General features: G+C 50.4%; 25 protein-coding genes, 9 tRNA genes and 18 rRNA genes (2 of these 52 running past the window's edge). 40 read left to right on the plus strand and 12 right to left on the minus strand.

Annotated features, from left to right (window positions below; all coding sequences use genetic code 11):
- The 3 genes from ACSF8X_RS03765 to zur all read right to left on the minus strand — a co-directional run.
- Positions 1 to 159, minus strand: the 5' portion of a protein-coding gene (locus ACSF8X_RS03765) for a cold-shock protein (RefSeq protein ID WP_047881166.1). 51 nt of this gene lie to the left of the window's left edge; 159 of the gene's 210 nt are visible here — the first part of the coding sequence; the start codon lies at positions 157 to 159; its stop codon lies beyond the left edge, outside the window.
- A 260-nt stretch (positions 160 to 419) separates the two neighbouring features.
- Positions 420 to 884: a chemotaxis protein CheX gene (locus ACSF8X_RS03770; RefSeq protein ID WP_047881165.1), complete on the minus strand. Its 465-nt coding sequence runs from the start codon at positions 882 to 884 to the stop codon at positions 420 to 422.
- 28 nt (positions 885 to 912) lie between these two features.
- Positions 913 to 1,356 (minus strand): zinc uptake transcriptional repressor Zur, encoded by a 444-nt coding sequence (zur, locus tag ACSF8X_RS03775; protein WP_047881164.1) that lies wholly within the window; start codon positions 1,354 to 1,356, stop codon positions 913 to 915.
- A gap of 788 nt (positions 1,357 to 2,144) precedes the next feature.
- Here zur and dusA point away from each other — a divergent pair.
- From dusA to ACSF8X_RS03810, 7 genes are all read left to right on the plus strand, one after another.
- Positions 2,145 to 3,182 (plus strand): tRNA dihydrouridine(20/20a) synthase DusA, encoded by a 1,038-nt coding sequence (gene dusA, locus ACSF8X_RS03780; protein WP_047881163.1) that lies wholly within the window; start codon positions 2,145 to 2,147, stop codon positions 3,180 to 3,182.
- Positions 3,183 to 3,463: 281 nt separating this feature from the next.
- Positions 3,464 to 3,724: an envelope stress response protein PspG gene (gene pspG, locus ACSF8X_RS03785; protein ID WP_338048482.1), complete on the plus strand. Its 261-nt coding sequence runs from the start codon at positions 3,464 to 3,466 to the stop codon at positions 3,722 to 3,724.
- Between the two features lie 128 nt (positions 3,725 to 3,852).
- Positions 3,853 to 4,491 carry a TIGR04219 family outer membrane beta-barrel protein gene (locus ACSF8X_RS03790; protein WP_047881162.1) on the plus strand — a complete coding sequence of 213 codons (639 nt, stop codon included), beginning with the start codon at positions 3,853 to 3,855 and terminating at the stop codon, positions 4,489 to 4,491.
- Positions 4,492 to 4,606: 115 nt separating this feature from the next.
- Positions 4,607 to 4,840, plus strand: coding sequence for a hypothetical protein (locus ACSF8X_RS03795; protein WP_047881161.1), 234 nt, complete (start codon positions 4,607 to 4,609; stop codon positions 4,838 to 4,840).
- Between the two features lie 161 nt (positions 4,841 to 5,001).
- On the plus strand, positions 5,002 to 6,816 hold the full coding sequence (locus ACSF8X_RS03800; RefSeq protein ID WP_500850730.1) for an assimilatory sulfite reductase (NADPH) flavoprotein subunit: 1,815 nt from the start codon (positions 5,002 to 5,004) through the stop codon (positions 6,814 to 6,816).
- Entirely contained in the window at positions 6,816 to 8,507 is a 1,692-nt protein-coding gene (gene cysI / locus ACSF8X_RS03805) for an assimilatory sulfite reductase (NADPH) hemoprotein subunit (RefSeq protein ID WP_047881159.1), read from the plus strand. Before ACSF8X_RS03800 ends, cysI begins: the two co-directional genes overlap by 1 nt.
- On the plus strand, positions 8,500 to 9,261 hold the full coding sequence (locus ACSF8X_RS03810) for a phosphoadenylyl-sulfate reductase (RefSeq protein WP_047881158.1): 762 nt from the start codon (positions 8,500 to 8,502) through the stop codon (positions 9,259 to 9,261). Before cysI ends, ACSF8X_RS03810 begins: the two co-directional genes overlap by 8 nt.
- Positions 9,262 to 9,378: 117 nt before the next feature.
- Here ACSF8X_RS03810 and ACSF8X_RS03815 read toward each other — a convergent pair whose 3' ends face one another.
- Positions 9,379 to 9,870, minus strand: a complete 492-nt coding sequence (locus ACSF8X_RS03815) for a DUF2780 domain-containing protein (RefSeq protein WP_500850731.1) — start codon at positions 9,868 to 9,870, stop codon at positions 9,379 to 9,381.
- Between the two features lie 179 nt (positions 9,871 to 10,049).
- Positions 10,050 to 10,670, minus strand: a complete 621-nt coding sequence (gene bamJ / locus ACSF8X_RS03820) for a BamJ family beta-barrel-assembly machinery protein (RefSeq protein ID WP_047881157.1) — start codon at positions 10,668 to 10,670, stop codon at positions 10,050 to 10,052.
- 121 nt (positions 10,671 to 10,791) lie between these two features.
- Here bamJ and ACSF8X_RS03825 point away from each other — a divergent pair, with 121 nt between their 5' ends.
- Complete coding sequence (locus ACSF8X_RS03825; RefSeq protein ID WP_500850732.1) at positions 10,792 to 11,469, plus strand: LysM-like peptidoglycan-binding domain-containing protein; 678 nt, start codon at positions 10,792 to 10,794, stop codon at positions 11,467 to 11,469.
- A 70-nt stretch (positions 11,470 to 11,539) separates the two neighbouring features.
- Here the strand turns inward: ACSF8X_RS03825 and ACSF8X_RS03830 are convergent, their stop codons facing one another.
- The 3 genes from ACSF8X_RS03830 to ACSF8X_RS03840 all read right to left on the minus strand — a co-directional run bounded on the left by ACSF8X_RS03830 (position 11,540) and on the right by ACSF8X_RS03840 (position 14,759).
- A complete protein-coding gene (locus ACSF8X_RS03830; protein WP_500850733.1) occupies positions 11,540 to 12,022 on the minus strand; it encodes a GNAT family N-acetyltransferase in 483 nt (160 codons plus the stop codon).
- A gap of 106 nt (positions 12,023 to 12,128) precedes the next feature.
- A complete protein-coding gene (locus tag ACSF8X_RS03835) occupies positions 12,129 to 12,698 on the minus strand; it encodes a Crp/Fnr family transcriptional regulator (RefSeq protein ID WP_500850734.1) in 570 nt (189 codons plus the stop codon).
- Between the two features lie 93 nt (positions 12,699 to 12,791).
- Positions 12,792 to 14,759, minus strand: a complete 1,968-nt coding sequence (locus ACSF8X_RS03840; protein WP_500850735.1) for a bifunctional 2',3'-cyclic-nucleotide 2'-phosphodiesterase/3'-nucleotidase — start codon at positions 14,757 to 14,759, stop codon at positions 12,792 to 12,794.
- Positions 14,760 to 15,141: 382 nt separating this feature from the next.
- Between ACSF8X_RS03840 and cysG the strand changes: the two genes are divergently transcribed.
- The 32 genes from cysG to ACSF8X_RS04000 all read left to right on the plus strand — a co-directional run bounded on the left by cysG (position 15,142) and on the right by ACSF8X_RS04000 (position 54,374).
- Positions 15,142 to 16,566 carry a siroheme synthase CysG gene (gene cysG / locus ACSF8X_RS03845; RefSeq protein WP_500851137.1) on the plus strand — a complete coding sequence of 475 codons (1,425 nt, stop codon included), beginning with the start codon at positions 15,142 to 15,144 and terminating at the stop codon, positions 16,564 to 16,566.
- Between the two features lie 14 nt (positions 16,567 to 16,580).
- Positions 16,581 to 17,489 carry a sulfate adenylyltransferase subunit CysD gene (gene cysD / locus ACSF8X_RS03850; protein WP_500850736.1) on the plus strand — a complete coding sequence of 303 codons (909 nt, stop codon included), beginning with the start codon at positions 16,581 to 16,583 and terminating at the stop codon, positions 17,487 to 17,489.
- A gap of 10 nt (positions 17,490 to 17,499) precedes the next feature.
- A complete protein-coding gene (gene cysN, locus ACSF8X_RS03855) occupies positions 17,500 to 18,921 on the plus strand; it encodes a sulfate adenylyltransferase subunit CysN (protein WP_500850737.1) in 1,422 nt (473 codons plus the stop codon).
- 14 nt (positions 18,922 to 18,935) lie between these two features.
- Positions 18,936 to 20,666, plus strand: coding sequence for an SLC13 family permease (locus tag ACSF8X_RS03860; RefSeq protein ID WP_500850738.1), 1,731 nt, complete (start codon positions 18,936 to 18,938; stop codon positions 20,664 to 20,666).
- Positions 20,667 to 20,696: 30 nt separating this feature from the next.
- Positions 20,697 to 21,308 carry an adenylyl-sulfate kinase gene (cysC, locus tag ACSF8X_RS03865; protein ID WP_500850739.1) on the plus strand — a complete coding sequence of 204 codons (612 nt, stop codon included), beginning with the start codon at positions 20,697 to 20,699 and terminating at the stop codon, positions 21,306 to 21,308.
- 514 nt (positions 21,309 to 21,822) lie between these two features.
- A 16S ribosomal RNA gene (locus tag ACSF8X_RS03870) occupies positions 21,823 to 23,367 on the plus strand.
- A 316-nt stretch (positions 23,368 to 23,683) separates the two neighbouring features.
- Positions 23,684 to 26,574: ribosomal RNA gene (locus ACSF8X_RS03875) — 23S ribosomal RNA — on the plus strand.
- Between the two features lie 119 nt (positions 26,575 to 26,693).
- A 5S ribosomal RNA gene (gene rrf / locus ACSF8X_RS03880) occupies positions 26,694 to 26,809 on the plus strand.
- A gap of 403 nt (positions 26,810 to 27,212) precedes the next feature.
- Positions 27,213 to 28,757 (plus strand): 16S ribosomal RNA (locus ACSF8X_RS03885).
- Between the two features lie 74 nt (positions 28,758 to 28,831).
- Positions 28,832 to 28,908: transfer RNA gene (locus tag ACSF8X_RS03890), tRNA-Ile, on the plus strand.
- Positions 28,909 to 28,951: 43 nt separating this feature from the next.
- A tRNA-Ala gene (locus ACSF8X_RS03895) sits at positions 28,952 to 29,027 on the plus strand.
- Positions 29,028 to 29,285: 258 nt separating this feature from the next.
- Positions 29,286 to 32,175, plus strand: a 23S ribosomal RNA gene (locus tag ACSF8X_RS03900).
- Positions 32,176 to 32,289: 114 nt separating this feature from the next.
- Positions 32,290 to 32,405, plus strand: a 5S ribosomal RNA gene (gene rrf, locus ACSF8X_RS03905).
- 363 nt (positions 32,406 to 32,768) lie between these two features.
- Positions 32,769 to 34,313, plus strand: a 16S ribosomal RNA gene (locus tag ACSF8X_RS03910).
- Between the two features lie 316 nt (positions 34,314 to 34,629).
- Positions 34,630 to 37,520 (plus strand): 23S ribosomal RNA (locus tag ACSF8X_RS03915).
- Between the two features lie 115 nt (positions 37,521 to 37,635).
- Positions 37,636 to 37,751, plus strand: a 5S ribosomal RNA gene (rrf, locus tag ACSF8X_RS03920).
- 294 nt (positions 37,752 to 38,045) lie between these two features.
- Positions 38,046 to 39,590: ribosomal RNA gene (locus tag ACSF8X_RS03925) — 16S ribosomal RNA — on the plus strand.
- A 95-nt stretch (positions 39,591 to 39,685) separates the two neighbouring features.
- Positions 39,686 to 39,761, plus strand: a tRNA-Glu gene (locus tag ACSF8X_RS03930).
- A gap of 1 nt (position 39,762) precedes the next feature.
- A tRNA-Lys gene (locus tag ACSF8X_RS03935) sits at positions 39,763 to 39,838 on the plus strand.
- A 31-nt stretch (positions 39,839 to 39,869) separates the two neighbouring features.
- A tRNA-Val gene (locus ACSF8X_RS03940) sits at positions 39,870 to 39,945 on the plus strand.
- A 309-nt stretch (positions 39,946 to 40,254) separates the two neighbouring features.
- Positions 40,255 to 43,145: ribosomal RNA gene (locus ACSF8X_RS03945) — 23S ribosomal RNA — on the plus strand.
- A 115-nt stretch (positions 43,146 to 43,260) separates the two neighbouring features.
- Positions 43,261 to 43,376 (plus strand): 5S ribosomal RNA (gene rrf / locus ACSF8X_RS03950).
- 294 nt (positions 43,377 to 43,670) lie between these two features.
- Positions 43,671 to 45,215: ribosomal RNA gene (locus ACSF8X_RS03955) — 16S ribosomal RNA — on the plus strand.
- Positions 45,216 to 45,289: 74 nt separating this feature from the next.
- Positions 45,290 to 45,366 (plus strand) — tRNA-Ile (locus ACSF8X_RS03960).
- Between the two features lie 43 nt (positions 45,367 to 45,409).
- Positions 45,410 to 45,485: transfer RNA gene (locus ACSF8X_RS03965), tRNA-Ala, on the plus strand.
- A gap of 258 nt (positions 45,486 to 45,743) precedes the next feature.
- A 23S ribosomal RNA gene (locus ACSF8X_RS03970) occupies positions 45,744 to 48,632 on the plus strand.
- A 117-nt stretch (positions 48,633 to 48,749) separates the two neighbouring features.
- Positions 48,750 to 48,865, plus strand: a 5S ribosomal RNA gene (rrf, locus tag ACSF8X_RS03975).
- Between the two features lie 294 nt (positions 48,866 to 49,159).
- Positions 49,160 to 50,704, plus strand: a 16S ribosomal RNA gene (locus ACSF8X_RS03980).
- Between the two features lie 65 nt (positions 50,705 to 50,769).
- Positions 50,770 to 50,845 (plus strand) — tRNA-Glu (locus ACSF8X_RS03985).
- 261 nt (positions 50,846 to 51,106) lie between these two features.
- Positions 51,107 to 53,997, plus strand: a 23S ribosomal RNA gene (locus ACSF8X_RS03990).
- Between the two features lie 119 nt (positions 53,998 to 54,116).
- Positions 54,117 to 54,232 (plus strand): 5S ribosomal RNA (gene rrf, locus ACSF8X_RS03995).
- The 16S, 23S and 5S rRNA genes sit together here with 9 tRNA genes alongside, the layout of an rRNA operon.
- A 65-nt stretch (positions 54,233 to 54,297) precedes the next feature.
- Positions 54,298 to 54,374: transfer RNA gene (locus ACSF8X_RS04000), tRNA-Asp, on the plus strand.
- Positions 54,375 to 54,909: 535 nt separating this feature from the next.
- Here the strand turns inward: ACSF8X_RS04000 and ACSF8X_RS04005 are convergent.
- The 4 genes in view from ACSF8X_RS04005 to zrgA are tightly spaced (at most 46 nt apart) and all read right to left on the minus strand, a layout consistent with a single transcriptional unit that may run on beyond the window.
- Positions 54,910 to 55,392, minus strand: coding sequence for a DUF3299 domain-containing protein (locus ACSF8X_RS04005; RefSeq protein WP_500850740.1), 483 nt, complete (start codon positions 55,390 to 55,392; stop codon positions 54,910 to 54,912).
- Between the two features lie 4 nt (positions 55,393 to 55,396).
- Entirely contained in the window at positions 55,397 to 56,656 is a 1,260-nt protein-coding gene (locus tag ACSF8X_RS04010) for an ABC transporter permease (RefSeq protein ID WP_500850741.1), read from the minus strand.
- Positions 56,656 to 57,345, minus strand: a complete 690-nt coding sequence (locus ACSF8X_RS04015; protein WP_500850742.1) for an ABC transporter ATP-binding protein — start codon at positions 57,343 to 57,345, stop codon at positions 56,656 to 56,658. The genes ACSF8X_RS04010 and ACSF8X_RS04015 overlap by 1 nt, the downstream gene beginning before the upstream one ends.
- Positions 57,346 to 57,391: 46 nt before the next feature.
- A protein-coding gene (zrgA, locus tag ACSF8X_RS04020) for a zinc uptake protein ZrgA (protein WP_500850743.1) crosses the window boundary here: on the minus strand, positions 57,392 to 57,671 show its end. 341 nt of this gene lie beyond the right edge of the window; only the last 280 of its 621 coding nucleotides appear in the window; the start codon falls outside the window, past its right edge — the gene reads right to left on this strand; the stop codon is at positions 57,392 to 57,394.

Consider the following 57,671-nt stretch of genomic DNA (forward strand, 5'->3'; position numbering starts at 1 on the left):
CACGACAAATTCTACACTCTGGCCTTCACGTAGGGTACGTCTTCCCTGAGCTTGAATTGCACTGAAATGTACGAATACGTCTTTGCCATCAGCACTTGAGATAAAGCCAAAGCCTTTTTCATCGTTGAACCACTTTACGGTTCCAGTCAGTTTGTTCATGTTACGATCTTTCCTTTGAATTGTGATGCCCTTGCTTAGCCGTTGGTTAAGCGAATTCATGCGGCACGACACTTGAACTATAGGTGTTTTGATGCCTATGCAGCATACTGAGTCTAGATCGGAAAGATTATAGTTGGTAGTTTTTTGTTCGATATTGATGGTCGGTTCACATAAAAATCAAAGTGATAAGTTTGATAGTGTGAACGAGGCGCAGGATCAAGCCGGATCTATGCCGGCTGTCTGATCATTATTAGGCGGTATTATCCTTCGAAGCAAATCTCGATGTATGCTTTTCCATACTCAGAATCGAAAGGCATGATAATAATGGCGCCTTCGCATTTGTGAGCAATCGTATGGCCTCGACCAGCCACAACGGCCGGGGTTGCCATATCGAAGTCATAGCCTTTGTCGGCTAGGCTACGTTTTGCCCCGCCTGTTACCATGTTGGTGATTTCACCAACCATATCAGTGACTTCTTCGTTGATGGCGTTCGGGCGCTCTCCCAACATACGCTGCATAATCTCCAGCGCCAGCCCTTCTTCGAATGTGATCGACATTGAGCCTTTTGTCTGAGGGCCGACCATACCGATCAAGCCGGAAACGTCGCCTCGTGCGACTTCGTCGCGTTTGAGTCTGGGCTTTTGCGGTGCCAGTTCCATGGAGGCCATGGTCTTGAGCACATTCAGCAAAGAGGCTAGGAAAGGATTTACGAATTCTGCACGCATAACTAACTATAATTTTGTTGAGTGGAAGTTACTGATTATTGCATTGCTGACAAACACCATGGCTTTCAAGGACATGATGGGTGACAGCAAAGCCGCGTAGCTCGGCTCGGTGGCGAAGCAGTTTGGCGAGCTCTTCATCATGGCACTCTTCTACAGCGCCACATCTATCGCAAATAAGTAGCTGGGAGCAATGATCGGCATGTTCCAGCAAGCAGCAGGCTATATAACTGTTGGTCGACTCGACCTTGTGGACGAAACCTTGGGCTAGGAGGAAATCCAATGCCCGATAAACCGTAGGTGGTTTCGCTTGTGGCTCGGTCTCACGGAGCTGATCAAGCAGATCGTAAGCACTGATGGAACTATGATGTTCGATGATCAGTTCCAGTACCTTGAGACGTTGAGGTGTGAGCCTCACGCCTCGGTGCTCACAGAGTTGTTGTGCTTTAGTCAGCAACTGCCTCTTATTTGCCATATAACCTCAAAATACAAGCGACAAGTATCGCATTCTATCATATCTCCCAACAAAGGTACTGTTGTTAGGAAAAATTGCGCCATATAGGTAGGAAAAAGCGTGTGCTAGGTCACCTACACCATGTACACCTTATAGTTAAAAAATCAGCTATATGCTGCACACCTTGACGGTCGCTTATTGTGTTTATTATAACTAACTGTTTTTAAAAGTTTTTTGATCGCGTGCAGCTTTTTGGGCTTTTTTCATGATGAACCTTTCTCTGTTCGAGGAGAGTGTTTTTCCTTTATTATTAATTGTTTAAGCCTATGGTGTTCTTTTTGCGTTTAGTATTTAGGTTGCTATGTTCTTTTTGATTGCTTTGTGTTAGTGCAGCTTTTTTGTGGAAAAGCACCAAAAATATGAATGTTGTGTTTTTGGAGTACGTATCTTGCGCGTAAAGCATTGAAAAAGAAACTTAAAATAATGATGTGCAGCTTTTTGGCCTATTGTTGTACTAAAGCTAAAAAAGCTGTACGCATTACAGTGATTTTAGTTTATAGCTTTGATTTATAAGCGTTTTAATTTGTTTTTGATTGGCCTGCTTGTATCTTTTTGGTTTTTGTGATGGCTTTTTTTGAGGTGTTGTCGGCATGCTAGAACACCCGCTATTCTGAAAATTTGGGGATAAAGGCGGTAATAGGGTAGAATCCGGCGTCTAATTTTTAACTGGCGTGCCGTTGGGCAAGCCTATCTGTCTGGCTCAGGCTAGATAGGATGATCAATGCAGCATGTCGATGATGAGGTTTTCGATGACAGAACGTACAGTGGTTGTGAGTGCACCATCCAATAGCGAAACAGAGGCAAAGGCCTACCCTGATTGTCGCTTTTCTATTGCACCAATGCTGGATTGGACTGACCGTCATTGTCGTTACTTCCACCGGTTAATTAGCGAACGTACCCAGTTGTATACCGAGATGGTGACTACGGGCGCGATTATTCACGGTAAAGCCGATTACCTAGCATATAACGAAGAAGAGCATCCGTTAGTCCTTCAGCTGGGGGGCTCGAACCCTGCGGATTTGGCTACCTGTGCAAAATTGGCCCAGGAGCGTGGCTATGACGAGATCAACCTTAATGTAGGTTGCCCGTCAGACCGTGTGCAGAATGGCCGTTTTGGTGCCTGCCTAATGGGTGAGGCTGATTTGGTTGCTCAGGCTGTTGCGGCTATGCGTGAAGTGGTTGATATTCCCGTTTCTGTCAAAACTCGTATTGGTATTGATGATCAGGATTCGTATGAATTTCTTACTGATTTCATCGGTACTGTGAGCGAAAAAGGTGGCTGCCGAGACTTTACGATTCATGCGCGCAAAGCGTGGTTAAGCGGCCTTAGCCCTAAGGAAAACCGTGAAATCCCACCGCTGGATTATCCGCGTGTTTATCAGCTTAAGCGTGATTTTCCTCATTTGACCATGGCACTTAATGGTGGGGTTAAGACCATGGAAGAAATTATTGGCCATCTAGAACATATGGATGGCGTAATGGTTGGTCGTGAAGCCTATCAAAGCCCTTATTTATTGGCAGAGATCGACCAGCGTTTGTTTGGCAGCGACAAGCCGGTGAAAAAGCGCCGCGAAATCGTCGAGGCAATGTATCCATATATCGAGCGTGAATTGGCAAACGGTACTTACCTAAACCATATCAGCCGTCATATGTTGGGCTTGTTCCAGAATATGCCTGGAGCTCGCCAGTGGCGCCGTCATATCAGCGAAAATGCCCACAAGCCTGGTTCGGGGATTGAAGTGCTTGAGCAGGCTCTGGCTAAAATCCCAGCCCATCTTGATGTTTAACTGAGCATACAGTTATTTTGATTTTAAAAGGCCAAGCATTGCTTGGCCTTTTTGCTATTTATTGCTCTCTATTTTGGTGTGTCAGTCATTCTTTCTTTGAACATTACAAGATGGCTTTTTTCGCCAGTAAAGTTGGCGAAAGTGACCATGTTTTTGACGGTGGCAGATCTGGCTTTGCCTTGTGTTGTTGTAACTCGTTGATTTTTTATTGGTTGTTTTGTTGTTGAAAAGATGGCTTAAACAATGCATTAGATCGGCTATTACAATTGGGAAGAGGGATTATGATGATCGAATTACTGTTTGTTGCTGCGTTTGCTTTTGTTTTGGTCTTTACCGGGGTCAGCATTGCCGGTGTGTGTTTGGCGGTGGCTGTTGGCTTTGTTGTTATGGCATTGGCGGGCATGGTAGGGATGGTATTGAAGCTATTGCCTTGGTTATTGCTTATTGCCATTGTCGTATGGGCTTACCGACGTAACCAGGGTGGAACGTGCCAGGGGCGTTTTAGCCGCCAGCGCCGTTTTCGCGATAGTGATCGGTACTGATGACAGGTGAAGTGGTTATTAACAGCAATAAATCATTGGCAAATAGAATGAAATGCGGTTTTTTTAACCTGCTTTTGGTATAGTCTCCGCCTATTTTGTAATACCAATATAAAGAGCGGAGACTCAACATGAACAAAATTGCGCTTTCTGCAGTGGCAGCAGCTGTTGCCTTGGCGGCCGCAGTTCCGGCCCAGGCGGCTACCTTGCTAGGCGTGAAAGTCGGTGCTGATGCTTGGTTTACTGACGCGAAGATCAATGACAACAAAGTTGACGGCGAGAGCAATACAACTGGCTCTTATTACGTTGCTCTTGAGCATTTTATTCCGCTAGTTCCGAATGCACGCCTTCGTTATACCGACGTCGACAACGGTGCTGTGTCATTCAACCAAACAGATTACACCGCTTATTATGAAATCCTGGATAACGATGCGATTGCTTTGGATCTAGGTTTGACGATGACCCAGTTCAACTCGGGCAAATTCTACGGCCAGTCGTTCAGCGAATGGCAGCCAACTATCTACGGTAATGTAGAAGTGGGTATTCCGATGACACCTGTATCTGTGTTTGGTGATCTAAACGTAGGTGACTACGACGGTACGAGCATTGTTGACGGTCAGGCTGGTGTGAAATGGTCTCTGTCTATGGTTGCTGTTGATCTTAATCTTCGTGCGGGCTACCGCGTGATGGATTATGACTTTGATTTCGTGAACAAGGGCGGTCAGTTTAAGTCTGATGGCTGGTTTGCCGGTGCTGAAATCAACTTTTAAGGTTTGATTGCTCAAATGCCAACAAAAGCCACGCATTGTCGTGGCTTTTTTGTTGCCTATTTCTCATCTTTTGTACCATTTTTATAGAAGGTCAGCTTATCGGGAGTGATGTGCGATGACGTTAACCGAATTACAGCGCCTTTATGACTCAAGTGATATTGTGGAGGCGGTTATCGAACCGTCGATTCAGGCTAATGGATGGATCGTTGAGTTTCGTCACCGTCGAGGTGGATTCGTTCCGCTAACAGATGGAGCGGGTAGTGAGAAGTGCTACCGAGATATAGACACTGCAACCGAACGTGCTTTTGAAGTGGGTTTTCATCAAGTCCGGATTGCCGATAATTTTTAGTTTAAAATCAATGTGTAAATTGAAAACCTAACACCGGGTACCGTCCCGGTGTTTTCCTGTTCCCCTTACAAAAAGTTATAAAACATTCTTATCTATTCTTTCTTGTTATTTCCATGAGTGGCTAATCTAACCCTTACGCAATGTATAGGGATCGTCGTGTCATGTTACTAAAGGAACTTTCTGCTTTGGCCAGCCCGTTGAATGACCAGCAAATTGGTCAGCTTCAGCAGGCTGTTGCTGAATTGTCACCGCAACAGTTGGCGTGGATTAGTGGCTATTTTTGGGGGCTGAGTCAGGATCAGGCGCCAGGAGCAGCGACGTTAGGCTCTCCGTCATCACTCGCTTCTGCAGCTCAGCCTGCGGGAAAATTGACCATTATTTATGCCTCGCAGACCGGTAATGCCAAAGGGGTTGCCGAAGTATTGAAGGCCGAGGCCGATGCGGCTGGTATTCAAGCTGAACTATTTGCTGCCGGCGATTACAAGGGCAAGAATCTCGCCAAGGAAACGCACGTTATCATCGTGGCTTCTACCCACGGTGAAGGGGAGGCGCCCGATGACGCGATTGAGCTGCATGAATTTCTCCAGTCTAAAAAGGCGCCTAAGCTCCCTAACCTGCAGTATGCGGTTATTGGTTTGGGGGATTCGAGTTATGAGTTTTTCTGTCAGACCGCAAAAGATTTCGATGAATACTTAGCCAAACTTGGCGCGTCATCCTTTTTGGAGCGCCTTGATTGCGATGTTGATTATGATGCCCCTGCCGCACAGTGGCGAGCCAAGGCGCTCGACACCGTGGCACAAACCCTTAATAGCTGCCCGGCTGAGGTGGTTCAGCTTCCGATCGGCCAAGCGACGACGGCAGTGACGTACAATAAGCAAAATCCCTATTCGGCCACGTTATTAACTAGTCAGAAGATTACCGGTCGACATTCCGGGAAGGATGTTCGCCATGTGGAAATTGATCTCGAAGGGTCGGGGATTGCTTATCAACCGGGGGATGCTCTTGGTGTGTGGTATGCCAATGATTCCGCTTTGGCCGATGCCATTGTGGCTAAGGTTGGCCTGAAAGGGGATGAAGTGGTTGAGGTTGATGGTCAGAGCTTGGCGGTGCGTGAGGCATTGGTTGGCCATTATGAGATCACAACGTCAAACCCTCAATTTGTCACGCGCTATGCCGAGCTGTCTGGCAGTAAGAAACTCGCGAAGCTGGCAGAAGACAAAGAAAAATTGCGTGAGTATGCCGCCAATACTCAAGTGGTCGATGTACTTGGGGAGAAGAAAGCCACATTAGATGCCGCCCAGCTGGTTGGCTTGCTACGTCGCTTAACGCCACGTTTGTACTCCATCGCATCCAGTCAGGAAGAAGTGGGAGAGGAAGTCCACTTGACCGTGGGGCTAGTGGAATACGCCAAAGGCGATGAAACTCGTCAGGGCGGGGCATCAAGTTATCTGGTACAGCGTCTGGAAGAAGGCGGCAAGGTAAAGGTGTATGTTGAAACGAACAATCACTTCAAGTTGCCTGCCGATGACAATACGCCGGTGATCATGATTGGCCCCGGAACGGGAATTGCGCCATTTCGAGCCTTTGTACAAGAGCGTGACAACCGTGAGGCGAAAGGCAAGAACTGGCTGTTCTTTGGCGATCGTACGTTTACCGAAGATTTTCTCTATCAGGTGGAGTGGCAGAAATACCTGAAGAGCGGGGTTGTGCATCGCTTGGATGTGGCTTTCAGCCGTGATCAGGTGGAGAAAGTGTATGTCCAGCACCGGTTGCTCGAACATGCGGCGGAAGTGTGGCAATGGTTGCAAGATGGCGCGCATGTGTATGTATGCGGGGATGCCAATCACATGGCCAAGGATGTCCATAATGCTCTGTTGACGATTGCTGAGCAGCAGGGGCAGAAAACCCGCGAGCAGGCCGAGCAATACTTGAATGAACTGCGTAAGAGCAAGCGTTATCAAAAGGATGTGTATTAATGAGCGAACAAAAATTATCGGATAACGAACGTCTCAAGCGAGAAAGTAATTTCTTACGCGGTACGATTGAAACGGATTTGAATGATCGGATCACCGGCGGCTTCACCGCTGATAATTTCCAGCTTATTCGCTTCCATGGCATGTACCAACAAGATGACCGTGATATTCGTGCGGAGCGTGCCAAGCAAAAACTCGAACCGCTCCATAATGTCATGTTGCGCGCCCGTATGCCTGGAGGTGTGATCACCCCGTCACAGTGGCTGGCCATCGATAAGTTTGCCGACGAGCATACGATGTACGGCAGTATTCGTTTGACCACCCGTCAGACGTTCCAGTTTCATGGGGTGCTCAAGCCCAATATCAAGCTAATGCACCAGACGCTTCATCAAATTGGTATCGATTCGATTGCCACTGCCGGTGACGTGAACCGTAACGTGCTTTGTACGACCAACCCGGTTGAATCGGCGCTCCATCAGGAGGCTTATGAGTGGGCGAAGAAGATCAGTGAGCACTTGTTACCGAAAACGCGTGCTTATGCGGAGATTTGGCTGGATGGCGAGAAGCTCGAAACCACGGATGAGGAGCCGATCCTGGGCAGTACCTACTTGCCGCGTAAGTTCAAAACAACCGTGGTGATCCCGCCGCAGAATGATGTGGATGTGCACGCCAATGATTTGAATTTCATCGCGATAGCAGAAGACGGCAAGCTGGTGGGATTTAACGTATTGGTTGGCGGCGGCCTAGCGATGACGCATGGCGACAAGTCGACCTACCCGCGCCGTGCCGACGATTTTGGATTTGTTCCGGTCGATAAAACACTGGATGTCGCGGCAGCGGTTGTCACGACGCAGCGTGATTGGGGTAACCGTTCAAACCGCAAGAATGCCAAGACCAAGTATACCTTGGATCGCGTCGGCAGCGATGTGTTCAAAGCGGAAGTGGAAAAGCGTGCCGGGATTGAGTTTGCCCCTAGTCGCCCGTATGAGTTTACCGACCGGGGCGATAGGTTGGGATGGGTCGAAGGGATTGATGGTAAGCATCATTTGGCGCTGTTTATTGAGAATGGGCGCTTGCTGGACTACCCCGGTAAGCCGCTGAAAACTGGCGTGGCGGAAATTGCCAAGGTTCACCGGGGAGACTTCCGGATGACGGCCAACCAAAATCTGATTGTGGCTGGTGTCCCTGCCGAGGAAAAGGCGAACATTGAAAAGATCGCGCGTGAGCACGGGCTGATTGATGATGGGATCAGCGAGCAGCGGAAAAATTCAATGGCCTGTGTGTCATTGCCAACTTGTCCGCTGGCGATGGCAGAAGCCGAGCGATTCTTACCGGAGTTTGTGACGGATGTGGAGCAGGTGTTGGAAAAGCACGGCCTGCCGGAGGAAGAGAATATTATCCTGCGTGTGACCGGCTGCCCTAATGGATGTGGACGGGCCATGCTGGCCGAGGTTGGATTGGTAGGCAAAGCACCCGGTCGTTATAACTTGCATTTGGGCGGGAACCGTAATGGAACGCGCATTCCTAAAATGTACCGGGAGAATATTACCGTCGAGCAGATTCTTGCGGAGATGGACAGCTTGGTCGGGCGTTGGGCTAGCGAGCGTCAGGAGGGCGAAGGTTTTGGGGATTTCGTGGTACGGGTTGGTGTGATTGCGCCGGTTGAAGTGTCGAAGAGGGATTTCTATGCCTGATGTTAACTTTTCTAATTTGCTGAACGAAAACAAGGTAGAGCAGATTCTGCAGTTGGCACAGGTCAATGCCGAGTTAGAGGGGATGTCCCCGCAGCAGCGTATTCGTTGGGCTCTGGAGTCTTTGCCGGGGGAGTTTGCTCTGGCGTCGAGTTTCGGTATTCAGTCTGCGGTTATGCTGCATATGGTGACAAAGGAAAAGCCGGATATCCCTGTGATTTTAACCGATACCGGTTACCTGTTTGCCGAGACATACCAATTCATTGATCATTTGACCGACAGGCTTCATTTGAATTTGCATGTGTACCGTTCGGCGTTGACGCCACAGTGGCAGGAGTCCCGCTATGGTCGGCTCTGGGAGCAGGGGTTGGAGGGGATCAGTCGTTATAACCGCCTTAACAAGGTTGAGCCGATGCGACGCGCATTGGATGAGCTCAATGTTCAGAGCTGGTTTTCTGGGCTGAGGCGCGAGCAGTCACAGAGTCGGGCCTCATTGCCAGTGCTAGCAATCCAGAATGGTGTATTCAAGTTCTTGCCACTCATTGACTGGGACAACGACGATATCGAGCGTTATCTTGAGCATTATTCACTGCCTTATCATCCGTTGCGGGAGCAAGGGTATCTGTCGGTGGGAGATACCCATACGACACGCAAATGGGAGCCGGGTATGAGTGAAGAAGAAACGCGGTTCTTTGGCCTCAAGCGAGAGTGCGGGTTGCATGAGGATGATAGAGAAGCCGATGGTTCGGGGATTTAGTTTCTAATACCGTTATTTAAAAGCCTTACCTGATTGTTCTGGTAAGGCTTTTTGACATCTGGTTGACAGAAGTTCGGCCCGGTAGCGGTATCTTGCGGGGCTAAATATCCTGTCATCCTATTGTGCGGTTTTCCAAATGCTACCTAGGCTATCGAGTAGGCCGGCGCTAGCGCCTTGATCACCGAGGAATTGCAAAACCACAGGTATGAATTGCGTCACCATGCTGGCATCCATTCCCAGCGCACTGAAGATTTGGTTGATAGTGTCCATATTGCCCAGCAGGGCTCCGACACCGGGGGGGAGTTGATCGGTTAGGCCTTCGACGCCGGGGATCATATTTGCCAGTTCGGCAGCTTGATCTCCTGAAAGTTGACTGGCGGCCACAGACAGCAGAGCACCCGCCCCTCCGGCAGCTTGTTCCGGTGAGATCCCCAGCTGGCTGCTGAGTAGGGATGTCAGAGGGTTGTTGCTAATGGCTTCGGTTGCCGCTTCTTTTTCGTCACCACCGAATAGGTCGGACAGGCTGAATGCGAATGCTGGTGGTGTGGTGGCTAGTAGGGCAATAGTGGTACAGGTGATAAGGCGATGCCTAAATCCGTGGTATGTCATGGTTATCCTCCCTTGGTGGGTATGTGCTTGGATAACTTAATCTTAGTTAGGAATGCGGCAGGCGTACCAAAATAAAGCGCAAGGTATCGCAACGTGACGAATCAGGGATAGGATGGGGTATGATAAGGTTTGCGGAAAAAGAAACGGTGCCTGGGCACCGTCTCTGGATTCCCTGTGAATTACAGGATGTCTAGTAGTTCTACTTCGAACACAAGAGCAGCGTACGGAGGAATAGCGGCACCTGCGCCACGCTCGCCGTAAGCAAGATCTTGTGGGATGTATAGTTTCCACTTTGAGCCTGCTGGCATTAGCTGAAGGGCTTCAACCCAGCCTTTGATTACGCCGGTTACTGGGAATTCTGCTGGCTGGCCGCGTTTTACAGAGCTGTCGAATACAGTGCCGTCAATGAGCTCGCCGTGGTAGTGAACTCGAACAGTCTTGTCTGCTGTTGGGATTTCGCCGTTGCCTGCAACCAGTACTTCGTACTGTAGGCCTGATTCAGTCACTGTTACTTCTGGACGTAGTGCGTTATCTTGTAGGAACGCTTCGCCATCTGCTGCTGCTGCTTTTGCTTGTTCCTGACGAGCTTCTTCTGCGCGCATGTGTAGGTCACGAAGTGCGTTGTTGATGTCATCAACTTCGATTTCTGGCATTTCGCCAGCCAGTGAAGCTGCGATACCTTTAGCGATAGCTGCAACGTTTAGGCCTTCTAGACCGCTTTGAGCTAGCTGCTGGCCCATTTGTAGGCCGATACCGTAACTTGCTTTTGTTTCAACTGTATCTAGTTTAACGTCAGACATAGTGACTTCTCTTTGGTAGAGTGAATAAGGCAAGCAGGATAACAGTTTCCCCCCCTGAGGGTAAACCATTGTGACAAGCTGTTAATTAACAGTGTTAATGCTAAGTACCGGAGTGTTGTTTATGGGACAGGCAAAACGCCGTTCAAAGAATAAGAGTGAATTCTCATGGCCCCGTATCTCCTTTGATAAGGAGGCATTGTTACGATTGAAGGCAAAGGCGCGAGAAAGCCTAGCTCAGGGAAAGGGGCATTGGCAGGCGCTGCCTAAATTGCATCGTAGGGCGTTGTCAATATTGGTGCCAGTGGTAGCGGTGTTGCTGATTATGCCGACGAGCCTGCCTGTACCGGATGGTGCAAATGAAACGGTGCGTAGGGATTTGGTGCTAGATCTCTCCGAGGATAAGCCGGATCTACGGAATGCCTATGAGAAACGGCCAGAACCGCTTTCACCAGTTCGTCGTCAAGTTGAGTCAGTTACCAATGAGCCCGTTGTTGATGAGCCGGTTGCAAAACCGGTCGCGCGACAGGCTAGTGACAAGTGGATGTCATACAAGGTCAAGCAGGGAGATACCCTTGCGCAGGTATTCAGGGAAAACACATTGCCTGAGTCTGATTTGTACGCGGTTGTTGAAATCGAAGGGGCCGACAAGCCGCTTAGCCATGTTAAGGCCGGTCAGTTAGTGCGATACAAACTGTCGTCTGATGGGGCATTGGCTGGTTTGCAAGTAGAAGGGCGCGATGGCAAGCCCGTGTTGTTTCTCCGTAACCAAAATGGCAAGTTTGTTCGTCATTACGACTAAGGCTTGCTGTTATGGCGGAAGTATTTCGTTGTTGCTAAAAAAGGCCGCACTGCGGCCTTTTTTGTATCTGTCAGTCGTGTCTGTGCTTTTTTGCTAGTTGCATGTCGATATGCGGAATGCCGTCTTCGAGGTATTCCTCTGAGGTCGGGATAAAGCCGTAACCGGCGTAGTATTTCTGGAGGTGTGACTGGGCGCCGATCTCTATGGTGTTGTCCGGCCAGAGCTTTTCAGCACAGCTCAACCCTTCTCGGATCAGATCATGGCCGATGCCAGTACCTCGCGCGGGCATGGTGGTCAGTACCCTGCCGATACTGACATTGGGATAGGTCGCACCGGGAGGCAGCAGGCGGAGATAGGCGACAAGCTGGTTATCCAGATAGCCGAGGAGGTGATGCGTGCCCGGGGTACGGTCATGTTCGTCCAGCTCTGGGTATGGGCAGTTCTGTTCGACGACAAAAACATCAACCCTGATTTTGAGTAGTTCGTAGAGCTGGTCGGTTGTCAGTTGGTTAAACGGCAAGCACTGCCATTGTATTGCTGGCGCAGTTGGCATGTTTATTCTCTCGTGTTGTTGGCAGGGGATCTGCCCAGATTACCGTTGGCGACAACGGGAGGCATTAACTATTGTAAATATCTTTTCTTCCCCCGCTATTGGAGGGTTATTCGGTAGCTCCCACGCGTTGCTTGATTCGGCTAAGGCTGGTGGGGGTAATACCGAGGTAAGAAGCTATCTGGTAATCGGCAAGGCGGGGCAGCAGCTCTGCAAAATGTTCGGTGAACAACTGGTAACGCGCTTCAGGGGTATGTATTAGCATAAAACGTTCTTTTTGCTCCTTGTAACGGAGTTGGCGTTCGATAAGCCGAATATAAAGCGGGTTGTTCTCATTTCGCCATTGGTGGATGAGGGACATGGGGATCGCGAGCAATTGGCTTGCCGATAGGGTTTCGAGAAGAAAGGGGGAGGGCTCGTTTCCAATTAGACTCTCGAAGCCAATCATTACATCCTGATCCCAATAGAACTCCTTGCTAAATTGTTTACCCTCAGCTGTGAGGTAGCATGCATGGCAGATCCCATTGAGCAGAAAGAAGCCATGGCTGGGAATTTCCCCCTGATGGAGAAGGACGTGGCGTGTCGGAAGATCAAGAAGCTCGGCATTGATTAGCGTATTTTCGATATCTTTTTTTGAGGCGCCGAGATGGTGGAGAAAGAGCTCTAGAGGCGTGTTCATGGGATGTGCTGTATTTATGTCTGTTGTGCAGCCATCATAGCAAAAAAATACCGCGGCATTGCCGCGGTATGGGGAGATTTGAGCGTGATAGGCTTACTTTTGATTTTGTAGGTCGATTTGGTAAATGGCAAAACCGATCTTGTCGGTGTCGACCTGCTTCATCGGGTATTGGCCTTTGGTTTTGATAAACTCGGCTGCTTTTTCGCCCTGTGAGGTTTCGAAGGTGATGTTCAGCTTCTTGTCGCTCTTGAGCGGAGTGAAGTGCCAGTTGTTATCGGCACTCGGTACAACTTGTCCCTGCTCTTTGCTGACGCGGCTGATGTAGTCGGCCAGTACAGTGCGGTTTTCGTCAGGCGATGCAAAGGCAATGAACTTCTCGCCGGTACCCGGGAACTTGGCACTGTATGCGCGGTAGTTGTTGGTTGCAATCAAGAACGGCTGCTTAGGGTCAACAGGTTTGCCGTTGAATGTCAGATCCTTGATTCGCTCTGCGTTTTTGTTGATCAGCTTGCAGTCACCGTCAAAACGAGCGGGTTGCGAAATATCGATGTTGTAGTTTACGCCATCAATAACATCGAAATTGTAGGTACGGAAACCGTCCCAGTTAATAAGTCCCTGCTGAGCGGTGCTGTTTAGGTCAATTTGGTTGAACTGGCCGGCTGAGCATTCCAGCCATTCTTTCAGTTCTTTGCCGGTTACTTTCATTGCAACCAGTGTATTTGGGTAGAGGTAAAGGTCTGCTGCGTTACGGAAGGTCAGCTGGCCCGATTCCACCTCGGTGAAGTTCGTTGGATCGTTACCTCGGCCGCCGGCTTTGAACGGTGCTGCGGCAGACAATACCGGGATGCCGTCAAGATCAGGATCGCCTTGGATAAAGCGCTCTACATAGTCTTTCTGGGCCAGGTTGACAATTTGTACCGTCGGATCATCTTGAACCAGAGCGAGGAAGCTGTACATGATGTCGCTCGCCTTGCCGATTGGCTGGTTAACGAATTCACGGGTGCCTTTATGATCTTCTTTAACCGCGTTGACCAGATTGCTATCGGCCTCTACAAGAGGTTTTTTGTTGATAGGGTCGAAAATCGGTCGTGCTTCTGTCTGTGCGGAGGTAACCGCCCAGCTGTCGCCTTTCTTCTCAAGTACCAAATCCATCACGCCAAGGTGATCGCCCCAGCGGCCTGGCATTACGGCCGGGGTTCCGTTGATGGTTCCTTTCTCAATATCGCTGTTAGGCAGGTTGGCAAATGACTTGCTCGGGAATACGGCGTGTGAGTGGCCAAAGGCAATCGCATCGATACCGTCAACCTCTGTGAGGTAGTAGACAGAGTTTTCTGCCATTGCCTTGTATGGGTCCGCTGATACGCCTGAATGCGGGATCGCCACAATGATATCGGCGCCCTCGGCTTTCATTTGTGGCACGTATTTTTCAGCAGATGCTTTGATGTCCGCAGCTTTCACTTTGCCTTCGAGGTTCTGTTTATCCCACACCATGATTTGAGGCGGGACAAAGCCGATATAGCCGACTTTGACTTCGTGGCTGTTGCCGTCGGTATCAACAAACTGATGGGATTTGATGATGTACGGCTGGAACAGTGGTTCTCCTGTTTCTAGATCGTAGACGTTGGCATTGACGTATGGGAATTCAGCTCCGGCAATGGCTTTGTTCAGGAAGTCCAGACCATAGTTGAATTCGTGGTTGCCGATGTTACCTACTTCGTAGTCAAGCTGGTTCATCGCTTTGTAAACAGGATGGACGTCACCGTTTTTCAGGCCTTTGGCTGCCATGTAGTCGCCCATCGGGCTTCCTTGGATCAGGTCTCCGTTATCGACAAGGATGCTATTGGTTACTTCAGCACGAGCTTGCTTGACCAGTGTAGCGGTGCGAACCAGCCCGGTTTTCTGGGTTGGCTTATCCTTGTAGTAGTCATAGTCCATGACATTGGTGTGAATATCTGATGTTTCAAGGATACGTAGTTTGATGGTATCGGCTGCGGCAGGACCAGCCATAGCAAGCATACCGCCAAGAATTGCGAGAGATAACGGTTTTGCTGAGAGTTTCATTATGTTCTCCGAGATAACAGAAACAGGAAGCGTGAAAATTGTAACAGCTTAAGTGAAAGCAGCTCTGCTCATAACACCACTATTGTGCGTTGAGTCTCAAATTGCATCTCATGTTTAATCTGATGCATAAGGAATGTGTTGGAAGGCGAGGAGTGATGGATCGGATTCGAATAGGCGAAAAAGTGATAGCTTAGTTGAAAACGAACTAACAAAGCTTGATAAAACAGGATATTAGCTGTTGAAACTTTGCGGTTGTCTGTCTCAAGGGCAATCTATCCTTGAAATAACAAATTTGGAATAAAAAATGAAATTTTAGAATTTCAGGTCATATCTACGCCCAACTATAGTGCTTCTATAAATATTATTCGGGAGCTTTGGTGTGATGGATTACTTGCCTATATTTGCGGACTTGCGTCGCCGACCTTGCCTTGTTGTTGGCGGCGGTGAGGTTGCCTGGCGTAAAGCTCGTATGCTAATGAAAGCGGGGGCTGATGTGCGGGTTATTGCTCCTTTATTATCCCATGAGTTTCAGACTGCATTCGACAATGGCCAGATGACTTATCTGGGCGCAGAGTTTTCCCCTAAAGACCTTCAGGGGATATTTCTGGCTATCGCGGCAACCGATCAAAAGTCGGTCAATGCATTGGTGTACCAGTCGGCCAATCAGCGTCAGGTATTGGTTAATGTTGTTGATGATACCCAGCGTTGCAGTTTCATTGTTCCTTCCATCGTAGATCGCTCTCCTATTATTGTTGCTATTTCATCTTCAGGTAAGGCGCCTGTATTGGCGCGCTTGCTCCGAGAAAAGATTGAAACGATTCTGCCGCAGCATCTCGGTACGATGGCGAGTGTTGCCGGCCTGTTTCGTCAGCGTCTATCCCAAAAAATTAAGTCTCTTTCAGCTCGTCGCCAATTTTGGGAGCAGGCCTTCAATGGGAGGTTTGCCTCTTTGGTCGCAGCCGGACGTATTGATGATGCCAAACGGCAGCTAGAGCTGCAGACGCAAAACACAAAGGCAGAAGGCGAAGTGGCTTTGGTCGGAGCCGGCCCTGGGGATGCCGGGTTGCTGACGTTGAGAGCATTGCAGCTGATGCAGCAGGCCGATGTGGTTCTTTACGATTATTTGGTGTCGGATGCCGTGATGGAGCTCGTCAGGCGTGATGCCGAACAGGTCTGTGTCGGCAAACGAGCTGGTCATCATAGCGTTCCTCAAGAACAAACCAATCAACTGCTGGTGGATTATGCCCGTCAGGGCAAACGGGTGGTGCGGCTAAAGGGGGGAGACCCTTTTATCTTTGGCCGAGGAGCCGAAGAGCTAGAGGTTCTTGCTGATGCAGGGATCCCGTTTGAAGTGGTCCCCGGTATTACTGCGGCCGCCGGAGCGACCGCTTATGCCGGGATCCCGCTGACTCACCGAGATTATGCTCAGACAGCTATGTTTATCACCGGGCATCTTAAACCGGGGAGCGGGGCGCTGGATTGGAGCGCGCTCGCACGGAGCAAACAGACTCTGGTGATATATATGGGGCTGATGAAGTCTCAGGATATCCAGCAAGAATTGATTCATCATGGCAGAAGACCCGATACCCCCGTGGCGATCATTGAACGGGGAACCCAGTCTGATCAACGTATCTACAAAGGGCAATTGTCTGAATTGGCACAATTGGCTCAGCATGCTGCTTCCCCGTCTTTGATTGTGGTAGGGGAAGTGGTCAACCTTTCAGAAAAACTGCAGTGGTTCAAAAAGCAGGAGCAGCCATTGCTTAACGGTGAAGGGCAACATTCAACTGTGGTGAAGCTGGCATAAATATGGAGAGAGTAATGGACCCGAAACGATTGACCCATCTAAAGCAGCTGGAAGCGGAAAGTATCCATATTATCCGTGAAGTCGCTGCGGAATTTGATAACCCGGTGATGATGTATTCCATCGGCAAAGATTCATCGGTCATGCTGCATCTGGCGCGCAAGGCGTTTTATCCTGGGAAGATCCCATTTCCGTTATTGCATGTCGATACGGGGTGGAAGTTCCGCGACATGATTAGTTTTCGGGATCGCACAGCAGAAAAATATGGCTTCGAGTTGCTGGTACACCAAAACCAAGAAGGATTGGCGATGGGGGTAGGCCCTTTTACCCATGGATCGTCAAAGCATACCGATATCATGAAGACGCAGGCGTTGAAGCAGGCATTGGACAAGTATGGTTTTGATGCGGCGTTTGGTGGTGCGCGGCGTGACGAGGAGAAATCGCGTGCCAAGGAGCGCGTTTATTCTTTTCGCGATCAGAACCATACATGGGACCCGAAAAATCAGCGGCCGGAGCTTTGGAAAACCTACAACGGACAGATCAACAAAGGCGAGAGTATTCGCGTATTTCCGCTTTCAAATTGGACCGAACTGGATATTTGGCAATACATCTATTTGGAAGGGATAGATATCGTGCCCCTATATCTTTCTGCCGTCCGTCCAGTGGTTGATCGTGACGGTATGCTGATCATGGTTGATGACAAGCGGATGGAGCTGCGTCCAGATGAAAACATTGAGCAAAAGAGCGTCCGCTTTAGAACGCTGGGGTGTTATCCGTTGACGGGGGCCATTGAATCAACGGCCGCGACATTGCCTGAAATTATAGAGGAAATGCTGGTGGCGACATCGAGTGAGCGGCAGGGGCGAGCAATCGACCACGATCAGTCGGGATCGATGGAATTGAAGAAGCGTCAGGGATATTTCTAGGGAGAGAAACATGAACAGTGCTATTGAACAGCAGGTGGCAGAGCTTGGTATCGAGGCCTATCTCGATCAGCATCAGAACAAATCTTTGCTGCGCTTTCTGACGTGCGGCTCGGTGGATGATGGCAAGAGTACTTTGATTGGACGCTTGTTGCATGACTCTCAGCAAATTTATGAAGATCAGCTCGCGGCTATCCATGCAGATAGCCAAAAGGTCGGTACTACGGGTGATAAGCCTGACTTGGCGCTGTTGGTTGATGGGCTTCAGGCTGAGCGAGAGCAGGGAATAACTATTGATGTGGCTTATCGGTATTTTTCAACCCAAAAGCGTAAGTTTATTATCGCCGATACACCGGGCCACGAGCAGTATACCCGGAACATGGCTACTGGAGCTTCTACCTGTGATGTCGCCGTCATTTTGATTGATGCGCGCAAAGGAGTGCTGGATCAGACCCGTCGTCATTCGTATATCGCAAGCCTGCTGGGGATTCGCCATTTTATTGTGGCTGTAAACAAGATGGATTTGGTGGATTTTGAGCAGCAGCGATTTGAAGAGATCCGGGATGAATACTTGTCGTTTGCAGAAAAGCTGAATCCATCATTGGATATTCACTTGGTCCCTCTGTCTGCCCTTGAAGGGGACAATGTCGTAGATCTCAGTGATCAGACACCATGGTATCAGGGGGCTTCTTTGTTGGAGCTTCTGGAAACGGTAGAGATTGGTAGTCGCAGGGTATTGGGAGAGTTCAGATTCCCCGTCCAGTATGTCAGTCGTCCCAATTTGGATTTTCGAGGATTTGCCGGGACGGTTGCCGCAGGGAGTATCAAGGTTGGCGATGAAATTAAGGCTCTGCCATCGGGCAAGCTGTCAAAGGTCGAGCGGATTGTGACTTTCGATGGGGACTTGCTAGAAGGCTTTGCCGGACAGGCCGTAATTATCACGTTGGCGGATGAGATTGATATTAGTCGAGGTGATACGTTGGTTGCTGCGCAAAGCCAAGTCCCTCTGAGCCACCATTTATTGGCCGATGTTGTTTGGATGGCCGAATCCCCATTAGAAACGGGCCAGCACTATGATATCAAAATTGCAGGTAAGAAAACGGTAGGTATTGTTGAGGCAATCCGTCATCAAGTAGACATCAATACAATTCAGCACTTCGACACTGAGCAATTGCCGCTTAACGGTATCGGGCTGTGTGAGTTGAGGTTGACGGAGGCCGTTGCGGTTGATGCGTATCACGATTGCCCCGATACGGGAGGCTTTATCGTTATCGATCGCTTGACGAATGTTACTGTGGGGGCCGGGATGATCAGAGAGGCTGTAAATAGCAAGACGCAGAATACATCGGCTACTTTCAGTGCATTTGAAATTGAGCTGAATGCCTTGGTTCGCAAGCATTTCCCACATTGGGATGCGAAAGATATCAGCCTGTAGTAAGGGGCTTTCGAATGGGATGGGAACAAGGGATCGTTCTATCAATGTTGGTTGGGATTGTGTTTTGCCTGCTGGCAACGCGGATCAAACCGGCATACTTGTTTGCGGGAGCGGCATTTATTGGTTTTCAGTGTGGTTTGATTGATCTGGCGGCACTGGCCGGTAACTTCACCAACTCATCATTACTGACCTTGGTATTGCTCATCCTTGTTTCTATTGCCCTGGAAAAAACGCGATTGGTGAGTTGGGTGGGCAAGCAGATATCCCATGGAGGGCAATCCTCTGTGATAGCCAAGCTGGGGTTATCGACGGCGTTTTTGTCATCGTTCACTAACAATACGGCCGTAGTGGTGTCGTTGATTGGTGCTATTAAGCGCAATCAACGGCATGCGCCATCCCGATTGCTGATCCCGTTGTCGTATACCGCTATTTTGGGGGGAACCTTGACCCTCATTGGTACATCGACAAATTTGATCATTAATAGCTTTGTCGAAGATGCCGGGTTGCCGAGTTTGGGCTTCTTTGCTCCGACAGCGATTGGTTTGGCTGTCTTAGTGGTAGGCCTCGCCATTTTAATCCCTCTGAGTTATTTGCTCCCGGTATATGACGATCAGGTGCAGGATGAACTTTCGTATTTTCTCGAGGCCCGTGTAAAGGCGAACTCTGCTCTGGTGGGGAAAACGGTGGCTGAAAATGGACTGCGAGCCTTGAGACGTTTGTTTCTGGCGGAAATTATTCGAGATGGTCAGCAGTTTGCTCCGGTGTGCCCTGATACCCGGATTGAGGCTGGCGACATCCTTTTATTTTGTGGCGATATAGAGAGTGTCGCAACATTACAGGAAATAGAAGGCGTAGAGTTTTTTGGTCAGCATCATATGAACGGTCAATCGATGGTTGAGGCTATCGTAAGCCATTCTGCAGGAATACGGGGAAGCACACTGAAGGACGTCAGGTTTAGGGAGCATTTTGATGCCGTTGTTGTTGCTATCCGTCGTGGTCATGAGAGATTGGCTGGTGGTTTGGGAAATATAGAATTACATGCCGGTGATACGTTGGTGGTTGTGCCAGGGAAAACGTTCTATGAGAAAAAGCAGCAGCTCAATCGTGAGTTTGTTCTGGTTAATGGATTGGATTCCAGTGCGAAGCTTGATAGCAAAAAGAGTTGTTGGGTTTTGTTAGGGTTTGCATCCGTTATTGGGGCTGCATTAATTGGCGTGTTACCGATTATTAAAGGTCTTGCCTTGTATCTTGTCGGTTTGATCGCGTTGGGGGTTATTTCATTTGCCGAGCTTCGGCGGCGCTTTCCCATCGATATCATCGTGATCGTAGGCTCCGCGTTATCGTTGGCCCAATTGATGATCTCAAGTGGTCTGTCTGCACGAATGGGGGCGTTGCTGATCTCAGGGTTTGAATCGGAGGGGATGTATGGTGCATTGATTGCCGTGTATTTACTGACCTTGGTTCTAACGGAATTGGTCACGAATAATGCAGCAGCAGCTCTAGCCTTCCCGATAGCCTATAGTTTGGCTCTAAGCTACGGCGTTGATCCTATGCCTTTTATCATGGCGATATTATTTGGTGCCAGTGCCAGTTTTATATCGCCTTATGGCTATCAGACCAATCTCTTGGTGTATAGCGTTGGCAACTACAAGCTGACCGACTACTTACGAGTTGGATTGCCAATATCGTGCGTCTATTCTGCCGTGGTGTTGGTGTTGATCCCTTATTTGTTTCCCTTTACGTAACTAAATCAAACGGAGTTGATGGTAAGTATCATGGTTGATGTACGGCAAGATGAGAATATTGTTTGGCACCAATATCAGGTTGATAAGAATTTTAGGGCTAATCAAAAACAGCAGCAGCCCTGTGTTTTGTGGTTCACTGGATTGAGTGGTTCGGGTAAGTCGACAATAGCTGGGGCATTGGAGTCGAGGCTGGTGGCGTTGGGGTATCATACTTATCTTCTTGATGGGGATAACGTTCGGCATGGCCTGTGTAAAGATTTGGGGTTTTCATCAGAAGATAGAAGGGAGAATATTCGGCGTATTGGAGAGGTAGCACATTTGATGCTTGATGCAGGGCTTATCGTTTTGGCTGCATTTGTATCTCCGTGTCGAACTGAGCGCTTGCAGGTAAAGGAAAAATTTGGTGCTAACGAATATATTGAAGTATTTGTTGATACGTCGCTGGCTGAGTGTGAAAAGCGCGATCCAAAAGGGCTCTATAAAAAAGCTCGAAATGGTCAACTAAAGGGCCTTACTGGTATTGATTCAGGCTATGAAGTACCGCTGCAGCCTGACATTCATCTTTTGTCTGATGCTTACGCTATAGAAGATATAGTAGAGCAATGTATGACTGTTCTACTTGAGCGGAAGATTATTAATTAATGGTGATATTTTATTTTGGCATATTGATATCTCCTTTCTCCCATAAATTCATCTCGTAATAGTTGGTTTTTAAATGAAAGTATCAGCCCTGATTGATATTAAGGCTGCTTGGTGTGTCTATTTTGTATCTTTTACCGTTTACGTGTCCTTTTTATCAGCAACTGGTGAAAAGTGCCTGTATTTGAGCTTGTGTTCTGTCAGGGTAAGCCTATAATGCGTCTCATACCAACGAGAACGGTTCGATATTGAAGATAAGTTCTTTTGGTTGTGTCGATAAACTTTCTTGAGAAATGCGTTGACACTAAAAGGTGATGTGGGTATTATCCGCAGCCTTGTCGCGATAAACGTCGCGATTGTTCTTTAACAATTTGACCATGCAATCTGTGTGGGCACTCGTGAAAAGATTTAGTCAAAAGATTTAAATCAGTGAACTGAGTGACCAAATCGGTAGCAATACCGGCACAGTCAATTTATCAGTAATCACTGAGCCGTTTCTTCGGAAACACAAAAACTTTAATTGAAGAGTTTGATCATGGCTCAGATTGAACGCTGGCGGCAGGCCTAACACATGCAAGTCGAGCGGTAACATTCCAAAAGCTTGCTTTTGGAGATGACGAGCGGCGGACGGGTGAGTAATGCCTGGGAACATGCCTTGGTGTGGGGGATAACCATTGGAAACGATGGCTAATACCGCATAACGTCTACGGACCAAAGAGGGGGACCTTCGGGCCTCTCGCGCCAAGATTGGCCCAGGTGGGATTAGCTAGTAGGTGGGGTAACGGCTCACCTAGGCGACGATCCCTAGCTGGTCTGAGAGGATGATCAGCCACACTGGAACTGAGACACGGTCCAGACTCCTACGGGAGGCAGCAGTGGGGAATATTGCACAATGGGGGAAACCCTGATGCAGCCATGCCGCGTGTGTGAAGAAGGCCTTCGGGTTGTAAAGCACTTTCAGTAGGGAGGAAGGCAGTGTCGTTAATAGCGGCATTGTTTGACGTTACCTACAGAAGAAGCACCGGCTAACTCCGTGCCAGCAGCCGCGGTAATACGGAGGGTGCGAGCGTTAATCGGAATTACTGGGCGTAAAGCGCATGCAGGCGGCTTGTTAAGCCAGATGTGAAAGCCCGGGGCTCAACCTCGGAATAGCATTTGGAACTGGCAGGCTAGAGTCTTGTAGAGGGGGGTAGAATTTCAGGTGTAGCGGTGAAATGCGTAGAGATCTGAAGGAATACCGGTGGCGAAGGCGGCCCCCTGGACAAAGACTGACGCTCAGATGCGAAAGCGTGGGGAGCAAACAGGATTAGATACCCTGGTAGTCCACGCCGTAAACGATGTCTACTTGGAGGCTGTTCCCTTGAGGAGTGGCTTTCGGAGCTAACGCGTTAAGTAGACCGCCTGGGGAGTACGGTCGCAAGATTAAAACTCAAATGAATTGACGGGGGCCCGCACAAGCGGTGGAGCATGTGGTTTAATTCGATGCAACGCGAAGAACCTTACCTACTCTTGACATCCAGAGAACTTTCCAGAGATGGATTGGTGCCTTCGGGAACTCTGAGACAGGTGCTGCATGGCTGTCGTCAGCTCGTGTTGTGAAATGTTGGGTTAAGTCCCGCAACGAGCGCAACCCCTATCCTTGTTTGCCAGCGCGTAATGGCGGGAACTCCAGGGAGACTGCCGGTGATAAACCGGAGGAAGGTGGGGACGACGTCAAGTCATCATGGCCCTTACGAGTAGGGCTACACACGTGCTACAATGGCGTATACAGAGGGCGGCCAACCAGCGATGGTGAGCGAATCCCACAAAGTACGTCGTAGTCCGGATTGGAGTCTGCAACTCGACTCCATGAAGTCGGAATCGCTAGTAATCGTGGATCAGAATGCCACGGTGAATACGTTCCCGGGCCTTGTACACACCGCCCGTCACACCATGGGAGTGGGCTGCACCAGAAGTAGATAGCTTAACCTTCGGGAGGGCGTTTACCACGGTGTGGTTCATGACTGGGGTGAAGTCGTAACAAGGTAGCCCTAGGGGAACCTGGGGCTGGATCACCTCCTTAACGATATGACTGCGCTTTTGACGCAGTGTCCACACAGATTGCTTGGTGAAATGGTTTTGGAACAGGCAAGAGTGCTAATCAATAACACCCGTTATTGATTAACGCTTTTGCGTTATGCTCTTTAACAATCTGGAAAGCTGACTAGTAAATTCAATCGAACGATTGATTTATAGTTTCTACTCTAACGAGTAGGAACGAGTTCTCAAGCAACACACATTCAAGTGTCTTGTGTAAGAAGTCCGGCAAAACAACGTCTATCACAACTCAGATAGACAACCTTGGTTGTTTGAACATACGAAACCTCTTGGGGTTGTATGGTTAAGTGACTAAGCGTACACGGTGGATGCCTGGGCAGTCAGAGGCGATGAAGGACGTACTAACTTGCGATAAGCCAAGACGAGGCAGTAAGAGCCACTCGAGTCTTGGATTTCCGAATGGGGAAACCCAGCTGCATAAGCAGTTATCTCAATGTGAATACATAGCATTGTGAGGCGAACCGGGGGAACTGAAACATCTAAGTACCCCGAGGAAAAGAAATCAACCGAGATTCCGGCAGTAGCGGCGAGCGAAACCGGATTAGCCCTTAAGTTGAATTGGCACTAGGCGAACACGCTGGAAAGCGTGGCGATACAGGGTGACAGCCCCGTAGCCGACGGTGCCTTTACAGTGAAATCGAGTAGGACGGGACACGTGTTATCCTGTCTGAACATGGGGGGACCATCCTCCAAGGCTAAATACTCCTGACTGACCGATAGTGAACCAGTACCGTGAGGGAAAGGCGAAAAGAACCCCTGTGAGGGGAGTGAAATAGAACCTGAAACCGTGTACGTACAAGCAGTAGGAGCAGGCTTCGTCCTGTGACTGCGTACCTTTTGTATAATGGGTCAGCGACTTAATTTTAGTAGCAAGGTTAACCGTATAGGGGAGCCGTAGGGAAACCGAGTCTTAACTGGGCGTTCAGTTGCTAGGATTAGACCCGAAACCGAGTGATCTAGCCATGGGCAGGTTGAAGGTGAGGTAACACTTACTGGAGGACCGAACCGACTAATGTTGAAAAATTAGCGGATGACTTGTGGCTAGGGGTGAAAGGCCAATCAAACTCGGAGATAGCTGGTTCTCCCCGAAAGCTATTTAGGTAGCGCCTCGGACGAATACTACTGGGGGTAGAGCACTGTTAAGGCTAGGGGGTCATCCCGACTTACCAACCCTTTGCAAACTCCGAATACCAGTAAGTACTATCCGGGAGACACACGGCGGGTGCTAACGTCCGTCGTGGAGAGGGAAACAACCCAGACCGCCAGCTAAGGTCCCAAAGTTATCGCTAAGTGGGAAACGATGTGGGAAGGCTCAGACAGCCAGGATGTTGGCTTAGAAGCAGCCATCATTTAAAGAAAGCGTAATAGCTCACTGGTCGAGTCGGCCTGCGCGGAAGATTTAACGGGGCTAAGCGATACACCGAAGCTGCGGCAATGTGACTTGTTCACATTGGGTAGGGGAGCGTTCTGTAAGCCGCTGAAGGTGTCCTGTAAGGGGCGCTGGAGGTATCAGAAGTGCGAATGCTGACATGAGTAACGACAAAGGGGGTGAAAAACCTCCTCGCCGGAAGACCAAGGGTTCCTGTCCAACGTTAATCGGGGCAGGGTGAGTCGACCCCTAAGGCGAGGCCGAAAGGCGTAGTCGATGGGAAACGGGTTAATATTCCCGTACTTCTTGCTATTGCGATGGGGGGACGGAGAAGGCTAGGTGGGCCTGGCGACGGTTGTCCAGGTTCAAGTATGTAGGCTGATGGTTTAGGCAAATCCGGACCATCTTAAGGCTGAGATACGACGTCGAGCCGCTACGGCGGTGAAGTCATTGATGCCATGCTTCCGGGAAAAGCCTCTAAGCTTCAGATAGCAAGGAATCGTACCCCAAACCGACACAGGTGGTCGGGTAGAGAATACCAAGGCGCTTGAGAGAACTCGGGTGAAGGAACTAGGCAAAATGGTACCGTAACTTCGGGAGAAGGTACGCTTCTGACGGTGAAGTCCCTCGCGGATGGAGCTATCGGAAGTCGCAGATACCAGGTGGCTGCAACTGTTTATTAAAAACACAGCACTGTGCAAAATCGAAAGATGACGTATACGGTGTGACGCCTGCCCGGTGCCGGAAGGTTAATTGATGGGGTTAGCGCAAGCGAAGCTCTTGATCGAAGCCCCGGTAAACGGCGGCCGTAACTATAACGGTCCTAAGGTAGCGAAATTCCTTGTCGGGTAAGTTCCGACCTGCACGAATGGCGTAATGATGGCCACGCTGTCTCCACCCGAGACTCAGTGAAATTGAAATCGCAGTGAAGATGCTGCGTACCCGCGGCTAGACGGAAAGACCCCGTGAACCTTTACTACAGCTTGGCACTGAACATTGACCCTACATGTGTAGGATAGGTGGGAGGCTTCGAAGCAGGTACGCCAGTATCTGTGGAGCCGTCCTTGAAATACCACCCTTGTAGTGTTGATGTTCTAACGTCGCCCCCTTATCGGGGGTACGGACAGTGCCTGGTGGGTAGTTTGACTGGGGCGGTCTCCTCCCAAAGAGTAACGGAGGAGCACGAAGGTGGGCTAATCACGGTCGGACATCGTGAGGTTAGTGCAATGGCATAAGCCCGCTTGACTGCGAGAATGACGGTTCGAGCAGGTGCGAAAGCAGGTCATAGTGATCCGGTGGTTCTGTATGGAAGGGCCATCGCTCAACGGATAAAAGGTACTCCGGGGATAACAGGCTGATACCGCCCAAGAGTTCATATCGACGGCGGTGTTTGGCACCTCGATGTCGGCTCATCACATCCTGGGGCTGAAGTCGGTCCCAAGGGTATGGCTGTTCGCCATTTAAAGTGGTACGCGAGCTGGGTTTAGAACGTCGTGAGACAGTTCGGTCCCTATCTGCCGTGGGCGCTGGATGATTGAGAGGGGCTGCTCCTAGTACGAGAGGACCGGAGTGGACGAACCTCTGGTGTTCGGGTTGTGTCGCCAGACGCATTGCCCGGTAGCTAAGTTCGGAATCGATAACCGCTGAAAGCATCTAAGCGGGAAGCGAGCCTCAAGATGAGTCATCCCTGATACTATAAGTATCCTGAAGGGTTGTTGGAGACTACGACGTAGATAGGCAGGGTGTGTAAGCGCTGTGAGGCGTTGAGCTAACCTGTACTAATTGCCCGTGAGGCTTAACCATACAACACCCAAGGGGTTTTATCGGACTCCATGAGCACTTGAATGGAAGTGCTTGAGATAACTAGTTGGACTTTCCCAGATTGCTATTTGCGGCCGAGAGGCGGCAGATAAACGAATTTGCTTGGCGACCATAGCGTTATGGACCCACCTGATCCCATGCCGAACTCAGCAGTGAAACGTAACAGCGCCGATGGTAGTGTGGGGCCTCCCCATGTGAGAGTAGGACATCGCCAGGCTCAAAATTTAGGAAGCCCGTTGGCTACAACGGGCTTTTCTTTCGCTCCGGCTGGTTGCAATGTGAGCGGAGTCAACAGAAGGTTTTCACTTTCTCGCCAAGTGGCAAAAAAGATGAAAGTTTTGTCTTGACTGGATATCAGAAAAGCGTATTATACGCCACCTGACTTGCTGAAGCGCAACGCGCTAACGCATTGATAGTCAACGTTCTTTAACAATTTGACCATGCAATCTGTGTGGGCACTCGTGAAAAGATTTAGTCAAAAGATTTAAATCAGTGAGCTGAGTGACCATTGATACTTTTAGTATCCACAGTCAATTCTTTTTTGGTTCTGCTTTTTTATAAAAAGTGGAAACAAGAAAATCAGTAATCACTGAGCCGTTTCTTCGGAAACACAAAAACTTTAATTGAAGAGTTTGATCATGGCTCAGATTGAACGCTGGCGGCAGGCCTAACACATGCAAGTCGAGCGGTAACATTCCAAAAGCTTGCTTTTGGAGATGACGAGCGGCGGACGGGTGAGTAATGCCTGGGAACATGCCTTGGTGTGGGGGATAACCATTGGAAACGATGGCTAATACCGCATAACGTCTACGGACCAAAGAGGGGGACCTTCGGGCCTCTCGCGCCAAGATTGGCCCAGGTGGGATTAGCTAGTAGGTGGGGTAACGGCTCACCTAGGCGACGATCCCTAGCTGGTCTGAGAGGATGATCAGCCACACTGGAACTGAGACACGGTCCAGACTCCTACGGGAGGCAGCAGTGGGGAATATTGCACAATGGGGGAAACCCTGATGCAGCCATGCCGCGTGTGTGAAGAAGGCCTTCGGGTTGTAAAGCACTTTCAGTAGGGAGGAAGGCAGTGTCGTTAATAGCGGCATTGTTTGACGTTACCTACAGAAGAAGCACCGGCTAACTCCGTGCCAGCAGCCGCGGTAATACGGAGGGTGCGAGCGTTAATCGGAATTACTGGGCGTAAAGCGCATGCAGGCGGCTTGTTAAGCCAGATGTGAAAGCCCGGGGCTCAACCTCGGAATAGCATTTGGAACTGGCAGGCTAGAGTCTTGTAGAGGGGGGTAGAATTTCAGGTGTAGCGGTGAAATGCGTAGAGATCTGAAGGAATACCGGTGGCGAAGGCGGCCCCCTGGACAAAGACTGACGCTCAGATGCGAAAGCGTGGGGAGCAAACAGGATTAGATACCCTGGTAGTCCACGCCGTAAACGATGTCTACTTGGAGGCTGTTCCCTTGAGGAGTGGCTTTCGGAGCTAACGCGTTAAGTAGACCGCCTGGGGAGTACGGTCGCAAGATTAAAACTCAAATGAATTGACGGGGGCCCGCACAAGCGGTGGAGCATGTGGTTTAATTCGATGCAACGCGAAGAACCTTACCTACTCTTGACATCCAGAGAACTTTCCAGAGATGGATTGGTGCCTTCGGGAACTCTGAGACAGGTGCTGCATGGCTGTCGTCAGCTCGTGTTGTGAAATGTTGGGTTAAGTCCCGCAACGAGCGCAACCCCTATCCTTGTTTGCCAGCACGTAATGGTGGGAACTCCAGGGAGACTGCCGGTGATAAACCGGAGGAAGGTGGGGACGACGTCAAGTCATCATGGCCCTTACGAGTAGGGCTACACACGTGCTACAATGGCGTATACAGAGGGCGGCCAACCAGCGATGGTGAGCGAATCCCACAAAGTACGTCGTAGTCCGGATTGGAGTCTGCAACTCGACTCCATGAAGTCGGAATCGCTAGTAATCGTGGATCAGAATGCCACGGTGAATACGTTCCCGGGCCTTGTACACACCGCCCGTCACACCATGGGAGTGGGCTGCACCAGAAGTAGATAGCTTAACCTTCGGGAGGGCGTTTACCACGGTGTGGTTCATGACTGGGGTGAAGTCGTAACAAGGTAGCCCTAGGGGAACCTGGGGCTGGATCACCTCCTTAACGATATGACTGCGCTTTTGACGCAGTGTCCACACAGATTGCCTGGTTAAAATGTAGAAGAACGTGAAAGACTTGGGTCTGTAGCTCAGGTGGTTAGAGCGCACCCCTGATAAGGGTGAGGTCGGTGGTTCAAGTCCACTCAGACCCACCACTTTCTCTCCCGGAGGAAGTGAGTGAGAAGTCTTTCGAACGTTGGGGTTATAGCTCAGCTGGGAGAGCGCCTGCCTTGCACGCAGGAGGTCTGCGGTTCGATCCCGCATAGCTCCACCACTTTCTAAATGCACTCGCTGAGTGTGGTTAGAAAGTGGATCTTTCAATAGAAACACATGTTCTTTAACAATCTGGAAAGCTGACTAGTAAATTCAATCGAACGATTGATTTATAGTTTCTACTCTAACGAGTAGGAACGAGTTCTCAAGCAACACACATTCAAGTGTCTTGTGTAAGAAGTCCGGCAAAACAACGTCTATCACAACTCAGATAGACAACCTTGGTTGTTTGAACATACGAAACCTCTTGGGGTTGTATGGTTAAGTGACTAAGCGTACACGGTGGATGCCTGGGCAGTCAGAGGCGATGAAGGACGTACTAACTTGCGATAAGCCAAGACGAGGCAGTAAGAGCCACTCGAGTCTTGGATTTCCGAATGGGGAAACCCAGCTGCATAAGCAGTTATCTCAATGTGAATACATAGCATTGTGAGGCGAACCGGGGGAACTGAAACATCTAAGTACCCCGAGGAAAAGAAATCAACCGAGATTCCGGCAGTAGCGGCGAGCGAAACCGGATTAGCCCTTAAGTTGAATTGGCACTAGGCGAACACGCTGGAAAGCGTGGCGATACAGGGTGACAGCCCCGTAGCCGACGGTGCCTTTACAGTGAAATCGAGTAGGACGGGACACGTGTTATCCTGTCTGAACATGGGGGGACCATCCTCCAAGGCTAAATACTCCTGACTGACCGATAGTGAACCAGTACCGTGAGGGAAAGGCGAAAAGAACCCCTGTGAGGGGAGTGAAATAGAACCTGAAACCGTGTACGTACAAGCAGTAGGAGCAGGCTTCGTCCTGTGACTGCGTACCTTTTGTATAATGGGTCAGCGACTTAATTTTAGTAGCAAGGTTAACCGTATAGGGGAGCCGTAGGGAAACCGAGTCTTAACTGGGCGTTCAGTTGCTAGGATTAGACCCGAAACCGAGTGATCTAGCCATGGGCAGGTTGAAGGTGAGGTAACACTTACTGGAGGACCGAACCGACTAATGTTGAAAAATTAGCGGATGACTTGTGGCTAGGGGTGAAAGGCCAATCAAACTCGGAGATAGCTGGTTCTCCCCGAAAGCTATTTAGGTAGCGCCTCGGACGAATACTACTGGGGGTAGAGCACTGTTAAGGCTAGGGGGTCATCCCGACTTACCAACCCTTTGCAAACTCCGAATACCAGTAAGTACTATCCGGGAGACACACGGCGGGTGCTAACGTCCGTCGTGGAGAGGGAAACAACCCAGACCGCCAGCTAAGGTCCCAAAGTTATCGCTAAGTGGGAAACGATGTGGGAAGGCTCAGACAGCCAGGATGTTGGCTTAGAAGCAGCCATCATTTAAAGAAAGCGTAATAGCTCACTGGTCGAGTCGGCCTGCGCGGAAGATTTAACGGGGCTAAGCGATACACCGAAGCTGCGGCAATGCAATTTATTGTATTGGGTAGGGGAGCGTTCTGTAAGCCGCTGAAGGTGTCCTGTAAGGGGCGCTGGAGGTATCAGAAGTGCGAATGCTGACATGAGTAACGACAAAGGGGGTGAAAAACCTCCTCGCCGGAAGACCAAGGGTTCCTGTCCAACGTTAATCGGGGCAGGGTGAGTCGACCCCTAAGGCGAGGCCGAAAGGCGTAGTCGATGGGAAACGGGTTAATATTCCCGTACTTCTTGCTATTGCGATGGGGGGACGGAGAAGGCTAGGTGGGCCTGGCGACGGTTGTCCAGGTTCAAGTATGTAGGCTGATGGTTTAGGCAAATCCGGACCATCTCAAGGCTGAGATACGACGTCGAGGCACTACGGTGCTGAAGTCATTGATGCCATGCTTCCGGGAAAAGCCTCTAAGCTTCAGATAGCAAGGAATCGTACCCCAAACCGACACAGGTGGTCGGGTAGAGAATACCAAGGCGCTTGAGAGAACTCGGGTGAAGGAACTAGGCAAAATGGTACCGTAACTTCGGGAGAAGGTACGCTTCTGACGGTGAAGTCCCTCGCGGATGGAGCTATCGGAAGTCGCAGATACCAGGTGGCTGCAACTGTTTATTAAAAACACAGCACTGTGCAAAATCGAAAGATGACGTATACGGTGTGACGCCTGCCCGGTGCCGGAAGGTTAATTGATGGGGTTAGCGCAAGCGAAGCTCTTGATCGAAGCCCCGGTAAACGGCGGCCGTAACTATAACGGTCCTAAGGTAGCGAAATTCCTTGTCGGGTAAGTTCCGACCTGCACGAATGGCGTAATGATGGCCACGCTGTCTCCACCCGAGACTCAGTGAAATTGAAATCGCAGTGAAGATGCTGCGTACCCGCGGCTAGACGGAAAGACCCCGTGAACCTTTACTACAGCTTGGCACTGAACATTGACCCTACATGTGTAGGATAGGTGGGAGGCTTCGAAGCAGGTACGCCAGTATCTGTGGAGCCGTCCTTGAAATACCACCCTTGTAGTGTTGATGTTCTAACGTCGCCCCCTTATCGGGGGTACGGACAGTGCCTGGTGGGTAGTTTGACTGGGGCGGTCTCCTCCCAAAGAGTAACGGAGGAGCACGAAGGTGGGCTAATCACGGTCGGACATCGTGAGGTTAGTGCAATGGCATAAGCCCGCTTGACTGCGAGAATGACGGTTCGAGCAGGTGCGAAAGCAGGTCATAGTGATCCGGTGGTTCTGTATGGAAGGGCCATCGCTCAACGGATAAAAGGTACTCCGGGGATAACAGGCTGATACCGCCCAAGAGTTCATATCGACGGCGGTGTTTGGCACCTCGATGTCGGCTCATCACATCCTGGGGCTGAAGTCGGTCCCAAGGGTATGGCTGTTCGCCATTTAAAGTGGTACGCGAGCTGGGTTTAGAACGTCGTGAGACAGTTCGGTCCCTATCTGCCGTGGGCGCTGGATGATTGAGAGGGGCTGCTCCTAGTACGAGAGGACCGGAGTGGACGAACCTCTGGTGTTCGGGTTGTGTCGCCAGACGCATTGCCCGGTAGCTAAGTTCGGAATCGATAACCGCTGAAAGCATCTAAGCGGGAAGCGAGCCTCAAGATGAGTCATCCCTGATACTTTAAGTATCCTGAAGGGTTGTTGGAGACTACGACGTAGATAGGCAGGGTGTGTAAGCGCTGTGAGGCGTTGAGCTAACCTGTACTAATTGCCCGTGAGGCTTAACCATACAACACCCAAGGGGTTTTATCGGACTCCACGAGCACTTGAATGCAGTGCTTGAGACACTAGTTAACTTTCCCAGATTGCTATTTACTGCCAAGGCGGTAAATAAACGAATTTGCTTGGCGACCATAGCGTTATGGACCCACCTGATCCCATGCCGAACTCAGCAGTGAAACGTAACAGCGCCGATGGTAGTGTGGGGCCTCCCCATGTGAGAGTAGGACATCGCCAGGCTCAAAATTTAGGAAGCCCGTTGGCTACAACGGGCTTTTCTTTCGCTCCGGCTGGTTGCAATGTGAGCGGAGTCAACAGAAGGTTTTCACTTTCTCGCCAAGTGGCAAAAAAGATGAAAGTTTTGTCTTGACTGGATATCAGAAAAGCGTATTGTACGCCACCTGACTTGCTGAAGCGCAACGCGTTAACGCATTGATAGTCAACGTTCTTTAACAATTTGACCATGCAATCTGTGTGGGCACTCGTGAAAAGATTTAGTCAAAAGATTTAAATCAGTGAACTGAGTGACCAAATCGGTAGCAATACCGGCACAGTCAATTTATCAGTAATCACTGAGCCGTTTCTTCGGAAACACCAAAACTTTAATTGAAGAGTTTGATCATGGCTCAGATTGAACGCTGGCGGCAGGCCTAACACATGCAAGTCGAGCGGTAACATTCCAAAAGCTTGCTTTTGGAGATGACGAGCGGCGGACGGGTGAGTAATGCCTGGGAACATGCCTTGGTGTGGGGGATAACCATTGGAAACGATGGCTAATACCGCATAACGTCTACGGACCAAAGAGGGGGACCTTCGGGCCTCTCGCGCCAAGATTGGCCCAGGTGGGATTAGCTAGTAGGTGGGGTAACGGCTCACCTAGGCGACGATCCCTAGCTGGTCTGAGAGGATGATCAGCCACACTGGAACTGAGACACGGTCCAGACTCCTACGGGAGGCAGCAGTGGGGAATATTGCACAATGGGGGAAACCCTGATGCAGCCATGCCGCGTGTGTGAAGAAGGCCTTCGGGTTGTAAAGCACTTTCAGTAGGGAGGAAGGCAGTGTCGTTAATAGCGGCATTGTTTGACGTTACCTACAGAAGAAGCACCGGCTAACTCCGTGCCAGCAGCCGCGGTAATACGGAGGGTGCGAGCGTTAATCGGAATTACTGGGCGTAAAGCGCATGCAGGCGGCTTGTTAAGCCAGATGTGAAAGCCCGGGGCTCAACCTCGGAATAGCATTTGGAACTGGCAGGCTAGAGTCTTGTAGAGGGGGGTAGAATTTCAGGTGTAGCGGTGAAATGCGTAGAGATCTGAAGGAATACCGGTGGCGAAGGCGGCCCCCTGGACAAAGACTGACGCTCAGATGCGAAAGCGTGGGGAGCAAACAGGATTAGATACCCTGGTAGTCCACGCCGTAAACGATGTCTACTTGGAGGCTGTTCCCTTGAGGAGTGGCTTTCGGAGCTAACGCGTTAAGTAGACCGCCTGGGGAGTACGGTCGCAAGATTAAAACTCAAATGAATTGACGGGGGCCCGCACAAGCGGTGGAGCATGTGGTTTAATTCGATGCAACGCGAAGAACCTTACCTACTCTTGACATCCAGAGAACTTTCCAGAGATGGATTGGTGCCTTCGGGAACTCTGAGACAGGTGCTGCATGGCTGTCGTCAGCTCGTGTTGTGAAATGTTGGGTTAAGTCCCGCAACGAGCGCAACCCCTATCCTTGTTTGCCAGCGCGTAATGGCGGGAACTCCAGGGAGACTGCCGGTGATAAACCGGAGGAAGGTGGGGACGACGTCAAGTCATCATGGCCCTTACGAGTAGGGCTACACACGTGCTACAATGGCGTATACAGAGGGCGGCCAACCAGCGATGGTGAGCGAATCCCACAAAGTACGTCGTAGTCCGGATTGGAGTCTGCAACTCGACTCCATGAAGTCGGAATCGCTAGTAATCGTGGATCAGAATGCCACGGTGAATACGTTCCCGGGCCTTGTACACACCGCCCGTCACACCATGGGAGTGGGCTGCACCAGAAGTAGATAGCTTAACCTTCGGGAGGGCGTTTACCACGGTGTGGTTCATGACTGGGGTGAAGTCGTAACAAGGTAGCCCTAGGGGAACCTGGGGCTGGATCACCTCCTTAACGATATGACTGCGCTTTTGACGCAGTGTCCACACAGATTGCTTGGTGAAATGGTTTTGGAACAGGCAAGAGTGCTAATCAATAACACCCGTTATTGATTAACGCTTTTGCGTTATGCTCTTTAACAATCTGGAAAGCTGACTAGTAAATTCAATCGAACGATTGATTTATAGTTTCTACTCTAACGAGTAGGAACGAGTTCTCAAGCAACACACATTCAAGTGTCTTGTGTAAGAAGTCCGGCAAAACAACGTCTATCACAACTCAGATAGACAACCTTGGTTGTTTGAACATACGAAACCTCTTGGGGTTGTATGGTTAAGTGACTAAGCGTACACGGTGGATGCCTGGGCAGTCAGAGGCGATGAAGGACGTACTAACTTGCGATAAGCCAAGACGAGGCAGTAAGAGCCACTCGAGTCTTGGATTTCCGAATGGGGAAACCCAGCTGCATAAGCAGTTATCTCAATGTGAATACATAGCATTGTGAGGCGAACCGGGGGAACTGAAACATCTAAGTACCCCGAGGAAAAGAAATCAACCGAGATTCCGGCAGTAGCGGCGAGCGAAACCGGATTAGCCCTTAAGTTGAATTGGCACTAGGCGAACACGCTGGAAAGCGTGGCGATACAGGGTGACAGCCCCGTAGCCGACGGTGCCTTTACAGTGAAATCGAGTAGGACGGGACACGTGTTATCCTGTCTGAACATGGGGGGACCATCCTCCAAGGCTAAATACTCCTGACTGACCGATAGTGAACCAGTACCGTGAGGGAAAGGCGAAAAGAACCCCTGTGAGGGGAGTGAAATAGAACCTGAAACCGTGTACGTACAAGCAGTAGGAGCAGGCTTCGTCCTGTGACTGCGTACCTTTTGTATAATGGGTCAGCGACTTAATTTTAGTAGCAAGGTTAACCGTATAGGGGAGCCGTAGGGAAACCGAGTCTTAACTGGGCGTTCAGTTGCTAGGATTAGACCCGAAACCGAGTGATCTAGCCATGGGCAGGTTGAAGGTGAGGTAACACTTACTGGAGGACCGAACCGACTAATGTTGAAAAATTAGCGGATGACTTGTGGCTAGGGGTGAAAGGCCAATCAAACTCGGAGATAGCTGGTTCTCCCCGAAAGCTATTTAGGTAGCGCCTCGGACGAATACTACTGGGGGTAGAGCACTGTTAAGGCTAGGGGGTCATCCCGACTTACCAACCCTTTGCAAACTCCGAATACCAGTAAGTACTATCCGGGAGACACACGGCGGGTGCTAACGTCCGTCGTGGAGAGGGAAACAACCCAGACCGCCAGCTAAGGTCCCAAAGTTATCGCTAAGTGGGAAACGATGTGGGAAGGCTCAGACAGCCAGGATGTTGGCTTAGAAGCAGCCATCATTTAAAGAAAGCGTAATAGCTCACTGGTCGAGTCGGCCTGCGCGGAAGATTTAACGGGGCTAAGCGATACACCGAAGCTGCGGCAATGTGACTTGTTCACATTGGGTAGGGGAGCGTTCTGTAAGCCGCTGAAGGTGTCCTGTAAGGGGCGCTGGAGGTATCAGAAGTGCGAATGCTGACATGAGTAACGACAAAGGGGGTGAAAAACCTCCTCGCCGGAAGACCAAGGGTTCCTGTCCAACGTTAATCGGGGCAGGGTGAGTCGACCCCTAAGGCGAGGCCGAAAGGCGTAGTCGATGGGAAACGGGTTAATATTCCCGTACTTCTTGCTATTGCGATGGGGGGACGGAGAAGGCTAGGTGGGCCTGGCGACGGTTGTCCAGGTTCAAGTATGTAGGCTGATGGTTTAGGCAAATCCGGACCATCTCAAGGCTGAGATACGATGTCGAGGCACTACGGTGCTGAAGTCATTGATGCCATGCTTCCGGGAAAAGCCTCTAAGCTTCAGATAGCAAGGAATCGTACCCCAAACCGACACAGGTGGTCGGGTAGAGAATACCAAGGCGCTTGAGAGAACTCGGGTGAAGGAACTAGGCAAAATGGTACCGTAACTTCGGGAGAAGGTACGCTTCTGACGGTGAAGTCCCTCGCGGATGGAGCTATCGGAAGTCGCAGATACCAGGTGGCTGCAACTGTTTATTAAAAACACAGCACTGTGCAAAATCGAAAGATGACGTATACGGTGTGACGCCTGCCCGGTGCCGGAAGGTTAATTGATGGGGTTAGCGCAAGCGAAGCTCTTGATCGAAGCCCCGGTAAACGGCGGCCGTAACTATAACGGTCCTAAGGTAGCGAAATTCCTTGTCGGGTAAGTTCCGACCTGCACGAATGGCGTAATGATGGCCACGCTGTCTCCACCCGAGACTCAGTGAAATTGAAATCGCAGTGAAGATGCTGCGTACCCGCGGCTAGACGGAAAGACCCCGTGAACCTTTACTACAGCTTGGCACTGAACATTGACCCTACATGTGTAGGATAGGTGGGAGGCTTCGAAGCAGGTACGCCAGTATCTGTGGAGCCGTCCTTGAAATACCACCCTTGTAGTGTTGATGTTCTAACGTCGCCCCCTTATCGGGGGTACGGACAGTGCCTGGTGGGTAGTTTGACTGGGGCGGTCTCCTCCCAAAGAGTAACGGAGGAGCACGAAGGTGGGCTAATCACGGTCGGACATCGTGAGGTTAGTGCAATGGCATAAGCCCGCTTGACTGCGAGAATGACGGTTCGAGCAGGTGCGAAAGCAGGTCATAGTGATCCGGTGGTTCTGTATGGAAGGGCCATCGCTCAACGGATAAAAGGTACTCCGGGGATAACAGGCTGATACCGCCCAAGAGTTCATATCGACGGCGGTGTTTGGCACCTCGATGTCGGCTCATCACATCCTGGGGCTGAAGTCGGTCCCAAGGGTATGGCTGTTCGCCATTTAAAGTGGTACGCGAGCTGGGTTTAGAACGTCGTGAGACAGTTCGGTCCCTATCTGCCGTGGGCGCTGGATGATTGAGAGGGGCTGCTCCTAGTACGAGAGGACCGGAGTGGACGAACCTCTGGTGTTCGGGTTGTGTCGCCAGACGCATTGCCCGGTAGCTAAGTTCGGAATCGATAACCGCTGAAAGCATCTAAGCGGGAAGCGAGCCTCAAGATGAGTCATCCCTGATACTACAAGTATCCTGAAGGGTTGTTGGAGACTACGACGTAGATAGGCAGGGTGTGTAAGCGCTGTGAGGCGTTGAGCTAACCTGTACTAATTGCCCGTGAGGCTTAACCATACAACACCCAAGGGGTTTTATCGGACTCCACGAGCACTTGAATGGAAGTGCTTGAGACACTAGTTAACTTTCCCAGATTGCTATTTACTGCCGAGGCGGTAAATAAACGAATTTGCTTGGCGACCATAGCGTTATGGACCCACCTGATCCCATGCCGAACTCAGCAGTGAAACGTAACAGCGCCGATGGTAGTGTGGGGCCTCCCCATGTGAGAGTAGGACATCGCCAGGCTTCAAATTTGCACTTGCTTGAGATTCAAGCAAGTCACCATAGAATTTTGAGGTGACTCAGAGTTTTATGTTGACTTTCAAAGTGTGTGGCGTATTATACGCACCTCGCTTGAGCGCCTCGGCGCGGAAAGCCAATGTTCTTTAACAATTTGACCATGCAATCTGTGTGGGCACTCGTGAAAAGATTTAGTCAAAAGATTTAAATCAGTGAACTGAGTGACCAAATCGGTAGCAATACCGGCACAGTCAATTTATCAGTAATCACTGAGCCGTTTCTTCGGAAACACAAAAACTTTAATTGAAGAGTTTGATCATGGCTCAGATTGAACGCTGGCGGCAGGCCTAACACATGCAAGTCGAGCGGTAACATTCCAAAAGCTTGCTTTTGGAGATGACGAGCGGCGGACGGGTGAGTAATGCCTGGGAACATGCCTTGGTGTGGGGGATAACCATTGGAAACGATGGCTAATACCGCATAACGTCTACGGACCAAAGAGGGGGACCTTCGGGCCTCTCGCGCCAAGATTGGCCCAGGTGGGATTAGCTAGTAGGTGGGGTAACGGCTCACCTAGGCGACGATCCCTAGCTGGTCTGAGAGGATGATCAGCCACACTGGAACTGAGACACGGTCCAGACTCCTACGGGAGGCAGCAGTGGGGAATATTGCACAATGGGGGAAACCCTGATGCAGCCATGCCGCGTGTGTGAAGAAGGCCTTCGGGTTGTAAAGCACTTTCAGTAGGGAGGAAGGCAGTGTCGTTAATAGCGGCATTGTTTGACGTTACCTACAGAAGAAGCACCGGCTAACTCCGTGCCAGCAGCCGCGGTAATACGGAGGGTGCGAGCGTTAATCGGAATTACTGGGCGTAAAGCGCATGCAGGCGGCTTGTTAAGCCAGATGTGAAAGCCCGGGGCTCAACCTCGGAATAGCATTTGGAACTGGCAGGCTAGAGTCTTGTAGAGGGGGGTAGAATTTCAGGTGTAGCGGTGAAATGCGTAGAGATCTGAAGGAATACCGGTGGCGAAGGCGGCCCCCTGGACAAAGACTGACGCTCAGATGCGAAAGCGTGGGGAGCAAACAGGATTAGATACCCTGGTAGTCCACGCCGTAAACGATGTCTACTTGGAGGCTGTTCCCTTGAGGAGTGGCTTTCGGAGCTAACGCGTTAAGTAGACCGCCTGGGGAGTACGGTCGCAAGATTAAAACTCAAATGAATTGACGGGGGCCCGCACAAGCGGTGGAGCATGTGGTTTAATTCGATGCAACGCGAAGAACCTTACCTACTCTTGACATCCAGAGAACTTAGCAGAGATGCTTTGGTGCCTTCGGGAACTCTGAGACAGGTGCTGCATGGCTGTCGTCAGCTCGTGTTGTGAAATGTTGGGTTAAGTCCCGCAACGAGCGCAACCCCTATCCTTGTTTGCCAGCACGTAATGGTGGGAACTCCAGGGAGACTGCCGGTGATAAACCGGAGGAAGGTGGGGACGACGTCAAGTCATCATGGCCCTTACGAGTAGGGCTACACACGTGCTACAATGGCGTATACAGAGGGCGGCCAACCAGCGATGGTGAGCGAATCCCACAAAGTACGTCGTAGTCCGGATTGGAGTCTGCAACTCGACTCCATGAAGTCGGAATCGCTAGTAATCGTGGATCAGAATGCCACGGTGAATACGTTCCCGGGCCTTGTACACACCGCCCGTCACACCATGGGAGTGGGCTGCACCAGAAGTAGATAGCTTAACCTTCGGGAGGGCGTTTACCACGGTGTGGTTCATGACTGGGGTGAAGTCGTAACAAGGTAGCCCTAGGGGAACCTGGGGCTGGATCACCTCCTTAACGATATGACTGCGCTTTTGACGCAGTGTCCACACAGATTGCCTGGTCGAAAAAGTAGAGAACATGTTTCGGGTGCCCAAGCCCGGAAAAACGTAGTCCCATTCGTCTAGAGGCCTAGGACACCGCCCTTTCACGGCGGTAACAGGGGTTCGACTCCCCTATGGGACGCCACGGGTCGTTAGCTCAGTTGGTAGAGCAGTTGACTTTTAATCAATTGGTCGCAGGTTCGAATCCTGCACGACCCACCATTCTTTCTCGCGAAGGAATCAAAACTATCGTGGGCGATTAGCTCAGTTGGGAGAGCACCTGCCTTACAAGCAGGGGGTCACTGGTTCGAGCCCGGTATCGCCCACCACTCTCTAAGTATTTTCTGCACGGATACGCAGATTCAATGAAGGTTGACTTTGTTGGGTCCGCATTTTTGCCGCCGAAAATCATTAGAAAGTGGTTCGAAAGAATTGCATGCTCTTTAACAATCTGGAAAGCTGACTAGTAAATTCAATCGAATGATTGATTTATAGTTTCTACTCTAACGAGTAGGAACGAGTTCTCAAGCAACACACATTCAAGTGTCTTGTGTAAGAAGTCCGGCAAAACAACGTCTATCACAACTCAGATAGACAACCTTGGTTGTTTGAACATACGAAACCTCTTGGGGTTGTATGGTTAAGTGACTAAGCGTACACGGTGGATGCCTGGGCAGTCAGAGGCGATGAAGGACGTACTAACTTGCGATAAGCCAAGACGAGGCAGTAAGAGCCACTCGAGTCTTGGATTTCCGAATGGGGAAACCCAGCTGCATAAGCAGTTATCTCAATGTGAATACATAGCATTGTGAGGCGAACCGGGGGAACTGAAACATCTAAGTACCCCGAGGAAAAGAAATCAACCGAGATTCCGGCAGTAGCGGCGAGCGAAACCGGATTAGCCCTTAAGTTGAATTGGCACTAGGCGAACACGCTGGAAAGCGTGGCGATACAGGGTGACAGCCCCGTAGCCGACGGTGCCTTTACAGTGAAATCGAGTAGGACGGGACACGTGTTATCCTGTCTGAACATGGGGGGACCATCCTCCAAGGCTAAATACTCCTGACTGACCGATAGTGAACCAGTACCGTGAGGGAAAGGCGAAAAGAACCCCTGTGAGGGGAGTGAAATAGAACCTGAAACCGTGTACGTACAAGCAGTAGGAGCAGGCTTCGTCCTGTGACTGCGTACCTTTTGTATAATGGGTCAGCGACTTAATTTTAGTAGCAAGGTTAACCGTATAGGGGAGCCGTAGGGAAACCGAGTCTTAACTGGGCGTTCAGTTGCTAGGATTAGACCCGAAACCGAGTGATCTAGCCATGGGCAGGTTGAAGGTGAGGTAACACTTACTGGAGGACCGAACCGACTAATGTTGAAAAATTAGCGGATGACTTGTGGCTAGGGGTGAAAGGCCAATCAAACTCGGAGATAGCTGGTTCTCCCCGAAAGCTATTTAGGTAGCGCCTCGGACGAATACTACTGGGGGTAGAGCACTGTTAAGGCTAGGGGGTCATCCCGACTTACCAACCCTTTGCAAACTCCGAATACCAGTAAGTACTATCCGGGAGACACACGGCGGGTGCTAACGTCCGTCGTGGAGAGGGAAACAACCCAGACCGCCAGCTAAGGTCCCAAAGTTATCGCTAAGTGGGAAACGATGTGGGAAGGCTCAGACAGCCAGGATGTTGGCTTAGAAGCAGCCATCATTTAAAGAAAGCGTAATAGCTCACTGGTCGAGTCGGCCTGCGCGGAAGATTTAACGGGGCTAAGCGATACACCGAAGCTGCGGCAATGTGACTTGTTCACATTGGGTAGGGGAGCGTTCTGTAAGCCGCTGAAGGTGTCCTGTAAGGGGCGCTGGAGGTATCAGAAGTGCGAATGCTGACATGAGTAACGACAAAGGGGGTGAAAAACCTCCTCGCCGGAAGACCAAGGGTTCCTGTCCAACGTTAATCGGGGCAGGGTGAGTCGACCCCTAAGGCGAGGCCGAAAGGCGTAGTCGATGGGAAACGGGTTAATATTCCCGTACTTCTTGCTATTGCGATGGGGGGACGGAGAAGGCTAGGTGGGCCTGGCGACGGTTGTCCAGGTTCAAGTATGTAGGCTGATGGTTTAGGCAAATCCGGACCATCTCAAGGCTGAGATACGACGTCGAGGCACTACGGTGCTGAAGTCATTGATGCCATGCTTCCGGGAAAAGCCTCTAAGCTTCAGATAGCAAGGAATCGTACCCCAAACCGACACAGGTGGTCGGGTAGAGAATACCAAGGCGCTTGAGAGAACTCGGGTGAAGGAACTAGGCAAAATGGTACCGTAACTTCGGGAGAAGGTACGCTTCTGACGGTGAAGTCCCTCGCGGATGGAGCTATCGGAAGTCGCAGATACCAGGTGGCTGCAACTGTTTATTAAAAACACAGCACTGTGCAAAATCGAAAGATGACGTATACGGTGTGACGCCTGCCCGGTGCCGGAAGGTTAATTGATGGGGTTAGCGCAAGCGAAGCTCTTGATCGAAGCCCCGGTAAACGGCGGCCGTAACTATAACGGTCCTAAGGTAGCGAAATTCCTTGTCGGGTAAGTTCCGACCTGCACGAATGGCGTAATGATGGCCACGCTGTCTCCACCCGAGACTCAGTGAAATTGAAATCGCAGTGAAGATGCTGCGTACCCGCGGCTAGACGGAAAGACCCCGTGAACCTTTACTACAGCTTGGCACTGAACATTGACCCTACATGTGTAGGATAGGTGGGAGGCTTCGAAGCAGGTACGCCAGTATCTGTGGAGCCGTCCTTGAAATACCACCCTTGTAGTGTTGATGTTCTAACGTCGCCCCCTTATCGGGGGTACGGACAGTGCCTGGTGGGTAGTTTGACTGGGGCGGTCTCCTCCCAAAGAGTAACGGAGGAGCACGAAGGTGGGCTAATCACGGTCGGACATCGTGAGGTTAGTGCAATGGCATAAGCCCGCTTGACTGCGAGAATGACGGTTCGAGCAGGTGCGAAAGCAGGTCATAGTGATCCGGTGGTTCTGTATGGAAGGGCCATCGCTCAACGGATAAAAGGTACTCCGGGGATAACAGGCTGATACCGCCCAAGAGTTCATATCGACGGCGGTGTTTGGCACCTCGATGTCGGCTCATCACATCCTGGGGCTGAAGTCGGTCCCAAGGGTATGGCTGTTCGCCATTTAAAGTGGTACGCGAGCTGGGTTTAGAACGTCGTGAGACAGTTCGGTCCCTATCTGCCGTGGGCGCTGGATGATTGAGAGGGGCTGCTCCTAGTACGAGAGGACCGGAGTGGACGAACCTCTGGTGTTCGGGTTGTGTCGCCAGACGCATTGCCCGGTAGCTAAGTTCGGAATCGATAACCGCTGAAAGCATCTAAGCGGGAAGCGAGCCTCAAGATGAGTCATCCCTGATACTACAAGTATCCTGAAGGGTTGTTGGAGACTACGACGTAGATAGGCAGGGTGTGTAAGCGCTGTGAGGCGTTGAGCTAACCTGTACTAATTGCCCGTGAGGCTTAACCATACAACACCCAAGGGGTTTTATCGGACTCCACGAGCACTTGAATGGAAGTGCTTGAGACACTAGTTAACTTTCCCAGATTGCTATTTACTGCCGAGGCGGTAAATAAACGAATTTGCTTGGCGACCATAGCGTTATGGACCCACCTGATCCCATGCCGAACTCAGCAGTGAAACGTAACAGCGCCGATGGTAGTGTGGGGCCTCCCCATGTGAGAGTAGGACATCGCCAGGCTTCAAATTTGCACTTGCTTGAGATTCAAGCAAGTCACCATAGAATTTTGAGGTGACTCAGAGTTTTATGTTGACTTTCAAAGTGTGTGGCGTATTATACGCACCTCGCTTGAGCGCCTCGGCGCGGAAAGCCAATGTTCTTTAACAATTTGACCATGCAATCTGTGTGGGCACTCGTGAAAAGATTTAGTCAAAAGATTTAAATCAGTGAACTGAGTGACCAAATCGGTAGCAATACCGGCACAGTCAATTTATCAGTAATCACTGAGCCGTTTCTTCGGAAACACAAAAACTTTAATTGAAGAGTTTGATCATGGCTCAGATTGAACGCTGGCGGCAGGCCTAACACATGCAAGTCGAGCGGTAACATTCCAAAAGCTTGCTTTTGGAGATGACGAGCGGCGGACGGGTGAGTAATGCCTGGGAACATGCCTTGGTGTGGGGGATAACCATTGGAAACGATGGCTAATACCGCATAACGTCTACGGACCAAAGAGGGGGACCTTCGGGCCTCTCGCGCCAAGATTGGCCCAGGTGGGATTAGCTAGTAGGTGGGGTAACGGCTCACCTAGGCGACGATCCCTAGCTGGTCTGAGAGGATGATCAGCCACACTGGAACTGAGACACGGTCCAGACTCCTACGGGAGGCAGCAGTGGGGAATATTGCACAATGGGGGAAACCCTGATGCAGCCATGCCGCGTGTGTGAAGAAGGCCTTCGGGTTGTAAAGCACTTTCAGTAGGGAGGAAGGCAGTGTCGTTAATAGCGGCATTGTTTGACGTTACCTACAGAAGAAGCACCGGCTAACTCCGTGCCAGCAGCCGCGGTAATACGGAGGGTGCGAGCGTTAATCGGAATTACTGGGCGTAAAGCGCATGCAGGCGGCTTGTTAAGCCAGATGTGAAAGCCCGGGGCTCAACCTCGGAATAGCATTTGGAACTGGCAGGCTAGAGTCTTGTAGAGGGGGGTAGAATTTCAGGTGTAGCGGTGAAATGCGTAGAGATCTGAAGGAATACCGGTGGCGAAGGCGGCCCCCTGGACAAAGACTGACGCTCAGATGCGAAAGCGTGGGGAGCAAACAGGATTAGATACCCTGGTAGTCCACGCCGTAAACGATGTCTACTTGGAGGCTGTTCCCTTGAGGAGTGGCTTTCGGAGCTAACGCGTTAAGTAGACCGCCTGGGGAGTACGGTCGCAAGATTAAAACTCAAATGAATTGACGGGGGCCCGCACAAGCGGTGGAGCATGTGGTTTAATTCGATGCAACGCGAAGAACCTTACCTACTCTTGACATCCAGAGAACTTAGCAGAGATGCTTTGGTGCCTTCGGGAACTCTGAGACAGGTGCTGCATGGCTGTCGTCAGCTCGTGTTGTGAAATGTTGGGTTAAGTCCCGCAACGAGCGCAACCCCTATCCTTGTTTGCCAGCACGTAATGGTGGGAACTCCAGGGAGACTGCCGGTGATAAACCGGAGGAAGGTGGGGACGACGTCAAGTCATCATGGCCCTTACGAGTAGGGCTACACACGTGCTACAATGGCGTATACAGAGGGCGGCCAACCAGCGATGGTGAGCGAATCCCACAAAGTACGTCGTAGTCCGGATTGGAGTCTGCAACTCGACTCCATGAAGTCGGAATCGCTAGTAATCGTGGATCAGAATGCCACGGTGAATACGTTCCCGGGCCTTGTACACACCGCCCGTCACACCATGGGAGTGGGCTGCACCAGAAGTAGATAGCTTAACCTTCGGGGGGGCGTTTACCACGGTGTGGTTCATGACTGGGGTGAAGTCGTAACAAGGTAGCCCTAGGGGAACCTGGGGCTGGATCACCTCCTTAACGATATGACTGCGCTTTTGACGCAGTGTCCACACAGATTGCCTGGTTAAAATGTAGAAGAACGTGAAAGACTTGGGTCTGTAGCTCAGGTGGTTAGAGCGCACCCCTGATAAGGGTGAGGTCGGTGGTTCAAGTCCACTCAGACCCACCACTTTCTCTCCCGGAGAAAGTGAGTGAGAAGTCTTTCGAACGTTGGGGTTATAGCTCAGCTGGGAGAGCGCCTGCCTTGCACGCAGGAGGTCTGCGGTTCGATCCCGCATAGCTCCACCACTTTCTAAATGCACTCGCTGAGTGTGGTTAGAAAGTGGATCTTTCAATAGAAACACATGTTCTTTAACAATCTGGAAAGCTGACTAGTAAATTCAATCGAATGATTGATTTATAGTTTCTACTCTAATGAGTAGGAACGAGTTCTCAAGCAACACACATTCAAGTGTCTTGTGTAAGAAGTCCGGCAAAACAACGTCTATCACAACTCAGATAGACAACCTTGGTTGTTTGAACATACGAAACCTCTTGGGGTTGTATGGTTAAGTGACTAAGCGTACACGGTGGATGCCTGGGCAGTCAGAGGCGATGAAGGACGTACTAACTTGCGATAAGCCAAGACGAGGCAGTAAGAGCCACTCGAGTCTTGGATTTCCGAATGGGGAAACCCAGCTGCATAAGCAGTTATCTCAATGTGAATACATAGCATTGTGAGGCGAACCGGGGGAACTGAAACATCTAAGTACCCCGAGGAAAAGAAATCAACCGAGATTCCGGCAGTAGCGGCGAGCGAAACCGGATTAGCCCTTAAGTTGAATTGGCACTAGGCGAACACGCTGGAAAGCGTGGCGATACAGGGTGACAGCCCCGTAGCCGACGGTGCCTTTACAGTGAAATCGAGTAGGACGGGACACGTGTTATCCTGTCTGAACATGGGGGGACCATCCTCCAAGGCTAAATACTCCTGACTGACCGATAGTGAACCAGTACCGTGAGGGAAAGGCGAAAAGAACCCCTGTGAGGGGAGTGAAATAGAACCTGAAACCGTGTACGTACAAGCAGTAGGAGCAGGCTTGTCCTGTGACTGCGTACCTTTTGTATAATGGGTCAGCGACTTAATTTTAGTAGCAAGGTTAACCGTATAGGGGAGCCGTAGGGAAACCGAGTCTTAACTGGGCGTTCAGTTGCTAGGATTAGACCCGAAACCGAGTGATCTAGCCATGGGCAGGTTGAAGGTGAGGTAACACTTACTGGAGGACCGAACCGACTAATGTTGAAAAATTAGCGGATGACTTGTGGCTAGGGGTGAAAGGCCAATCAAACTCGGAGATAGCTGGTTCTCCCCGAAAGCTATTTAGGTAGCGCCTCGGACGAATACTACTGGGGGTAGAGCACTGTTAAGGCTAGGGGGTCATCCCGACTTACCAACCCTTTGCAAACTCCGAATACCAGTAAGTACTATCCGGGAGACACACGGCGGGTGCTAACGTCCGTCGTGGAGAGGGAAACAACCCAGACCGCCAGCTAAGGTCCCAAAGTTATCGCTAAGTGGGAAACGATGTGGGAAGGCTCAGACAGCCAGGATGTTGGCTTAGAAGCAGCCATCATTTAAAGAAAGCGTAATAGCTCACTGGTCGAGTCGGCCTGCGCGGAAGATTTAACGGGGCTAAGCGATACACCGAAGCTGCGGCAATGCAATTTATTGTATTGGGTAGGGGAGCGTTCTGTAAGCCGCTGAAGGTGTCCTGTAAGGGGCGCTGGAGGTATCAGAAGTGCGAATGCTGACATGAGTAACGACAAAGGGGGTGAAAAACCTCCTCGCCGGAAGACCAAGGGTTCCTGTCCAACGTTAATCGGGGCAGGGTGAGTCGACCCCTAAGGCGAGGCCGAAAGGCGTAGTCGATGGGAAACGGGTTAATATTCCCGTACTTCTTGCTATTGCGATGGGGGGACGGAGAAGGCTAGGTGGGCCTGGCGACGGTTGTCCAGGTTCAAGTATGTAGGCTGATGGTTTAGGCAAATCCGGACCATCTTAAGGCTGAGATACGACGTCGAGGCACTACGGTGCTGAAGTCATTGATGCCATGCTTCCGGGAAAAGCCTCTAAGCTTCAGATAGCAAGGAATCGTACCCCAAACCGACACAGGTGGTCGGGTAGAGAATACCAAGGCGCTTGAGAGAACTCGGGTGAAGGAACTAGGCAAAATGGTACCGTAACTTCGGGAGAAGGTACGCTTCTGACGGTGAAGTCCCTCGCGGATGGAGCTATCGGAAGTCGCAGATACCAGGTGGCTGCAACTGTTTATTAAAAACACAGCACTGTGCAAAATCGAAAGATGACGTATACGGTGTGACGCCTGCCCGGTGCCGGAAGGTTAATTGATGGGGTTAGCGCAAGCGAAGCTCTTGATCGAAGCCCCGGTAAACGGCGGCCGTAACTATAACGGTCCTAAGGTAGCGAAATTCCTTGTCGGGTAAGTTCCGACCTGCACGAATGGCGTAATGATGGCCACGCTGTCTCCACCCGAGACTCAGTGAAATTGAAATCGCAGTGAAGATGCTGCGTACCCGCGGCTAGACGGAAAGACCCCGTGAACCTTTACTACAGCTTGGCACTGAACATTGACCCTACATGTGTAGGATAGGTGGGAGGCTTCGAAGCAGGTACGCCAGTATCTGTGGAGCCGTCCTTGAAATACCACCCTTGTAGTGTTGATGTTCTAACGTCGCCCCCTTATCGGGGGTACGGACAGTGCCTGGTGGGTAGTTTGACTGGGGCGGTCTCCTCCCAAAGAGTAACGGAGGAGCACGAAGGTGGGCTAATCACGGTCGGACATCGTGAGGTTAGTGCAATGGCATAAGCCCGCTTGACTGCGAGAATGACGGTTCGAGCAGGTGCGAAAGCAGGTCATAGTGATCCGGTGGTTCTGTATGGAAGGGCCATCGCTCAACGGATAAAAGGTACTCCGGGGATAACAGGCTGATACCGCCCAAGAGTTCATATCGACGGCGGTGTTTGGCACCTCGATGTCGGCTCATCACATCCTGGGGCTGAAGTCGGTCCCAAGGGTATGGCTGTTCGCCATTTAAAGTGGTACGCGAGCTGGGTTTAGAACGTCGTGAGACAGTTCGGTCCCTATCTGCCGTGGGCGCTGGATGATTGAGAGGGGCTGCTCCTAGTACGAGAGGACCGGAGTGGACGAACCTCTGGTGTTCGGGTTGTGTCGCCAGACGCATTGCCCGGTAGCTAAGTTCGGAATCGATAACCGCTGAAAGCATCTAAGCGGGAAGCGAGCCTCAAGATGAGTCATCCCTGATACTTTAAGTATCCTGAAGGGTTGTTGGAGACTACGACGTAGATAGGCAGGGTGTGTAAGCGCTGTGAGGCGTTGAGCTAACCTGTACTAATTGCCCGTGAGGCTTAACCATACAACACCCAAGGGGTTTTATCGGACTCCATGAGCACTTGAATGACAGTGCTTGAGATAACTAGTTGGACTTTCCCAGATTGCTATTTACTGCCAAGGCGGTAAATAAACGAATTTGCTTGGCGACCATAGCGTTATGGACCCACCTGATCCCATGCCGAACTCAGCAGTGAAACGTAACAGCGCCGATGGTAGTGTGGGGCCTCCCCATGTGAGAGTAGGACATCGCCAGGCTTCAAATTTGCACTTGCTTGAGATTCAAGCAAGTCACCATAGAATTTTGAGGTGACTCAGAGTTTTATGTTGACTTTCAAAGTGTGTGGCGTATTATACGCACCTCGCTTGAGCGCCTCGGCGCGGAAAGCCAATGTTCTTTAACAATTTGACCATGCAATCTGTGTGGGCACTCGTGAAAAGATTTAGTCAAAAGATTTAAATCAGTGAACTGAGTGACCAAATCGGTAGCAATACCGGCACAGTCAATTTATCAGTAATCACTGAGCCGTTTCTTCGGAAACACAAAAACTTTAATTGAAGAGTTTGATCATGGCTCAGATTGAACGCTGGCGGCAGGCCTAACACATGCAAGTCGAGCGGTAACATTCCAAAAGCTTGCTTTTGGAGATGACGAGCGGCGGACGGGTGAGTAATGCCTGGGAACATGCCTTGGTGTGGGGGATAACCATTGGAAACGATGGCTAATACCGCATAACGTCTACGGACCAAAGAGGGGGACCTTCGGGCCTCTCGCGCCAAGATTGGCCCAGGTGGGATTAGCTAGTAGGTGGGGTAACGGCTCACCTAGGCGACGATCCCTAGCTGGTCTGAGAGGATGATCAGCCACACTGGAACTGAGACACGGTCCAGACTCCTACGGGAGGCAGCAGTGGGGAATATTGCACAATGGGGGAAACCCTGATGCAGCCATGCCGCGTGTGTGAAGAAGGCCTTCGGGTTGTAAAGCACTTTCAGTAGGGAGGAAGGCAGTGTCGTTAATAGCGGCATTGTTTGACGTTACCTACAGAAGAAGCACCGGCTAACTCCGTGCCAGCAGCCGCGGTAATACGGAGGGTGCGAGCGTTAATCGGAATTACTGGGCGTAAAGCGCATGCAGGCGGCTTGTTAAGCCAGATGTGAAAGCCCGGGGCTCAACCTCGGAATAGCATTTGGAACTGGCAGGCTAGAGTCTTGTAGAGGGGGGTAGAATTTCAGGTGTAGCGGTGAAATGCGTAGAGATCTGAAGGAATACCGGTGGCGAAGGCGGCCCCCTGGACAAAGACTGACGCTCAGATGCGAAAGCGTGGGGAGCAAACAGGATTAGATACCCTGGTAGTCCACGCCGTAAACGATGTCTACTTGGAGGCTGTTCCCTTGAGGAGTGGCTTTCGGAGCTAACGCGTTAAGTAGACCGCCTGGGGAGTACGGTCGCAAGATTAAAACTCAAATGAATTGACGGGGGCCCGCACAAGCGGTGGAGCATGTGGTTTAATTCGATGCAACGCGAAGAACCTTACCTACTCTTGACATCCAGAGAACTTTCCAGAGATGGATTGGTGCCTTCGGGAACTCTGAGACAGGTGCTGCATGGCTGTCGTCAGCTCGTGTTGTGAAATGTTGGGTTAAGTCCCGCAACGAGCGCAACCCCTATCCTTGTTTGCCAGCGCGTAATGGCGGGAACTCCAGGGAGACTGCCGGTGATAAACCGGAGGAAGGTGGGGACGACGTCAAGTCATCATGGCCCTTACGAGTAGGGCTACACACGTGCTACAATGGCGTATACAGAGGGCGGCCAACCAGCGATGGTGAGCGAATCCCACAAAGTACGTCGTAGTCCGGATTGGAGTCTGCAACTCGACTCCATGAAGTCGGAATCGCTAGTAATCGTGGATCAGAATGCCACGGTGAATACGTTCCCGGGCCTTGTACACACCGCCCGTCACACCATGGGAGTGGGCTGCACCAGAAGTAGATAGCTTAACCTTCGGGGGGGCGTTTACCACGGTGTGGTTCATGACTGGGGTGAAGTCGTAACAAGGTAGCCCTAGGGGAACCTGGGGCTGGATCACCTCCTTAACGATATGACTGCGCTTTTGACGCAGTGTCCACACAGATTGCTTGGTTGAAAGTAAAGACGACGTGTCCCATTCGTCTAGAGGCCTAGGACACCGCCCTTTCACGGCGGTAACAGGGGTTCGACTCCCCTATGGGACGCCACTTTCTAAACATACTTGCTTGGCAAGTGTCGTTAGACAGTGGATGCCGCAAGGCAACACATGCTCTTTAACAATCTGGAAAGCTGACTAGTAAATTCAATCGAATGATTGATTTATAGTTTCTACTCTAACGAGTAGGAACGAGTTCTCAAGCAACACACATTCAAGTGTCTTGTGTAAGAAGTCCGGCAAAACAACGTCTATCACAACTCAGATAGACAACCTTGGTTGTTTGAACATACGAAACCTCTTGGGGTTGTATGGTTAAGTGACTAAGCGTACACGGTGGATGCCTGGGCAGTCAGAGGCGATGAAGGACGTACTAACTTGCGATAAGCCAAGACGAGGCAGTAAGAGCCACTCGAGTCTTGGATTTCCGAATGGGGAAACCCAGCTGCATAAGCAGTTATCTCAATGTGAATACATAGCATTGTGAGGCGAACCGGGGGAACTGAAACATCTAAGTACCCCGAGGAAAAGAAATCAACCGAGATTCCGGCAGTAGCGGCGAGCGAAACCGGATTAGCCCTTAAGTTGAATTGGCACTAGGCGAACACGCTGGAAAGCGTGGCGATACAGGGTGACAGCCCCGTAGCCGACGGTGCCTTTACAGTGAAATCGAGTAGGACGGGACACGTGTTATCCTGTCTGAACATGGGGGGACCATCCTCCAAGGCTAAATACTCCTGACTGACCGATAGTGAACCAGTACCGTGAGGGAAAGGCGAAAAGAACCCCTGTGAGGGGAGTGAAATAGAACCTGAAACCGTGTACGTACAAGCAGTAGGAGCAGGCTTCGTCCTGTGACTGCGTACCTTTTGTATAATGGGTCAGCGACTTAATTTTAGTAGCAAGGTTAACCGTATAGGGGAGCCGTAGGGAAACCGAGTCTTAACTGGGCGTTCAGTTGCTAGGATTAGACCCGAAACCGAGTGATCTAGCCATGGGCAGGTTGAAGGTGAGGTAACACTTACTGGAGGACCGAACCGACTAATGTTGAAAAATTAGCGGATGACTTGTGGCTAGGGGTGAAAGGCCAATCAAACTCGGAGATAGCTGGTTCTCCCCGAAAGCTATTTAGGTAGCGCCTCGGACGAATACTACTGGGGGTAGAGCACTGTTAAGGCTAGGGGGTCATCCCGACTTACCAACCCTTTGCAAACTCCGAATACCAGTAAGTACTATCCGGGAGACACACGGCGGGTGCTAACGTCCGTCGTGGAGAGGGAAACAACCCAGACCGCCAGCTAAGGTCCCAAAGTTATCGCTAAGTGGGAAACGATGTGGGAAGGCTCAGACAGCCAGGATGTTGGCTTAGAAGCAGCCATCATTTAAAGAAAGCGTAATAGCTCACTGGTCGAGTCGGCCTGCGCGGAAGATTTAACGGGGCTAAGCGATACACCGAAGCTGCGGCAATGTGACTTGTTCACATTGGGTAGGGGAGCGTTCTGTAAGCCGCTGAAGGTGTCCTGTAAGGGGCGCTGGAGGTATCAGAAGTGCGAATGCTGACATGAGTAACGACAAAGGGGGTGAAAAACCTCCTCGCCGGAAGACCAAGGGTTCCTGTCCAACGTTAATCGGGGCAGGGTGAGTCGACCCCTAAGGCGAGGCCGAAAGGCGTAGTCGATGGGAAACGGGTTAATATTCCCGTACTTCTTGCTATTGCGATGGGGGGACGGAGAAGGCTAGGTGGGCCTGGCGACGGTTGTCCAGGTTCAAGTATGTAGGCTGATGGTTTAGGCAAATCCGGACCATCTCAAGGCTGAGATACGATGTCGAGGCACTACGGTGCTGAAGTCATTGATGCCATGCTTCCGGGAAAAGCCTCTAAGCTTCAGATAGCAAGGAATCGTACCCCAAACCGACACAGGTGGTCGGGTAGAGAATACCAAGGCGCTTGAGAGAACTCGGGTGAAGGAACTAGGCAAAATGGTACCGTAACTTCGGGAGAAGGTACGCTTCTGACGGTGAAGTCCCTCGCGGATGGAGCTATCGGAAGTCGCAGATACCAGGTGGCTGCAACTGTTTATTAAAAACACAGCACTGTGCAAAATCGAAAGATGACGTATACGGTGTGACGCCTGCCCGGTGCCGGAAGGTTAATTGATGGGGTTAGCGCAAGCGAAGCTCTTGATCGAAGCCCCGGTAAACGGCGGCCGTAACTATAACGGTCCTAAGGTAGCGAAATTCCTTGTCGGGTAAGTTCCGACCTGCACGAATGGCGTAATGATGGCCACGCTGTCTCCACCCGAGACTCAGTGAAATTGAAATCGCAGTGAAGATGCTGCGTACCCGCGGCTAGACGGAAAGACCCCGTGAACCTTTACTACAGCTTGGCACTGAACATTGACCCTACATGTGTAGGATAGGTGGGAGGCTTCGAAGCAGGTACGCCAGTATCTGTGGAGCCGTCCTTGAAATACCACCCTTGTAGTGTTGATGTTCTAACGTCGCCCCCTTATCGGGGGTACGGACAGTGCCTGGTGGGTAGTTTGACTGGGGCGGTCTCCTCCCAAAGAGTAACGGAGGAGCACGAAGGTGGGCTAATCACGGTCGGACATCGTGAGGTTAGTGCAATGGCATAAGCCCGCTTGACTGCGAGAATGACGGTTCGAGCAGGTGCGAAAGCAGGTCATAGTGATCCGGTGGTTCTGTATGGAAGGGCCATCGCTCAACGGATAAAAGGTACTCCGGGGATAACAGGCTGATACCGCCCAAGAGTTCATATCGACGGCGGTGTTTGGCACCTCGATGTCGGCTCATCACATCCTGGGGCTGAAGTCGGTCCCAAGGGTATGGCTGTTCGCCATTTAAAGTGGTACGCGAGCTGGGTTTAGAACGTCGTGAGACAGTTCGGTCCCTATCTGCCGTGGGCGCTGGATGATTGAGAGGGGCTGCTCCTAGTACGAGAGGACCGGAGTGGACGAACCTCTGGTGTTCGGGTTGTGTCGCCAGACGCATTGCCCGGTAGCTAAGTTCGGAATCGATAACCGCTGAAAGCATCTAAGCGGGAAGCGAGCCTCAAGATGAGTCATCCCTGATACTATAAGTATCCTGAAGGGTTGTTGGAGACTACGACGTAGATAGGCAGGGTGTGTAAGCGCTGTGAGGCGTTGAGCTAACCTGTACTAATTGCCCGTGAGGCTTAACCATACAACACCCAAGGGGTTTTATCGGACTCCATGAGCACTTGAATGGAAGTGCTTGAGATAACTAGTTGGACTTTCCCAGATTGCTATTTGCGGCCGAGAGGCGGCAGATAAACGAATTTGCTTGGCGACCATAGCGTTATGGACCCACCTGATCCCATGCCGAACTCAGCAGTGAAACGTAACAGCGCCGATGGTAGTGTGGGGCCTCCCCATGTGAGAGTAGGACATCGCCAGGCTTCAAACATTAGATACTTGTTCTGAACGACAGGTATCGGATAAAGAGAAATCTTTATCTCCGTGTGGAGCGGTAGTTCAGTTGGTTAGAATACCGGCCTGTCACGCCGGGGGTCGCGGGTTCGAGTCCCGTCCGCTCCGCCACTTTTTCGAAAGCCCCGCTAGAAATAGCGGGGCTTTTTTGTATTTGAATAATTTTGAATGTCCACCCTTCGACCGGATAGCCCAAGACTAGGCGTCCCGACAGGTTGTCCGCGACGAAAGACTGGGGCTTTTTTACGTTTAACGCTCCCGAAAAAGTGTTACGCACTTTTTGCGTCGGATGGCCGTCCCGTCGAATGCCGGACCATCGATCCCCGCTTGAGCGCAATCCCGGACTAAGTGCCCCAGACAGGTTGTCTGCGACATTAAGTTCACTCTTTGGTCATGGAGTTTGTTGGATGTGCTCCCTGCAGTTAGTTATGTTGTAGAAAGCTGTAGCTGAGCATGTTTGGTGACATTGTAGGACTTTTAGATTCTGGAATTCGTTCTTCGTAATGAGATCAGGTTGTAATTAGCTATTTATCTATTACCCAATAGTTCATTCGATTTATTTCTTACAAAAGAAACCCAGCCTTATGGCTGGGTTTTTCTATAAGATGATCTGTCTCTCGTTTTTATTTTACTGAAAGCTATGTGGCTACATATCATCATATTCTTCGATCGACGACCCCTCGAGTAGGTACCCTGTTTCTGCTAATTCGTGGCTTACGGTGTGGGTTTTTAACGTCCCTACGACATAAATGACATCCCATAACTCTTGGATAGGGGCACCTTGAGGAAATTTTACGTAAACAATTTGATTGGGTGGTGGAGGTGGTACGTGGATGCATGCACCAAAGTATGGGACAAGTAAAAACTCTGTAATGCGTTTATCATCGCCTTCTAGAGGGATCACAAAGCCGGGAATTTTTACTTTACTACCATTGAGTTCCTTTCTGACGGAACCAATAAGATTTTGTTTGGCTTTCTCTCCATCGTGATTAAGAACCGGCATTTGGTTTTGGTTAAACATCTGACGTTCTTGCTCTGGTATTAAATCGAGCCAATCGAGAGTTAAAGCATCTTCCGCAAAACATTGTATAGGCATGCTGATCAGCAGAGCTAGCAACCATTTCTTCATGTGATTAAACCTTAATTGTCATTCCGTCTGAGAGCGAGTGCTGATAAGCACGAATTGCAGGGATTACACCAACAATGAATCCCGCCAATTGGACCAAGCCTAGCAAATACCATTCATGTGTAGATAGTGGGTTGATTTCAATAAAGAGCCCAAATTGATTTTGGAGTATTGGTTGTCCTATGTATAGACAAAGATAGAGAAGCCCTGTGCCGATAACCAGCCCAAGGGTGGTGAGTACTGTTGCCTCACTAATGAGTAAGAAGAAAATATGCCCAGGTCGAGCTCCCATGGCTCTAAGTATCGCCATTTCTCTGCGGCGCTCGTTGAGACTGGTTAGTATGCTTGTTAGCATACCGAGCAGCCCTGCTATAACCACAAAGCCAGATATCACCAATAGGGCTTGCTCGGCAAGAGACATCATTCCCCAGAGTTCATGTAAGGCAATTCCCGGCATAATTGCACTAAGAGGTTCTTCGTTATAAGTATTAATTTGTCTTTGGAGTGCGAAGGCTTGAATTCGTGACTTCAGGCCAACAAAAAATGCGGTGATTTGTTTAGGCTCAAAATCTATTTGGTTCAATGCCTCGGCTTCTGGTGTAGGGCCTAATCGTGCTCCGCTTTCCCATCCGACGTGAATCGCTTCTATTGCTGCAAGGGAGGTATGGACACTACGATCTACAGGTGTCCCTGTGGGGGCTAGTATACCTACAACTGTGAAGGGGAGATTGTCATGCCTGTTGAAGGCTTTGTCGCTAAGTCCATGAGCAATAATGATCTCATCGTTGATTTGATATCCTAATTTTTTGGCAACCTCAGAGCCGAGAACGGTTTCAAATAGATTTTCAAACGGCTTGCCTTGATTAAATTTCAGAGCTTGACCTTGCCCATATCGATAATGTTCAAAATAAGAGTGGTTTGTCCCGATGACCCTAAACCCTTGGTGAGAATCCCCAAGGGATATAGGGATTGTCCAGTTGACGGAGCGGTGTTGGCTCAACTCCTGATAGCTTGCCCAGTCAATATTATTGGTAGCATTGCCTATTCGAAAAACAGAATACAACAAGAGGTTCACCTGACCGGAACGAGCGCCAACGATTAGGTCAGTGCCTGATATGGTATTGGCAAAGCTCGATTTGGCTTGAGTTCTTATTTTTTCCACACCGAGAAGAAGAGTGACGGAGATGGCAATTGTCAGTAGAGTCAATAAGGCTGTTGTTTTCCGGTTGGCGAGACTTTGCCAAGCCAGGCGAATAATCGCATTCATTACTGTGCTCCTACCGCGCGATTGAGTGTATTCAAGTCGTAGCCGCGATCGAACAAGGGCTCTAATGTCTCATCATGACTGACAAAGATAAGCGTTATGCCTGATTTATCGCATTCATCCATAAGCAAGGTGATGAATGCCTCTCTGTTATTGTGATCCAACGCTGAAGTAGGTTCATCGGCTATGAGGATATTGGGCCTACCGATTAATGCCCTAGCTGCCGCAACTCGTTGCTGTTGTCCAATGCTAAGCTCCGAGATAGGTCGATGAAGATATTCTTGGGGAAGGTGTAACTGTTGTAGTAGGCGATTAGCTTCTTCTTTTAACGTGCTGGTAATGTTGTGTTTTCTGCGTTGCGAAAAGCGACAAGGAAGTAATACATTGTCTGTTACTGATAGATAAGGCAGTAAATTGAACATTTGGAAGATATAGCCAATATGATCAGCTCTGAACTTATCCCTGTGCGTTGAGGACATTTGGCTGAAAGGTTGCTCCAATAGTTCTATTTTTCCTGTGTCTGGCGTATTAATCCCGGCAAGCAGAGATAGCAAGGTAGATTTACCGCTGCCACTTGGCCCTTTGATAAATATTTTTTCTCCTTTCTCGATCATTAGTTCAGGAATATCAAGGAGAGGGGCCTTTTGTTTTGGCCAACTAAATGTCAGTTGATTGATATTGATAATAGGCATCAGGATCTCCAAATGAGGAGGGGGCCTCCTCATTTGATTACTTGTATTAAAAATGGAAAACCGAATGGGAATTGTTTAATTGAGCACTTTTTTGCCCTCGGTCCGTTAGGCTGTTGACAGAGATATGTTCGGTTGATGGGAAAGCGGTAAACCATTGGGTTTTTAGCATGGATAGTTTGTCCGGAGACTGACATTGGAAATCATAGTATGCGGTAAATTCGCCATGAGAGCTGTCATCATGATGCTCATGCTCATGCTCATGCTCATGCTCATGCTCATGCTCATGCTCATGCTCATGCTCATCTTCTTTGTGGTTTGCATTCTTT

This window comes from Photobacterium panuliri, assembly GCF_059920555.1.

Coding starts and splice junctions, on each gene's coding strand:
- ACSF8X_RS03830 (WP_500850733.1), bottom strand. CDS start 12,022: ATGCCAACTGCGCCAGCAATACAATGGCAGTGCTTGCCGTTTAACCAA.
- ACSF8X_RS03790 (WP_047881162.1), top strand. CDS start 3,853: ATGAACAAAATTGCGCTTTCTGCAGTGGCAGCAGCTGTTGCCTTGGCG.
- ACSF8X_RS04015 (WP_500850742.1), bottom strand. CDS start 57,345: ATGCCTATTATCAATATCAATCAACTGACATTTAGTTGGCCAAAACAA.
- ACSF8X_RS03840 (WP_500850735.1), bottom strand. CDS start 14,759: ATGAAACTCTCAGCAAAACCGTTATCTCTCGCAATTCTTGGCGGTATG.
- ACSF8X_RS03860 (WP_500850738.1), top strand. CDS start 18,936: ATGGGATGGGAACAAGGGATCGTTCTATCAATGTTGGTTGGGATTGTG.
- ACSF8X_RS04010 (WP_500850741.1), bottom strand. CDS start 56,656: ATGAATGCGATTATTCGCCTGGCTTGGCAAAGTCTCGCCAACCGGAAA.
- cysG (WP_500851137.1), top strand. CDS start 15,142: ATGGATTACTTGCCTATATTTGCGGACTTGCGTCGCCGACCTTGCCTT.
- ACSF8X_RS04005 (WP_500850740.1), bottom strand. CDS start 55,392: ATGAAGAAATGGTTGCTAGCTCTGCTGATCAGCATGCCTATACAATGT.
- cysD (WP_500850736.1), top strand. CDS start 16,581: ATGGACCCGAAACGATTGACCCATCTAAAGCAGCTGGAAGCGGAAAGT.
- cysC (WP_500850739.1), top strand. CDS start 20,697: ATGGTTGATGTACGGCAAGATGAGAATATTGTTTGGCACCAATATCAG.
- cysN (WP_500850737.1), top strand. CDS start 17,500: ATGAACAGTGCTATTGAACAGCAGGTGGCAGAGCTTGGTATCGAGGCC.
- ACSF8X_RS03800 (WP_500850730.1), top strand. CDS start 5,002: ATGTTACTAAAGGAACTTTCTGCTTTGGCCAGCCCGTTGAATGACCAG.
- cysI (WP_047881159.1), top strand. CDS start 6,816: ATGAGCGAACAAAAATTATCGGATAACGAACGTCTCAAGCGAGAAAGT.
- bamJ (WP_047881157.1), bottom strand. CDS start 10,670: ATGTCTGACGTTAAACTAGATACAGTTGAAACAAAAGCAAGTTACGGT.
- dusA (WP_047881163.1), top strand. CDS start 2,145: ATGACAGAACGTACAGTGGTTGTGAGTGCACCATCCAATAGCGAAACA.
- ACSF8X_RS03835 (WP_500850734.1), bottom strand. CDS start 12,698: ATGAACACGCCTCTAGAGCTCTTTCTCCACCATCTCGGCGCCTCAAAA.
- zur (WP_047881164.1), bottom strand. CDS start 1,356: ATGGCAAATAAGAGGCAGTTGCTGACTAAAGCACAACAACTCTGTGAG.
- ACSF8X_RS03810 (WP_047881158.1), top strand. CDS start 8,500: ATGCCTGATGTTAACTTTTCTAATTTGCTGAACGAAAACAAGGTAGAG.
- pspG (WP_338048482.1), top strand. CDS start 3,464: ATGATGATCGAATTACTGTTTGTTGCTGCGTTTGCTTTTGTTTTGGTC.
- ACSF8X_RS03815 (WP_500850731.1), bottom strand. CDS start 9,870: ATGACATACCACGGATTTAGGCATCGCCTTATCACCTGTACCACTATT.
- ACSF8X_RS03770 (WP_047881165.1), bottom strand. CDS start 884: ATGCGTGCAGAATTCGTAAATCCTTTCCTAGCCTCTTTGCTGAATGTG.
- ACSF8X_RS03795 (WP_047881161.1), top strand. CDS start 4,607: ATGACGTTAACCGAATTACAGCGCCTTTATGACTCAAGTGATATTGTG.
- ACSF8X_RS03825 (WP_500850732.1), top strand. CDS start 10,792: ATGGGACAGGCAAAACGCCGTTCAAAGAATAAGAGTGAATTCTCATGG.